The organism is Rhizobium sp. IY2, from assembly GCF_047532935.1.
GTDB lineage: Bacteria > Pseudomonadota > Alphaproteobacteria > Rhizobiales > Rhizobiaceae > Rhizobium > Rhizobium anhuiense.
Genome location: NZ_JBLKNU010000004.1, coordinates 57,297 through 114,180, shown reverse-complemented (window position 1 = coordinate 114,180; position 56,884 = coordinate 57,297). Strand labels below are relative to the sequence as shown.

The 56,884-nt window shown below is 60.4% G+C and carries 51 protein-coding genes (2 of these 51 only partly in view); 22 read left to right on the top strand and 29 right to left on the bottom strand.

The window, feature by feature from the left end; all coding sequences use genetic code 11:
- On the bottom strand, positions 1–849 hold the 5' portion of the coding sequence (locus ACMUVN_RS16335; protein ID WP_063473863.1) for an HpcH/HpaI aldolase/citrate lyase family protein. Its footprint begins 66 nt before the window's first position; only the first 849 of its 915 coding nucleotides appear in the window; it begins with the start codon at positions 847–849; the stop codon falls past the left edge of the window.
- A gap of 138 nt (positions 850–987) precedes the next feature.
- Between ACMUVN_RS16335 and ACMUVN_RS16330 the strand changes: the two genes are divergently transcribed.
- The 3 genes from ACMUVN_RS16330 (at position 988) to leuD (ending at position 2,510) form a co-directional block, all read left to right on the top strand.
- A complete protein-coding gene (locus ACMUVN_RS16330) occupies positions 988–1,221 on the top strand; it encodes a hypothetical protein (RefSeq protein WP_047615832.1) in 234 nt (77 codons plus the stop codon).
- A 126-nt stretch (positions 1,222–1,347) separates the two neighbouring features.
- A complete protein-coding gene (locus ACMUVN_RS16325) occupies positions 1,348–1,767 on the top strand; it encodes a VOC family protein (RefSeq protein WP_063473864.1) in 420 nt (139 codons plus the stop codon).
- 134 nt (positions 1,768–1,901) lie between these two features.
- Positions 1,902–2,510 (top strand): 3-isopropylmalate dehydratase small subunit, encoded by a 609-nt coding sequence (gene leuD / locus ACMUVN_RS16320; protein WP_047615835.1) that lies wholly within the window; start codon positions 1,902–1,904, stop codon positions 2,508–2,510.
- 110 nt (positions 2,511–2,620) lie between these two features.
- On the opposite strand, the gene ACMUVN_RS16315 is transcribed toward leuD, so the two are convergent.
- On the bottom strand, positions 2,621–3,553 hold the full coding sequence (locus ACMUVN_RS16315) for a pyridoxal-phosphate dependent enzyme (protein ID WP_127431138.1): 933 nt from the start codon (positions 3,551–3,553) through the stop codon (positions 2,621–2,623).
- Between the two features lie 172 nt (positions 3,554–3,725).
- Here ACMUVN_RS16315 and leuB point away from each other — a divergent pair, with 172 nt between their 5' ends.
- Positions 3,726–4,838 (top strand): 3-isopropylmalate dehydrogenase, encoded by a 1,113-nt coding sequence (gene leuB / locus ACMUVN_RS16310; RefSeq protein WP_047615840.1) that lies wholly within the window; start codon positions 3,726–3,728, stop codon positions 4,836–4,838.
- A gap of 277 nt (positions 4,839–5,115) precedes the next feature.
- A complete protein-coding gene (gene lpxE / locus ACMUVN_RS16305) occupies positions 5,116–5,868 on the top strand; it encodes a lipid A 1-phosphatase LpxE (protein ID WP_174824487.1) in 753 nt (250 codons plus the stop codon).
- A 43-nt stretch (positions 5,869–5,911) separates the two neighbouring features.
- Here lpxE and ACMUVN_RS16300 read toward each other — a convergent pair whose 3' ends face one another.
- The 5 genes from ACMUVN_RS16300 to ACMUVN_RS16280 all read right to left on the bottom strand — a co-directional run bounded on the left by ACMUVN_RS16300 (position 5,912) and on the right by ACMUVN_RS16280 (position 12,411).
- Positions 5,912–7,798, bottom strand: coding sequence for an MFS transporter (locus ACMUVN_RS16300; RefSeq protein ID WP_047615844.1), 1,887 nt, complete (start codon positions 7,796–7,798; stop codon positions 5,912–5,914).
- Positions 7,799–7,996: 198 nt separating this feature from the next.
- The gene (locus ACMUVN_RS16295; protein ID WP_414815290.1) at positions 7,997–9,295 is read right to left on the bottom strand and encodes an ABC transporter permease; all 1,299 of its coding nucleotides are present in this window, start codon (positions 9,293–9,295) and stop codon (positions 7,997–7,999) included.
- Positions 9,292–9,984, bottom strand: a complete 693-nt coding sequence (locus ACMUVN_RS16290) for an ABC transporter ATP-binding protein (RefSeq protein WP_047615849.1) — start codon at positions 9,982–9,984, stop codon at positions 9,292–9,294. The genes ACMUVN_RS16295 and ACMUVN_RS16290 overlap by 4 nt, the downstream gene beginning before the upstream one ends.
- A gap of 6 nt (positions 9,985–9,990) precedes the next feature.
- Positions 9,991–10,458 (bottom strand): hypothetical protein, encoded by a 468-nt coding sequence (locus tag ACMUVN_RS16285; RefSeq protein ID WP_414815289.1) that lies wholly within the window; start codon positions 10,456–10,458, stop codon positions 9,991–9,993.
- Between the two features lie 198 nt (positions 10,459–10,656).
- Positions 10,657–12,411 (bottom strand): alkaline phosphatase, encoded by a 1,755-nt coding sequence (locus ACMUVN_RS16280; RefSeq protein ID WP_063473869.1) that lies wholly within the window; start codon positions 12,409–12,411, stop codon positions 10,657–10,659.
- A gap of 86 nt (positions 12,412–12,497) precedes the next feature.
- Here ACMUVN_RS16280 and ACMUVN_RS16275 point away from each other — a divergent pair, with 86 nt between their 5' ends.
- From ACMUVN_RS16275 to ACMUVN_RS16265, 3 genes are all read left to right on the top strand, one after another.
- Positions 12,498–12,710, top strand: coding sequence for a hypothetical protein (locus tag ACMUVN_RS16275; protein WP_028759181.1), 213 nt, complete (start codon positions 12,498–12,500; stop codon positions 12,708–12,710).
- A gap of 111 nt (positions 12,711–12,821) precedes the next feature.
- The gene (locus ACMUVN_RS16270) at positions 12,822–13,856 is read left to right on the top strand and encodes an aspartate-semialdehyde dehydrogenase (protein WP_047615853.1); all 1,035 of its coding nucleotides are present in this window, start codon (positions 12,822–12,824) and stop codon (positions 13,854–13,856) included.
- Between the two features lie 273 nt (positions 13,857–14,129).
- Positions 14,130–14,951 carry a lytic transglycosylase domain-containing protein gene (locus ACMUVN_RS16265; protein WP_047616076.1) on the top strand — a complete coding sequence of 274 codons (822 nt, stop codon included), beginning with the start codon at positions 14,130–14,132 and terminating at the stop codon, positions 14,949–14,951.
- 117 nt (positions 14,952–15,068) lie between these two features.
- Here ACMUVN_RS16265 and ACMUVN_RS16260 read toward each other — a convergent pair whose 3' ends face one another.
- From ACMUVN_RS16260 to pdxY, 3 genes are all read right to left on the bottom strand, one after another.
- On the bottom strand, positions 15,069–16,688 hold the full coding sequence (locus ACMUVN_RS16260) for a GGDEF domain-containing protein (protein WP_048338413.1): 1,620 nt from the start codon (positions 16,686–16,688) through the stop codon (positions 15,069–15,071).
- Positions 16,689–16,784: 96 nt separating this feature from the next.
- On the bottom strand, positions 16,785–17,426 hold the full coding sequence (locus ACMUVN_RS16255) for a carbonic anhydrase (protein WP_047615856.1): 642 nt from the start codon (positions 17,424–17,426) through the stop codon (positions 16,785–16,787).
- Positions 17,427–17,497: 71 nt separating this feature from the next.
- Positions 17,498–18,373, bottom strand: a complete 876-nt coding sequence (pdxY, locus tag ACMUVN_RS16250) for a pyridoxal kinase PdxY (RefSeq protein ID WP_063473870.1) — start codon at positions 18,371–18,373, stop codon at positions 17,498–17,500.
- A gap of 18 nt (positions 18,374–18,391) precedes the next feature.
- On the opposite strand from pdxY, the gene ACMUVN_RS16245 reads away from it, so the two are divergent.
- The 3 genes from ACMUVN_RS16245 to ACMUVN_RS16235 are packed head-to-tail and all read left to right on the top strand — an operon-like array spanning position 18,392 to position 24,838.
- Positions 18,392–18,637, top strand: a complete 246-nt coding sequence (locus ACMUVN_RS16245; RefSeq protein ID WP_176707331.1) for a hypothetical protein — start codon at positions 18,392–18,394, stop codon at positions 18,635–18,637.
- Between the two features lie 12 nt (positions 18,638–18,649).
- On the top strand, positions 18,650–23,425 hold the full coding sequence (locus ACMUVN_RS16240; RefSeq protein ID WP_097544597.1) for an NAD-glutamate dehydrogenase: 4,776 nt from the start codon (positions 18,650–18,652) through the stop codon (positions 23,423–23,425).
- Positions 23,426–23,449: 24 nt separating this feature from the next.
- A complete protein-coding gene (locus ACMUVN_RS16235) occupies positions 23,450–24,838 on the top strand; it encodes an MFS transporter (protein ID WP_052213387.1) in 1,389 nt (462 codons plus the stop codon).
- Positions 24,839–24,890: 52 nt separating this feature from the next.
- On the opposite strand, the gene purH is transcribed toward ACMUVN_RS16235, so the two are convergent.
- The 4 genes from purH to htpX form a co-directional block, all read right to left on the bottom strand.
- The gene (gene purH / locus ACMUVN_RS16230; protein ID WP_414815288.1) at positions 24,891–26,507 is read right to left on the bottom strand and encodes a bifunctional phosphoribosylaminoimidazolecarboxamide formyltransferase/IMP cyclohydrolase; all 1,617 of its coding nucleotides are present in this window, start codon (positions 26,505–26,507) and stop codon (positions 24,891–24,893) included.
- Positions 26,508–26,614: 107 nt separating this feature from the next.
- Positions 26,615–28,288, bottom strand: coding sequence for a heparinase II/III family protein (locus ACMUVN_RS16225; protein WP_414815287.1), 1,674 nt, complete (start codon positions 28,286–28,288; stop codon positions 26,615–26,617).
- A 215-nt stretch (positions 28,289–28,503) separates the two neighbouring features.
- Complete coding sequence (locus ACMUVN_RS16220; protein ID WP_028758414.1) at positions 28,504–29,892, bottom strand: RsmB/NOP family class I SAM-dependent RNA methyltransferase; 1,389 nt, start codon at positions 29,890–29,892, stop codon at positions 28,504–28,506.
- A complete protein-coding gene (gene htpX, locus ACMUVN_RS16215) occupies positions 29,883–30,845 on the bottom strand; it encodes a zinc metalloprotease HtpX (RefSeq protein WP_047615869.1) in 963 nt (320 codons plus the stop codon). The genes ACMUVN_RS16220 and htpX overlap by 10 nt, the downstream gene beginning before the upstream one ends.
- A 109-nt stretch (positions 30,846–30,954) precedes the next feature.
- On the opposite strand from htpX, the gene ACMUVN_RS16210 reads away from it, so the two are divergent.
- Complete coding sequence (locus ACMUVN_RS16210) at positions 30,955–31,179, top strand: DUF1674 domain-containing protein (RefSeq protein ID WP_183905898.1); 225 nt, start codon at positions 30,955–30,957, stop codon at positions 31,177–31,179.
- A 233-nt stretch (positions 31,180–31,412) separates the two neighbouring features.
- Here ACMUVN_RS16210 and acs read toward each other — a convergent pair whose 3' ends face one another.
- Entirely contained in the window at positions 31,413–33,368 is a 1,956-nt protein-coding gene (gene acs, locus ACMUVN_RS16205; protein WP_414815286.1) for an acetate--CoA ligase, read from the bottom strand.
- 231 nt (positions 33,369–33,599) lie between these two features.
- On the opposite strand from acs, the gene ACMUVN_RS16200 reads away from it, so the two are divergent.
- Positions 33,600–34,298 (top strand): DUF1013 domain-containing protein, encoded by a 699-nt coding sequence (locus tag ACMUVN_RS16200; RefSeq protein ID WP_047615874.1) that lies wholly within the window; start codon positions 33,600–33,602, stop codon positions 34,296–34,298.
- Between the two features lie 82 nt (positions 34,299–34,380).
- Here ACMUVN_RS16200 and ACMUVN_RS16195 read toward each other — a convergent pair whose 3' ends face one another.
- The 3 genes from ACMUVN_RS16195 to ACMUVN_RS16185 all read right to left on the bottom strand — a co-directional run bounded on the left by ACMUVN_RS16195 (position 34,381) and on the right by ACMUVN_RS16185 (position 38,124).
- On the bottom strand, positions 34,381–35,316 hold the full coding sequence (locus ACMUVN_RS16195) for a flagellin (protein WP_047615876.1): 936 nt from the start codon (positions 35,314–35,316) through the stop codon (positions 34,381–34,383).
- Positions 35,317–35,471: 155 nt separating this feature from the next.
- Positions 35,472–37,382: a propionyl-CoA synthetase gene (locus tag ACMUVN_RS16190; RefSeq protein ID WP_063473875.1), complete on the bottom strand. Its 1,911-nt coding sequence runs from the start codon at positions 37,380–37,382 to the stop codon at positions 35,472–35,474.
- An 82-nt stretch (positions 37,383–37,464) separates the two neighbouring features.
- Positions 37,465–38,124, bottom strand: a complete 660-nt coding sequence (locus ACMUVN_RS16185; protein WP_047615880.1) for a YggS family pyridoxal phosphate-dependent enzyme — start codon at positions 38,122–38,124, stop codon at positions 37,465–37,467.
- Positions 38,125–38,324: 200 nt separating this feature from the next.
- Between ACMUVN_RS16185 and leuS the strand changes: the two genes are divergently transcribed.
- Genes leuS through holA form a run of 3 tightly spaced genes read left to right on the top strand, consistent with a single transcriptional unit; the run spans position 38,325 to position 42,515 of the window.
- Entirely contained in the window at positions 38,325–40,955 is a 2,631-nt protein-coding gene (gene leuS / locus ACMUVN_RS16180) for a leucine--tRNA ligase (protein ID WP_414815285.1), read from the top strand.
- The gene (gene lptE, locus ACMUVN_RS16175; protein ID WP_063473877.1) at positions 40,945–41,466 is read left to right on the top strand and encodes an LPS assembly lipoprotein LptE; all 522 of its coding nucleotides are present in this window, start codon (positions 40,945–40,947) and stop codon (positions 41,464–41,466) included. The genes leuS and lptE overlap by 11 nt, the downstream gene beginning before the upstream one ends.
- 8 nt (positions 41,467–41,474) lie before the next feature.
- Positions 41,475–42,515: a DNA polymerase III subunit delta gene (gene holA, locus ACMUVN_RS16170; protein ID WP_414815284.1), complete on the top strand. Its 1,041-nt coding sequence runs from the start codon at positions 41,475–41,477 to the stop codon at positions 42,513–42,515.
- A 91-nt stretch (positions 42,516–42,606) separates the two neighbouring features.
- Here holA and ACMUVN_RS16165 read toward each other — a convergent pair whose 3' ends face one another.
- The 9 genes from ACMUVN_RS16165 to ACMUVN_RS16125 all read right to left on the bottom strand — a co-directional run bounded on the left by ACMUVN_RS16165 (position 42,607) and on the right by ACMUVN_RS16125 (position 51,770).
- Complete coding sequence (locus ACMUVN_RS16165) at positions 42,607–43,485, bottom strand: ParB/RepB/Spo0J family partition protein (RefSeq protein WP_414815283.1); 879 nt, start codon at positions 43,483–43,485, stop codon at positions 42,607–42,609.
- A gap of 32 nt (positions 43,486–43,517) precedes the next feature.
- Positions 43,518–44,312: a ParA family protein gene (locus tag ACMUVN_RS16160; protein WP_063473880.1), complete on the bottom strand. Its 795-nt coding sequence runs from the start codon at positions 44,310–44,312 to the stop codon at positions 43,518–43,520.
- A gap of 19 nt (positions 44,313–44,331) precedes the next feature.
- Positions 44,332–44,949, bottom strand: a complete 618-nt coding sequence (gene rsmG, locus ACMUVN_RS16155; protein WP_047615890.1) for a 16S rRNA (guanine(527)-N(7))-methyltransferase RsmG — start codon at positions 44,947–44,949, stop codon at positions 44,332–44,334.
- A 25-nt stretch (positions 44,950–44,974) separates the two neighbouring features.
- Entirely contained in the window at positions 44,975–46,852 is a 1,878-nt protein-coding gene (mnmG, locus tag ACMUVN_RS16150; protein WP_414815282.1) for a tRNA uridine-5-carboxymethylaminomethyl(34) synthesis enzyme MnmG, read from the bottom strand.
- Positions 46,853–46,926: 74 nt separating this feature from the next.
- Positions 46,927–48,246 carry a tRNA uridine-5-carboxymethylaminomethyl(34) synthesis GTPase MnmE gene (gene mnmE / locus ACMUVN_RS16145; protein ID WP_414815281.1) on the bottom strand — a complete coding sequence of 440 codons (1,320 nt, stop codon included), beginning with the start codon at positions 48,244–48,246 and terminating at the stop codon, positions 46,927–46,929.
- Between the two features lie 104 nt (positions 48,247–48,350).
- The gene (rho, locus tag ACMUVN_RS16140; RefSeq protein WP_011654069.1) at positions 48,351–49,616 is read right to left on the bottom strand and encodes a transcription termination factor Rho; all 1,266 of its coding nucleotides are present in this window, start codon (positions 49,614–49,616) and stop codon (positions 48,351–48,353) included.
- Positions 49,617–49,815: 199 nt separating this feature from the next.
- Positions 49,816–50,352 carry a protoporphyrinogen oxidase HemJ gene (hemJ, locus tag ACMUVN_RS16135; RefSeq protein ID WP_047615896.1) on the bottom strand — a complete coding sequence of 179 codons (537 nt, stop codon included), beginning with the start codon at positions 50,350–50,352 and terminating at the stop codon, positions 49,816–49,818.
- A 2-nt stretch (positions 50,353–50,354) separates the two neighbouring features.
- A complete protein-coding gene (gene hemE / locus ACMUVN_RS16130; protein WP_063473883.1) occupies positions 50,355–51,401 on the bottom strand; it encodes a uroporphyrinogen decarboxylase in 1,047 nt (348 codons plus the stop codon).
- A 66-nt stretch (positions 51,402–51,467) separates the two neighbouring features.
- A complete protein-coding gene (locus ACMUVN_RS16125; RefSeq protein WP_176707332.1) occupies positions 51,468–51,770 on the bottom strand; it encodes a hypothetical protein in 303 nt (100 codons plus the stop codon).
- Positions 51,771–51,801: 31 nt separating this feature from the next.
- Between ACMUVN_RS16125 and ACMUVN_RS16120 the strand changes: the two genes are divergently transcribed.
- Genes ACMUVN_RS16120 through dnaQ form a run of 5 tightly spaced genes read left to right on the top strand, consistent with a single transcriptional unit; the run spans position 51,802 to position 55,432 of the window.
- On the top strand, positions 51,802–52,623 hold the full coding sequence (locus ACMUVN_RS16120) for a pyruvate, water dikinase regulatory protein (protein ID WP_047615900.1): 822 nt from the start codon (positions 51,802–51,804) through the stop codon (positions 52,621–52,623).
- Positions 52,624–52,656: 33 nt separating this feature from the next.
- A complete protein-coding gene (locus tag ACMUVN_RS16115; RefSeq protein ID WP_047615902.1) occupies positions 52,657–53,256 on the top strand; it encodes a Maf-like protein in 600 nt (199 codons plus the stop codon).
- Positions 53,249–54,106, top strand: a complete 858-nt coding sequence (locus ACMUVN_RS16110) for a shikimate dehydrogenase (RefSeq protein ID WP_047615904.1) — start codon at positions 53,249–53,251, stop codon at positions 54,104–54,106. The genes ACMUVN_RS16115 and ACMUVN_RS16110 overlap by 8 nt, the downstream gene beginning before the upstream one ends.
- Positions 54,106–54,717 (top strand): dephospho-CoA kinase, encoded by a 612-nt coding sequence (gene coaE / locus ACMUVN_RS16105; protein WP_414815280.1) that lies wholly within the window; start codon positions 54,106–54,108, stop codon positions 54,715–54,717. The genes ACMUVN_RS16110 and coaE overlap by 1 nt, the downstream gene beginning before the upstream one ends.
- Positions 54,710–55,432 carry a DNA polymerase III subunit epsilon gene (dnaQ, locus tag ACMUVN_RS16100; protein ID WP_063473886.1) on the top strand — a complete coding sequence of 241 codons (723 nt, stop codon included), beginning with the start codon at positions 54,710–54,712 and terminating at the stop codon, positions 55,430–55,432. Before coaE ends, dnaQ begins: the two co-directional genes overlap by 8 nt.
- 66 nt (positions 55,433–55,498) lie before the next feature.
- On the opposite strand, the gene secB is transcribed toward dnaQ, so the two are convergent.
- Both secB and ACMUVN_RS16090 read right to left on the bottom strand, forming a co-directional pair.
- Positions 55,499–55,981 (bottom strand): protein-export chaperone SecB, encoded by a 483-nt coding sequence (secB, locus tag ACMUVN_RS16095; RefSeq protein ID WP_047616084.1) that lies wholly within the window; start codon positions 55,979–55,981, stop codon positions 55,499–55,501.
- 101 nt (positions 55,982–56,082) lie between these two features.
- A complete protein-coding gene (locus ACMUVN_RS16090) occupies positions 56,083–56,589 on the bottom strand; it encodes an FxsA family protein (protein WP_048338427.1) in 507 nt (168 codons plus the stop codon).
- 131 nt (positions 56,590–56,720) lie between these two features.
- On the opposite strand from ACMUVN_RS16090, the gene ACMUVN_RS16085 reads away from it, so the two are divergent.
- Positions 56,721–56,884: the beginning of a Tim44/TimA family putative adaptor protein gene (locus ACMUVN_RS16085; protein ID WP_047615912.1), read on the top strand. It continues 541 nt past the right edge of the window; 164 of the gene's 705 nt are visible here — the first part of the coding sequence; it begins with the start codon at positions 56,721–56,723; its stop codon lies beyond the right edge, outside the window.

The window sequence follows — 56,884 nt, the reverse complement described above, 5'->3', positions numbered from 1 at the left end:
CGCCTGGACAAGATGCAGCCGCTCGATCATCCGACCGCCTGCATTGATGACGTTCAGCCCCTCGGAAGCGGGATCGGCAAAGGCTGATATGATCGCCTCCGCTTCCGCAATCGCGGCCGGATCCGGGCCGAAATGGCGATTGGCGGGCTCGATCTGCGCGGGATGGATCAGCATCTTGCCGGTAAAGCCCATGGCCCGGCCCTGCTGACATTCGGCATCGAAACCCTGCTCGTCCCTGAAATCGTTGAAGACGCTGTCGATCGCATCGAGCCCGTAGGCGCTGACCGCAAGGACGACCTGCATCAGCCACGGCACGAGATAGCTCCGTCCCGGCTGCGGCAGCACGTCGGTTTCCTTGCGCAGGTCGTTGAGCCCGACGACGAGACAATCGAGCCGCGAGCCCGGCGTGCGCCCGGCCTCGGCGATATCAGCCGCATTCAGGATGCCGCGCGGCGTCTCGATCATCGCCCAGATGCGCAGATCTTCGGGCGCATCCGCCTCGGAGAGAAGGTCGCTGATATCAGTGACATCCTGCGGCTCGTCGACCTTCGGCAGCAGAACGGCATCGGGACCAAGCGCCGTCACCAGCTTCAGATCGGCCAGGCCGAAATTGGACGACAGGCTGTTGATACGGATGATCCGCTCCTTGCCTTGGAGCGGCCGATCCGAAAAAAAGCGCCTCAGGTTTTCCCGCGCTTCCGCCTTCTTTTCCGGCGCCACCGAATCCTCGAGATCGAAGATCACTGCATCGCAATCGACCGCATGGGTCTTTTCGAGGGCGCGGGGGTTGATGGCAGGCACGCTCAGCACCGAACGGCGCAGGCGAGGGGTCACGGGGTTTCGGCTCATGGCGAATTAGTGCCAAGCTTTGACAGCCGAAGCAAGCAACCTGCCCCAGAACATCCAGCAGAACAACAAAAAGCCATGCTTGCCTTGCAGAGAGGAAAGAGAAGGACCACATTCCTTTCCGAAGAAAGGTCTCTAACCATGCAGAACATTCGCTCCATCTTCCTCATGCTTGCCGGCGCCACCGTTTTCGTGGCCATGCTGCTTCTCACCTTTTCGGTGACGCTTGCTGTCGGCGGCATCCTGACCGTGCTCATGGTCGGGCGCGCGCTGTCGATGAAGATGAAGCCCGCTCCGATCCGTGCCAAGGCAAACAACGGTAAGCCGGAGATGCGGGTGTGGAACGACGGCCGCGGCACGATCATCGATCTCTGATCACCTTTTCACTGAAGATTTCGTTCGCTGAAAAATTTCGGCCGACACTGTCGGATCACGCTTCCATGCTGCGTCCTTGAAGCAGCCAGGCATTCAGCCGGCGCTAAAAACGAATGGAGGACAAGCATGGATGCGACAGAGAGCAACCCGACCAAGATGCCGCCGGTCAAGAATGGCCTGCTGCCCTATCTGACGGTCAATGGCGCGGTGAAAGCTGCGGAATTCTACACGAAGGCTTTCGGCGCCGAAGAGGCCTATCGCGTGCCGGTCGACGAAAACGGCAGAACGATGCATGTGCATCTCTACATCAACGGCAGCTCCCTCATGCTGTCGGATGCCTATCCCGAATACGGCCATCCCTTCAAAGGCCACGAAGGCTTCGCCATCCAGCTGGTTATCGACGATATCGATTTCTGGTGGGATCGCGCGGTTGCGGCCGGCGCCGAAGTCGTCATGCCGGTCGAACTGATGTTCTGGGGCGACCGCTACGGCCAGCTTCGTGATCCGTTCGGCGTCCTCTGGGGGTTGAACGCACCGTCCAAATAAGGGGACCGGCGCAATCGGCAGGCCGCGCGAAACGTCGCGTGGCCGCCATCTGTGAAAGATTCTCCTTCATTTCGACGAAAAACTGGACTAGATGCAAATTCAGAAAGTAGATTTGCTGAAATGGAGCATGGATCATGGATAAATTCGTGAAGCTCACGGGCGTTGCAGCGCCGCTGCCGGTCGTCAACATCGACACCGACATGATCATTCCGAAGGATTATCTGAAGACGATCAAGCGCACCGGCCTCGGCACCGGCCTCTTCGCCGAAGCCCGCTACAATGAGGACGGCTCGGAAAACCCGGATTTCGTGCTCAACAAGCCGGCCTATCGCGATGCCAAGATCCTCGTTGCCGGCGACAATTTCGGCTGCGGCTCCTCGCGCGAGCACGCGCCCTGGGCGCTTCTCGATTTCGGCATCCGCTGCGTGATCTCGACCAGCTTCGCCGACATTTTCTACAACAACTGCTTCAAGAACGGCATTCTGCCGATCAAGGTCAGCCAGGACGATCTCGACAAGCTGATGGACGACGCCTCGCGCGGCTCCAACGCCATCCTGACCGTCGACCTCGAGAGCCTCGAGATCACCGGCCCCGATGGCGGTTCGATCAAGTTCGATCTCGACGAGTTCAAGCGCCACTGCCTGCTGAACGGCCTCGACGATATCGGCCTGACGCTCGAAAAGGGCAAGGCGATCGATAGTTTCGAAAAGAAGAACGCTGCTTCGCACCCCTGGGCAGCCTGAGCGCTATTCAATAATTGCAGAAAAAGCCGGGCTTTCGCCCGGCTTTTTCTTTACAGCGCGCGCCTTTTCAGGCGCGCAAAGGACGCTGTAACACGTCCAATTGCCGCAGATCAGAGAAACTTCTCTTTCCAAGCTCTGAGCTTTTCGAGCGATACGCCGATGCCGCCGCAGACTTCGATCAGAGGATTGTCGAAGCGCTGAAGCAGCCCGGCATGCACATCGGCAACGGCAAGGGCAGCACCGCAAGCCGGCTCGACCAGAATGCGCTGCGCATCGGCGAATTTCAGGCAGGCGGCAACGGCATCGGCGTCGCTGACGACGATACTTTCGATCGGATGCTGCTTCGGCAGGTCGAAGACATGCTGCGCCACCTGCCGCGCCCCGAGCGAAGTGGCAATCGAGGTAATGGCGGGAAGGATGATACGCTCATTCGCCTTGAGGCTGGCGTTCAGCGAGGCCGCCCCTTCCGTTTCGACGGCGATGACGGGCACATCGGATAGCCCGTTTCGCTGCAACCCCGCGACAATGCCGGCAAGCAGCCCGCCACCACCGACGCTGGTGACGACGCAATCGAATTTTGCACCCTTCGCCACCACTTCGTCGATCAGCGTGGCATGGCCATCCCACAGCAGCGGATGGTCGAAGGGGTGCACATAGGTCGCCTTGCGGCTCCGGGCGAGTTCGACGGCATGGGCATTGGCTTCGTCGAAGACCGAACCATGGACGAGGACATTGGCGCCCGTCGCGGTAATCGTCTGCCGCACATCGGCCGTCGTCGTCTCCGGCACGACGATCGTGACCGGTATGCCGAGCGCCCGGCCGGCATAAGCCGCGGCAATCCCGGCATTGCCGCCGGAAGCACAGAAGATCTCGCGCGCCCCATTTTCCACCTCGTGCTGGCAAAGCCTGCCGACGCCGCGCAGCTTGAAGCTGCCGGAAGGCTGCAGCGCATCAAGCTTCAGCCAGAGCCGTTTGCCGCTGGCGCTATAACCGGATGCTGTCTGAACCAAGGGCGTGTCGAGATGGAGAGGTGCGAAAGGCATGGGCAACATCCAGGGAAAGAAAAGGGTAGGCCCGCCGTTTCTAATCCGTTTGCAGGCACGGGAGCAACCATCGCGGCGAAGAGCGAAGCGTACCGATTCACCTCTTCTCTCGCTTGAAATGCCCATTTCCGGGGTCTAAGAAGCCGCAACTTGTTTTTCCCAGGAGGGTTTCATGACAGCGCGCAATCTTTTCCTGCTGCCGGGTGACGGCATCGGTCCCGAGGCCATGGGCGAGGTCCGCAAGATCATCGCCTATATGAACGAGGCGATGAACGCCGGTTTCGTCATCGACGAAGGCCTTGTCGGCGGCTCTGCCTATGATGCGCATGGCGCGGCGATCTCGGAAGCCGACATGCAGAAGGCACTTGCCGCCGATGCCGTTCTCTTCGGCGCCGTCGGTGGCCCGAAATGGGATAGCGTGCCTTACGAAGTGCGTCCGGAAGCCGGCCTGCTGCGCCTGCGCAAGGATCTGCAGCTCTTCGCAAACCTGCGTCCCGCCATCTGCTATCCGGCCCTGGCGTCAGCCTCGTCGCTGAAGCCGGAGCTGGTCGAAGGCCTTGATATTCTGATCATCCGCGAGCTGACGGGTGGCGTCTATTTCGGCGAGCCGAAGGAGATCATCGACCTCGGCAACGGTCAGAAGCGCGGCATCGACACACAGGTCTACGATACCTACGAGATCGAGCGCATCGCCGGCGTCGCCTTCGAAATGGCCCGCACCCGGCAAAACCGCGTCTGCTCCATGGAAAAGCGCAACGTCATGAAGTCGGGCGTGCTCTGGAACCAGGTGGTGACCGAGACGCACAAGGCGAAATATTCCGACGTTCAGCTCGAACACATGCTGGCCGATGCCGGCGGCATGCAGCTGGTGCGCCAGCCCAAACAGTTCGACGTCATTGTCACCGACAACCTCTTTGGCGACATGCTCTCCGACGTCGCTGCCATGCTGACCGGTTCGCTCGGCATGCTGCCGTCGGCCTCGCTCGGCGCGCCTGACGGCAAGACCGGCAAGCGCAAGGCGCTCTACGAGCCGGTGCACGGCTCGGCTCCCGACATCGCCGGCAAGGGCATCGCCAATCCGATCGCCATGATCGCCTCCTTCGCCATGTGCTTGCGTTACTCCTTCAACCTGGTGAAGGAAGCCGACGACCTGGAAAAGGCGATCGCCAACGTGCTCGACAAGGGCATCCGCACCGGTGACATCATGGCCGATGGCGCAAGGCAGGTCGGCACCGTCGAGATGGGCGATGCGATCCTGGCCGAGTTCAAGACGCTTTCCGCCTGATATTTCACGTGAAACAGTTCCGGCCCTTCGCATCATGCATGCGGAGGGCTTTTTCTCTCTGGAGCGCGAGCCGCATCGGCTTGGTCGAATTATCCCAACCGGACTATTCTCGGCCACAATCTCGTGTATTTTTGCGCCGGATTTTAACGAGCGCATGACCTCGAAATCGGAATCGATATTCGGAAAGCATTATGCGCCAATTCAAGTGATAAAGCGTCCTTAGCGCGTCCTGTAGGATATGGCGGCGCTCCAGGACAAAATTCGAATGGACGACGGCATGCGGGCATTTTGGGCTTCCCTGGACAGGCGCTGGCGCCGGAGCAGCGCCGGCATGCCGCCTTTGCGCTGGCAGGCATGCCTCTTCATCACGCTCAATGCCGTCATCCTCTCCATGCTGCTCTTCGATGCGCCGATTGGCGCCAGCGAAGTTCCTGCACCGGTGAAGCAGCTCGGCCAGATGCTGACCGGTTTCGGCGATTCCGCCTGGCTGATCTGCACCAGCATCCTGTTGTTCTTTCAGGGGCGGGCGGGTTACAAGCTTGTCAAGACGGCGCGCTCCAAGGCGCAGGCGCTCTATGTCAGCTGGATCGGCGCCTATCTGTTCATCACGGTCGTCTTCTCGGGGCTTCTCGCCAATCTGCTGAAACGCGCGATCGGCAGGGCACGTCCCGATCATTTCCACGATTACGGCATGTTTTCCTTCACGCCCTTTTCAGGCCATGCCGCTTTCGAAAGTTTTCCATCCGGCCATTCCACCACGGTCGGCGCTTTCTTCGCCGCATTCGCGCTGCTGTTTCCGCGCTACCGCGTCGCCTTTATCGCCTGCGCCATCTGGCTCGGCATGACACGCGTCATGGTCGGCGCCCATTATCCGAGCGATGTCATCGCCGGCCTTGCCTTCGGCGCCTGGTTCTCGCTGCTGACGGCGATCGTCTTCGCCCGCTGTGGTCTGCTCTTCACACTGGCGCCGGATGGCTGGCCGATCGCCAAGTGCCTGTTCCCTGACACGAAAAAACCCGGCGCCTTGTGAGCGCCGGGCCTTTTCTCAAGCGGAACGCGGCTCAGCCAACCGCTCAATCCATTGCGTGGATATCCCTGTTCTTCGTTTCTGGCAGGAAGATCAGGCCGATCACCAGCGTGATCGTCGCAAAGACGATCGGGTACCAGAGACCGTAATAGATATCGCCTGCGGCAGCGCTCATCGCGAAGGCCGTCGCCGGCAGCAGGCCGCCGAACCAGCCGTTGCCGATGTGATAGGGCAGCGACATGCCGGTGTAGCGGATGCGGGTCGGGAAGAGCTCGACCAGAAGTGCGGCGATCGGCCCGTAGACCATCGTCACATAGAGGACGAGGATGAACAGGATGGCGATCGTGCCGATCCAGTTGACGCGGGCGGGATCGGCGGCCATGGCGAAAGTGCCGCCATTGGCGATGTTGTAGACCGCCATGTCGGTGACGCCATTGGCTTCATCCGCCGTCAGCAGCTTGGTCTCGACCAGCTTGGCGGCCGGCACGGTTTCCTTCGTACCGGCGCGCACGGCATCGGCATTGAGCGACAGTTCCGGATTGGCGGCGATGAAGGCATCGAGCTTGGCATCCGCCACCTTGGCGGCGCCGCGGTTCAGCGGATAGCCGGCATCGTGAAGCGCGATGTTGACGCCCTTTTCGAAGGCGGCGGTCATGCCCTTGGCCTTGTCGCCGGCAGCGACGACGTCAAAGCTCGGGATCGTCGCGTTGCCGACCTTCACCGTTGCCGGCTGTCCGGCAGGGCCGGGCACGACGTCATAAGGCACCGAATTCCTCGTCAGGAATGCCGTCGCCACGTCGCAGGAACTGGTGAACTTCGCCGTGCCGGTCGGGTTGAACTGGAACCGGCAATCCGCCGGATCAGCCGTGACCGTTGCCCGGATCGAAGCCTGCGCTTCGGCAAGCGCCGGATTGGCCGTCCAGGTCATCGCCTTGAACAGCGGATTATACGTCACCGCCGCGATGAGAAGGCCTGCCATGATGATCGGCTTGCGGCCGATCTTGTCGGAGAGGCCGCCGAAGATGACGAAGAATGGCGTGCCGAGGAGAAGTGCGATCGCGACCATGACATTGGCCGAGAACAGGTCCACCTTCAGCACGTTCTGCAGGAAGAACAGCGCATAGAATTGGCCGCCGTACCAGACGACCGCCTGGCCCATTGTGGCGCCGAGAAGCGCGATGATCGCGATCTTGGCATTTTTCCATGTCCCGAAGGCTTCGGTCAGCGGCGCCTTGGAGCCCTTGCCTTCCGCCTTCATGCGCTGGAACGCCGGCGATTCGTTCATCTTCAGGCGGATCCAGACGGAGATGCCGAGCAGGACGACCGACACCAGGAACGGAATGCGCCAGCCCCAGGCGGCGAACTCAGCCGCACCCATCAGATATTGAACCAGGACGATGACGATCAGCGACAGGAACAGGCCGAGCGTCGCCGTCGTCTGGATCCATGAGGTGAAATAGCCGCGGCGCCCGTTCGGCGCATGTTCGGCGACATAGGTTGCCGCACCGCCATATTCACCGCCGAGCGCCAAGCCCTGCAGCAGACGCAACGCGATCAGGATGATCGGGGCTGCGATGCCGATGGTGGCCGCGCCCGGCAGGATGCCGACGAGGAAGGTCGACAGACCCATGATCATGATCGTCATCAGGAAGGTATACTTGCGGCCGACGAGATCGCCGAGACGGCCGAACACCAGCGCGCCAAAGGGGCGCACCAGGAAGCCGGCAGCAAAGGCGAGCAGCGTGAAGATGTTGCGCGTGGCCTCGGGATACTGGGTGAAATAGGTCGCGCCGATATAGGTGGCGAGCGAACCGTAGAGATAGAAATCATACCATTCGAAAACGGTGCCGAGCGAAGAGGCGAAGATGACCTTCTTCTCCTCGCCGGTCATCGGACCGGCCTTCGCGCCGTCGATGCTTGCGACATTTGCCATTGTCTGTCCTCCACAGAGTGATGAGCAACGCGCGCGCCCTACTCTCCTCAAAGCAGACCCCTGGCCGCGACACGCCTGACGGGAGTGTGCCAGAAACGGCAGATCAAAAAGAGAGATGCTTTGGGATTATGACTTTAGTCTAATGATGCCGGGCAGTGTCATGCAGATCCGGCCCTCCGCCGCCGGAGGTTGGATCCGTTACGCTCTCAGCGCCTGCGCCGGCGATTGGCGATAGGCAAGCACTGCCGGCAAAGCGGCGAGGACCGTGGCAAAGGCAAGCAGAACCGCCGCAAGCCCGGCATCTTCACGGGCGAAGACGACCGGCATGGTGATCCCGCTCGTCTCGGAGAACATGTCGGACAAGAGGAGGGCCGCAGCATAACCGAGGGCGAATCCGAGCCCGATGCCGACTGCCACCAGGAAGAAGAATTCCAGCCAGACAATGCCGAAAATCGCCCCCCGCGGCGCGCCGAAGGCCCTCAGCGCGCCGATCTGGCGGCGGCGCTGGCCGATATGGATGACAGTGACCAGCACCAGCGAGGCCGCGACAAGAGCTTGCGCTCCGGAGGCGACCGCGACGAGGATCTGCTTGGCGTCGCCGAGCGTGGCGTAGAGATTGGTCAACACCTCGCCGGGAAAAACGGCGACGGTATTGCCGCTGCGATATTCCTGCCGCAGCTTGTAGGCATCGGCGATCGTCTTCGGCTTGACGAGAATGGCGGGAAGGCCGGGAGCGTCGGCAGTCCAGCTCCCGTCGAGTGCGGCATCCGGGTCAAGCTTGCCGTGATGCTCGCCGGCTTCCTCATGCTCATGGCCATGTTCGGCCGTACCCGTGCCGGACGCCGCTTCATGCTCGTGCTCGCTCTCGGCCCCTTCCTCCGCATGTTCCTCCGCCTCCAGGCCATGGATATGCCAGACGGCCTGGATCGGAACGAGAATAGCCCGGTCCCAGGCGGTACCGGTCGGCCGCAGGCGGCCGGCGATATGATAGACGAGTTCGATGTGGGTCTCGCCGCCCTCTTCCGGCAAACCGTGCATCGGCTTGATCTCGCCGCCGAGCGACAGTTTGACGGCGGAGCCGATCACCGCCTCGCCCTCGCGCGCAAAAATCTTGCCCTCGATGAAGCCGCCGGACAGGTTTTGCGCCAGCATGGTCGTCGTGCCGACGATCGGATAGCCGGAGAAGGAATCCCCGAAGCCGATCGGAGCGGCCCAGTCGACACGCGGATCCGCGGCAAGCTTGCCCAGCATCTCGCCCGGCATGAGCGGCAAAGGCGAGGCCTGCAGGAAGACGGAAGACAGCACCAGCTGCGTCTCGCTGCCGCCTGCGCCGATGACGAGATCGAACTTGTCGGCGGCGCGCGCGCTGCCGAGGCGAAGCGCCCGTTCCTGCAGCACGACGGAAACGCCAAGCGCGGTCGCAAGGGCCACCAAAAGCACCACCACCAGCGACCCCGCCCAGAGGCGACGAAGATCGGAAAGGATGAAGCGGATCATGCAGCCTCTCCCGCCGTTGCCGTGGAATCTTCGCTGATCCGGCCGGAGCCGAAGGTGATGCAACGGTCGAGGCGGCTGGCCAGGCGCTGATCGTGAGAAACGACGATCAGCGTACTGCCTTCGGCAATGGCAAGATCGAGAATGAGATCGCCGACAGCCTCGCCGCTTTCGGCATCGAGGCTTGCGGTCGGTTCGTCGGCGATGATGACGCCGGGCTTGCGCAGCAGCGCCCGGCCGATCGCCACCCGCTGCATCTCGCCGCGCGACATGGTTTCGATCTTCTGGCCGGGGCGGGAAAGACCAACCGTGCTCAAAAGCGCATGCGCCCGCTCGATGATATCCGCCGTGGCGGCGCCGGCAAGCCGCGCCGGCAGAAGCACGTTTTCCAGCGCCGACAGGCCGGGAAAGAGATGAAACTCCTGCATCACCAGGCCGATATTGGCGGCACGGAACCGGTCGCGCCGGCTTTCTGAAAAACCCGCGATATCCTCGCCGTTCCAGCGGATGCGGCCTTGCCGTGTCCGCTCCAGCCCGGCAACGATATTGACGAAGGTGCTCTTGCCGGAGCCGGACGCCCCTGTAATGGCGACCCTGCTGCCGGCAGCGATCGACAGGTGGCCGATCGCCAGCGCCGGCGAGGACAGGCCAGGGAAGACAACGGAAAGGTTTTCGATATTGAGAGCGAGCATATCGGTTCAGACGGCGGAATATTCGGCCTGGCGGATGCGCAGCAGGCTGACGAAGCCGGTGTCCGGATCCGTCCACGAACCATATTCCAGCATGCCGCGCACTTCGATGGTCTGGCGCGGCTGCACGAAGGTTTGTTTCTCCAAGAGATAGACGACGACGATATTGTCCGGCCAGTCCGTATCCGAGGAGCAGAAGGGGCAGAGCGACATCGGCACTTCGGTGAGCACGAAGAACTGGGCTTCGGCTTTCAAGGGCGGCGCCATGAAACCTTTCATGCTGACATCTTTGCCGGCAAGGCGCTTCACCTTGTCGGAGAATTCGAGGCCGAGCACGCCGAACTTGCCGTAGAGCTCAGCGAAGCTGATTGAGGAATTCGCAGCAAAACCCGGGCGAGCCACAGCCGCGAAAGCCAGCGTACCGATGGCGCCGATCAGGCCGCGGCGGCTGAGATGCCGCGAACGGAGTTTTTCCATGGCGATCTCCAAGAATGAAGTCCCGGCCGTTAGCATCGGCCCGAAAATCGGAACGATTTTCGGAAAGCACGATGCTAGCTTCAAAGTGTTACAGCGTCCTTTTGCGCGTCTGAAAGACGCGCGGCGCTGCAATCGGCCGGGACCATGATCGATGAAAGAGGCAAGGCCGGCAAGCGACCTTGCTGAACGGGCTTCAGATCAATTCGTCTGCTTGGCGCCGAGCGCGAAGGTGTCGGCGAGCACGCGATAGACGTCGCTCTGTTCCATGTAGCCATGGAAACCTTCAGCGCCCGGACCGGCCGACTGCAGGACGACGTCGTCAGCGGCGTGCACGCCGGAGTCGCCGCTCTTCGGAATATTGCCCTGGACGAAGACCGCGCCCGGAACATCCTTATACTGCTCGTTGGCGACATATTCCTTCTTTTCGTTCTGGACAGCCGGAACGAACGGACCGTCGAGCTTCGGACGGAAGGTCTCGTAGTGATCGGGGCCGTTATTGGCACTCAGGAACAGCCGGCGGCTGACGTCGATCCTGTCGGGATAGCCGTCGCCGTTTTCATCCTTGTAGTTCGGGAAGCCGGCCTCGGCATAGATCCCGACCTTTTCGCGCATTTCCGTGCCGGGCTTGTCATCATCGACGGTGCCGATGATCGATACACCATGCGCATGGTCGCCGGTGACGACGATCAGAGTGTCCGGATGGGCCTTCTGGAATTCGCGGGCAACGCCGATGGCCTGGTCGAATTCGATGGTTTCCACGACGGCGCGGTCCCAATCGAGCGGATGGGACATCTTGTCGATCGAGGAACCTTCGACCATCAGGAAGAAACCATCAGGATTCTTGGAGAGGCGGTCGAGCGCAACCTTGGTCATGGCGACGAGACCCGGCTGGTTCGGGAACTTGTCGACGGTGCCCTTCTTCAGGAACTCGCGATCGAGCGTCACGTCCATATTGCCGGTGTGGAAGAGACCGAGCAGATTGCCTTCCGCCGATGCATTGGCTGCGAGCTCGTTCTTGTCGGTCGCAAGCTTGTAGCCGGCATCCTGAAACAGCTTGATGTAGTCCTGGTTGTCCTTACGCTTGGAACCGGCGACCTCCTTGCCGAGGAAATAGGCCGAGCCGCCACCAAGCAGGATTTCGGGCTTGACGTCGAGCAGCATGCCGACCACATCGGCCTTGTCGTTGCGGTTGCGGGTATGGGCAACGACCGCAGCCGGCGTAGCGTCCTCGACCTCGGCCGTTGCAACGATGCCGATCGACTTCTTGGTCAGGCGGCGGACGGCTTCTGCGAAGGTTTCGACACGCGGGTCATCGAGTGAGGCCGGCGTACGGTCCGCGTAGACGCCGATCGCGTTGACTGCCGTCTTGTGGCCCGTCATGTAGGCCGACATTGTATTGGCCGAGTCCGTATCGACGGCGTTGGTCGCCGACGTGCCGATAAAGGCCATGCGCTCGAGATCGTCCATGTTCAAGCGGCCATTCGCCTTCCCTTCAGTCATGCCCTTGGACATGATGCGGGCAGCGGTGCGATGCGCAACGGAAAGCCCGTCGCCCAGCAGGAAGATGATGTTCTTGGCCTTCGGCTGGGCTACGGTTTCGTAAACGTTCCAGGTGACGGACTTCGTCTCGTCTCCGGCAGCAACTTCGACCTTGTAGTCGCCCGGCGCGGAAATCTTCAGGCCGCGCAGCAGGAGAGCAGAGCCGAGAGCCTTGTCATCCTTGCCTTTTTCCAACTCGACGAACTGCGCTTCGCCCCCGAGCACGGTCTTGTAATCCTGGCCGTTGACGGTGATCTTCACGTCTTCGGGCTTGACCTGCTTGTTGAGCTCGATCTTGAAATCGAATGGCGAACCGACGAGGATCGTCGCGCGATCGAGCGGATAGACCGTTGTCGCCTGAGCGGCGCCCGCAAGGATGGTGGTGGCCGCAAAGGCGGCAAGAAGCGTACGCATGGAAAACCCCCGTTTTCGTGCAGACATTGATAACCGGGCCGGGATACCTCCCAAGGATGACAGCGGCATGACAAAACGTCGCAGCGCTGCGGCCGCCGCCTTTGCCTGCCGGCTCGGAGTGCAAAAACCTTGACTCCTGTGGAAAACCTTCTAAGAGCAACAGCGGAAAAGGAATCTCCATGGTTCGCGACGAACACGCCATTGCCGAATGCAATGACCGGGCACGAGTTGCCGGGGTGGACATTGCCGTTCCGGTTTCCGCCAAAACCAAGGCCAAAACGACGACGAAAACCGTCTGACGTCTCTGGCCTGCCGCTCTCTCCCCGGCTCGGCTGGGGACAGGAAGACGCGATCCGTCGCGCCTTTCCCCTCACCGAACAAGAGGAGAGAAGAGAAAGAGAGCTTGAGAAATGGGTTTCAAAGTAGCAGTTGCGGGAGCGACCGGAAATGTCGGCCGGGAGATGCTCAACATCCTCTCCGAGCGCGGCTTCCCCGCCGATGAGGTCGTGGCACTCGCCTCCTCGCGTTCGCAGGGCACCGAGGTTTCCTACGGTGACCGGACGCTGAAGGTCTCCAATCTGGAGAATTACGATTTCTCCGATACCGACATCTGCCTGATGTCGGCCGGCGGCGAGGTCTCCAAGAAGTTCTCGCCGAAGATCGGCCAGCAGGGCTGCATCGTCATCGACAATTCGTCGGCTTGGCGTTACGACGCCGACGTGCCGCTGATCGTGCCGGAAGTGAACCCGGATGCCATCAGCCAGTTCACCAAGCGCAACATCATCGCCAATCCGAATTGCTCGACCGCCCAGCTGGTGGTGGCGCTGAAGCCGCTGCATGACTTCGCCAAGATCAAGCGCGTCGTCATCTCGACCTATCAGTCGGTCTCCGGCGCCGGCAAGGACGGCATGGACGAACTCTTCAACCAGACGCGCGCCGTCTTCGTCGCCGATCCGATCGAGAACAAGAAGTTCACCAAGCGCATCGCCTTCAACGTCATTCCGCACATCGACGTCTTCATGGAGGACGGCTACACCAAGGAAGAGTGGAAGGTGCTGGCCGAGACGAAGAAGATGCTCGATCCGAAGATCAAGGTGACCTGCACGGCAGTGCGCGTGCCGGTTTTCATCGGCCATTCGGAATCGGTCAATATCGAATTCGAAAACGAGATCACGGCCGACCAGGCTCGCGACATCCTGCGCGATGCACCGGGCTGCCTCGTTATCGACAAGCGCGAGAACGGCGGCTACATCACGCCATATGAATCCGCCGGCGAAGATGCGACCTACATCTCACGCATCCGTGAGGATGCGACGGTCGAAAATGGCCTCAACATCTGGGTGGTCTCCGACAATCTGCGCAAGGGCGCAGCGTTGAACGCCATCCAGATCGCCGAGCTGCTCGTCAATCGCGGTCTTGTCAAGCCGCGCAAGCAGGCCGCCTGATACCATTTGTAAACCATAATAGGGTAAAGCCCTGCCGATGAAGGCGGGGCTTTTTGCCGGGCCGTAAGCGCCTCTATTCATAAGCGCTTACTAAAAGGTGATCGTGACAAGATCGCTTTCGGCTGGCATTCTGCCCGGCGTCAAGCCAGGGCGTGCCGCCCGAAACCGTTGAGTGGTTTTGGGAAAACGGCATGCACAGACCGAAGATTTAGGGCGCGTCGCATGGTTCCGATCGGCCGCGGCGCGCTTCAGCAGACTGGAGCGGGGTTTCTCATGCGCATGACAACATTCCTTCTGGCAGCGTTTACGGCAGCCGGCGTTCTTCACGCGCTGCCGGCAGCGGCCCAGGGCGCCCAATGTGGCAACAATAGTAGCGGTTTCAATGCATGGGTCGCCGACTTCAAGCAGGAAGCAGCGGCAAACGGCGTCAACCGCTCGGTCCTCGACCGCGCCTTCGCCAACGTCAATTACAACAAACCGACGATTGCCGCCGACCGTGGCCAGAAGAGCTTCAAACTGTCCTTCGACGCTTTCATGCAGAAGCGCGGCGGTGCCGCCATCATCTCCCGCGGCCGCAGCATGAAGACTGCCAACCAGGCGCTTTTTGCTTCGATCGAGCGCCGTTTCGGCGTTCCGGCTGGCCCACTGATCGCAATCTGGGGCATGGAAACCGGTTTTGGCAGCTATATGGGCAACCAGCATACGCTGTCGGCTGTTTCGACCCTTGCCTATGACTGCCGCCGTTCGGAATATTTCACCGACCAGCTCTATGCCGCGCTCCAGCTCGTTTCCGAAGGTTATCTGAGCCCGCAGGCCAAGGGTGCTGCCCATGGTGAAATCGGCCAGACGCAGTTCCTGCCGCGCAATGTCGTGCGCTTCGGTGCCGATGGCGACGGCGACGGCCGCGTCGACATGGTCGGTTCCCGGGCCGATGCGCTGGCCTCGACGGCGAATTTCCTCAAGGGTCACGGTTGGCGCCCCGGCGCCGGCTATCAGCCCGGAGAGCCGAATTTCGTTGCCATCCAGGGCTGGAACGCCGCCACCGTCTACCAGCAGGCGATCGCCTATATCGGCCAGCAGATCGACGGCAGATAATGCATGTCGCCCGGAAGCGTGCAGCGGTTCCGGGACAACGACATGCATAAAACAAAAGGACTTTAAGTCTTTATCGACACCGATAGCCGGAAACGCCGCTGCGATATGCGGCGTTTTTCATTTGCGGGAATCAAAACCGCCGCCGGACGCCGTCTTGCGTCGCTCCTCCGGGGCCGAAGCCTGCACGATCGGTCCCGAAACCACGCAGTTGCGGCCGGAGGCCTTGGCGGCGTAGAGCGCCAGGTCGGCGCGTTTGACCAGATCCTCGAAGTTCCTGTTGGAGACTTCATTTGCCCGGCCGGCGCATCCGAAACTCGCCGTTACCTTGAGAATTTCGCCGCTCGGCAAGGGGATTTCTGCCGCCTCGATCGCCAGCCGCACACGCTCGGCAACGATTACGGCATCGTCGGGCGTCGAATCCGGCAGAAGCGCCAGGAACTCCTCGCCGCCATGGCGCACCAGCAGATCGAAGGAACGGAAATTCTCGCGCGCAACGCCCGCGACCTGCCGGAGCACGGCATCGCCGGCGTCATGGCCGTGAACATCGTTGGTCCTCTTGAAATGATCGAGGTCGAAGAGCACGACGGAGATCCAGCGCGACCCGTGCTCGGCTTGTGTGAGAAGCGCCGATGCGGCGACCTCGAAGCCGCGCCTGTTGTACAGGCCGGTCAGAAGGTCTGTCTGGGCGGCATTGCGCAACTCGCCCACCAGCGTCTCGCGATCCCGCGTCAGACGGTCGATCAGGCGCAGGCCCCTTGCCGCCAGCACCATCACCAACGTGGCGAGAATGAGCAGGCCGGCGCACAGCGCCAGAATCCGCGTCAGATGTATGTGCGCGCGTCTCGAAAGGCTCTCGCCGGTCTCGTGAATATCTTTTGCGGCCTCGACCATCTTCTGCTGCAGGAAGGTCATGCGTTCGCTCTGCGCGGCGGCCCAGACATCGCGCACGGCCCGCGTCGGCCGCGATCCGGCAAGGATGGCGTCGGTGATCGCATTCGCCTTCACCTGACTGCTGCGGCCGAGATAGGCGACGATCTCGCGCACGATCGGCGCCGCGGAATGAAAGACCATGTGGTCCATGCCCTCACCGAGCATGGTCTTGCCCTGTACGAACTGCTCCACCGGAAATCTGGCGGAAACGCCGCGATCGAGATAGCGGGTGCCGACGCCGGTAATCAGCCTTTCGCCGTAATACGTCAGCAGGATGCCCATCAGCTGGTTGGATTTCTCAAGCAGCATCGGATCGCTGATCAGTGGTGAAAGCGCATCGACGACGGCAAGCTGCTTGAGAGCCGCATACCAGTAGATGGAACCGGGATCGCTGCCGGCATAACGGCCCTGGTCGACGGCGCTGCGCGCGGCAATGATGCGGCTGTATGCAAGGCTGAGAACCGACAATTCGCCGACGAGGCCGTCGTCGAGCGTATCGCGGGAGGGCAGGCTGGCATAGAAAGCGCGGCGCTCGCGATCGAGCGTCACCCGGCTTCGTTGCATTTCGGCGGCAGTCGTGCTGCCGGGGTATGCGAGGTAGAGGCGGGTGGCGGCAATTTCACTCAGGATCTCCGTGGCGGCGATGGATCCGCCGCGGGCAAGCACATCGGCGAACTGCCGGTCCTTTTCGAGATCCCTGTATTGTTTGATTGAAGAGCGTATGACGACGACGCCTTCAATCAGCATGAAGACGAAGGGCAGCAGAATGGCGGCCAGGATAACCCGTTTGATGGTTTCGAACTTCATCGCCAATCGCCACGGTGATCAAAACGTCGGTCGTGAGCGACCAATTGACGGTGAGCTTAACAACAATCCTTAAAAAACTGATAAACCGGCGCGTCCTTAGATTTCGGGACGAATGAAGTCGCGTGTCTCGGCGTCCATGACCCAGAGTTCACCGGTCGAAATGTCGAACCAGGCGCCGTGGAGATGAAGTTTCCCCGCTTCCTCGAGCGCCTTGATGTCGGGAAAGCTTCTGAGATTGCTGATCGAATTGCGAATGGAGACGCGCTCCAGCGCCGTCTGCCGTTCGGCGGCCGTCATCACGTCGTTGCTCTGGATCTGCTCGGCGGCGGGTTTGACCAGCGACATCCAGCGACCGATGAAGTCACCCGGCGACAATGGCTCGGCGTTCGGATCGAGCGCAGCCCGAATGCCGCCGCAACGGCCATGGCCCATGACGACGATATCCGTGACCTTCAACACCTGCACGGCAAATTCGAGAGCGGCCGACGTCGAATGGAAATGGCCATCCGGCTCGTAGGGCGGCACCATGTTGGCGACGTTGCGGATGACGAAGAGCTCGCCCGGGCCGGCATCGAAGATCAGCTCCGGCGCCGCCCGCGAATCCGAACAGGCAACGACCAGCGTATGCGGACTCTGGCCATTTTCGGCCAGCTGCCGATACCTGTCGCGGGCGTCGGCATAACGCCCGTTCATAAAGTTGCGATAGCCGTCCAGAAGAGGTGTTGGAAAACGCTGCATGCTTCTGGATTAGCGCGCGCGGAAGACAAGATCAACTGCTGCACCGCAAAATGAGCGCATTGGCAGATGCGTCATTTTTTCCGCCGCTGCACCGGGTGCACGAGTCGGCGCATCTGCACCATGGCCATCGGCGTCGAAAGACTGGACGCATCGCTCGCCAGCATCAGTTCGTTGCTGCCGCGCTTGACGGCACGCGCGAGGACCTCGAAGACGCTGGCGGTGGCAAGCTGCAGCGCCTTCTCGTCCTCGAGCCCGGAAAGCAGGCGCGACAGGAAGACGGCGGCAAGCAGGTCGCCCAGACCATTCGGCGGATTGTCGACGACGCGGTGCTCGGCAAGAAGCGCGTGACGGCCGGAAAGATAGAGATTGCCGGTGCCGCCCGCCATCATCGGCACGGCCGAAGTGACAAGCATGCGCGATGGTCCGAGCGCCAGCGCCGCCTCCATGATCGCGCCATTGTCTTCGAGCGCTGCCCCTGAAAGCCATGCAAGCTCATAGCGGTTCGGCGTCGCCAGCGAGGCGAGCGGAATAAGGTGGTCGCGAATGGCCTCCGCGGTTGCTTCCGGTACATAAAGGCCGCCGAGATCGCCCATGACGGGATCGCAGACATAGACGAGCTCGGGATTGTTTTGCCGGAGCGCATCGACCAGCCGGGCGACGGAGCGGACCTGAGCGGCGTTGCCGAAATAGCCGGAAAGCACCGCCTTGACTTCGCCGATCCAGGGCGCGCGGATGAGATCGTCGATCGCCGCGTCGAAATCCGTTTCCGCAAAAGTCAGCCTCGTCGAGCGGCCATGGCCGGGATGCCAGGGCAGCACGACGGTCGGCAGGGCCCAGACCGGGTGGCCAAGCGTCTCCAGCGCAAAGACGGCTGCCCGGTTTCCGACCGAGCCACGCACCACATGGCTGGAGATGACGATGACTGCACCCGCTGCATTTTCCGACATGATATCCAGATCCGAATGATGACCGCGTTTGATGATCTTTTTGACGCCACGCTGTCAACCATTGTTCATGCGGGCGTGGAATTGTGCGGCGGAACGAAAATCCTGAAGACGGAACTTTCTCTTTCATTTCGCCACGAAAGCGGAAAATTTCTTGGATTTTCTCGTTTCGAGCGCCAAAAAAGCGCCAAAACAATCCTTCGAACCTCTCTTTTAGAGATTTTTTCGAAGAATCTTCTGCTAGCTTGCAGAAAATCAGACCATTGAGGGAGGCGATCCATGGCTGCCAGAAACAATCCGAAACGGGAAAAGCAGATCGAAAGCGCGCGCAAGATCGCCAAGGCGACGGGCGAGGCGCATCTCGATCCGGAAATTCTCTTCGGCCGGGCAAGCAATGATGATCTCGAACTCTATACGCCTGAAATGCTGGCACTCTCTGCCGTACACTCGGCAAAGGAACTCGCCGCCTGGAGCGGCAAGGCGCCGCGCGTCAGCATCGACACCATTGCCGACGTGACGCCGGATGGCATCGCCGTCTCGGTGCTTTCAGTCACCGACCGGAACATGCCTTTTCTGTTTGAATCGGTCATGGGTGAAGTGACAAGCAGCTATCGCGACCTGTTCATGGCCGTGCATCCCATCCTGGTCATGGAAAAGGGCAAGGCGCCTGCGCTCTATTCCGCCGATCACCCGAGCGACCCGACCAATCGCGTCAGCCATATCCAGCTTCATATTGCGCCGCTCAATTCCACCCAGACCGCCGATCTCGTCAAACGCATCGAAACCGTGCTCGAACAGGTGCGCCTGTCGGTGTCCGACTGGAAGCCGATGCTTTCCAAGGTCGACGGCGTGATCGCCGAGCTTTCGGCCAATGGCACCGGCCGCAAGAAGGCCGATCGCGACGAAGCCGTCGCCTTCCTGACCTGGCTGCGCGACGAGAATTTCACTTTCCTCGGCATGCGTGAATATGTCTATTCCGGCAAGGGGAGCGATGCCAGGGTCGAACGCGACAAGGGCGCAGGCCTCGGCATCCTCTCCAACCCCGATGTTCTCGTGTTGCGCACCGGCAAGGACGCAGTGACGACCACGCCTGAGATTCTTGCCTTCCTCGACGGCCCCGACTTCCTGATCGTCACCAAGGCGAATGTGAAATCGATCGTCCATCGCCGGGCCTATATGGATTATGTCGGCGTCAAGCGCTTCGACGCGCAAGGCAAGGTCACCGGCGAACTGCGTATCGTCGGCCTTTTCACCTCGACGGCCTATACGTCGCTGGCCTCGGAAATCCCGCTGCTGCGTTCGAAGGTCGAGAAGGTGAAGGAGCATTTCGGCTTCGACCCGATGAGCCATTCCGGCCGGATGCTCGACAATACGCTGGAATCCTATCCGCGCGACGATCTCTTCCAGATCGACACGACGCTGCTTGCAAGTTTTGCCGAACAAATCAACGACCTGGCCGATCGGCCGCGCGTGCGCGTCCTGCCGCGCATCGACCATTTCGATCGCTTCGTCTCGGTGATCGTCTACGTCCCGCGCGAGGAATATGACTCGATCGTTCGTGAGCGGATCGGCACCTATCTGAAGACCGTCTATGACGGCCGTGTCTCCGCCTATTACCCGGCTTTCCCGGAAGGCGGCGTGGCGCGCGTACATTTCATCATCGGCCGCTCCGGCGGCAAGACGCCACGCATTCCGCAGGCAAAGCTCGAGCAGATGATCCGTGAGATCACCGCCCGCTGGGACGACCGTTTCGAGGCACTGGCCGGAGCCAAGGCGCCGAAGATATCGGTCGACCAGGCCTTCCAGGATTCCTTCACCCCGGAGGAAACCGTGGCCGACCTTGCCGATATCGGCGCCTGCGCCGCAGGCGAGCCGCTTCGCATCCAGTTCTACCATCGTCAGGAAGAGCAGGGCCGCACCCTTTCCTTGAAGATCTTCCACGCCGGCGGCCAGCTGGCGCTGTCGCGCCGCGTGCCGCTTCTCGAGAACCTCGGCTTCAATGTCGTCAGCGAACGTACCTTCGACATCGGAGTGCCGGCCGCCGATGCAGAAACGAAACTCGTCGTGCTGCACGACATGGAGCTCGAAACCCGCAATGGCGGCGAAATCGATCTGGCGCGTTACGGCGCCGCCCTCGAGGAAGCCTTCGTAGCCGCCTTCGCCGGCACGATCGACAATGACAGCTTCAACCGGCTGATCATTTCGGCCGGGCTTTCGGCGCGCGAGACCAACGTGCTGCGCGCCTATGCGCGTTATCTCCGCCAGGCCGGCATCGCCTATTCGCAGGACTATATCGCAACGACGCTCGACAAATATCCTGTCGTCGCCGCCGCCATCTTTCGTCTCTTCCATGACACGCTCGACACCCGGCTGTCGGAGAAGGTCCGCGTGAAGAAACTTGCCGAGCTGCACCAGGCGATCGAGGCAGAGCTCGCCGACGTGCCGAGCCTTGACGACGACCGTATCCTGCGCCGCTACGTCAATATCGTCGATGCGACGTTGCGCACCAATTATTTCCAGAAGAACCCTGACGGCTCGCCGAAACCGATGCTGGCCTTCAAGCTCGATCCGCACCTGGTCGACGGGCTGCCGGAACCGAAACCCTTCCGCGAGATGTTCGTCTACGGCGTCGAAGTCGAAGGTGTGCACCTGCGCTTCGGCAAGGTGGCGCGCGGCGGCCTGCGCTGGTCGGATCGCGCCGAGGATTACCGCACCGAAGTGCTCGGCCTCGTCAAGGCGCAGCAGGTGAAGAACGCGGTCATCGTGCCGGTCGGCGCCAAGGGCGGCTTCTATCCGAAAAAGCTCCCGGTCGGCGGCACCCGCGACGAGATCTTCAATACCGGCCGCGAGGCTTACAAGACCTATATCCGCACGCTGCTTTCGATCACCGACAACATATCGGGCGCCGATATCGTGCCGCCGAAGGATACGGTCAGGCTCGACGGTGACGACCCCTATTTCGTCGTCGCCGCCGACAAGGGCACCGCGACCTTCTCCGACACCGCCAATGCACTGGCGCAGGAAGCCGGCTTCTGGCTGGACGACGCCTTCGCCTCCGGCGGCTCGGCCGGTTATGACCACAAGAAGATGGGCATCACCGCCCGCGGCGCCTGGGAAACCGTAAAACGCCATTTCCGCGAAATGGACATCGATATCCAGACGACACCCTTTACCGTCGCCGGCGTCGGCGACATGTCGGGCGACGTCTTCGGCAACGGCATGCTGCTGTCTCCAAAGATCCGGCTTATTGCCGCCTTCGATCATCGCGACATCATCATCGATCCCGATCCCGACATGGAAAAGGCGCTGGCCGAACGTCAGCGGCTCTTCGACCTGCCGCGTTCGAGTTGGCAGGATTTCGACAAGAGCAAGCTCTCGAAGGGGGCAATGATCATTTCTCGCTCGGCGAAATCGGTCACGCTGACGCCGGAAGCGGTTGCTGCAATCGGCATCGACAAGGCCGTGGCCACGCCCTTCGAAATCATCACGGCGATCCTGAAGAGTGAGGTCGACCTGCTCTGGTTCGGCGGCATCGGCACCTATGTGAAAGCGCCTTCCGAAACCGACACCGAAGTCGGCGACCGCGCCAACGACCCAATCCGCATCACCGCGGTTGAGGTGCGCGCCAAGGTGATCGGCGAGGGCGCAAACCTCGGCGTTACCCAGAAGGGCCGCATCGCCTATGGTCTGAAGGGTGGACGCTGCAATTCCGACGCCATCGACAACTCGGCCGGCGTCAACACCTCGGATGTTGAGGTCAACATCAAGATCGCGCTGGCCGCCGCCATGCATGACGGACGCCTGACGCGGGCAAAACGCGACCAGCTTCTTTCCTCGATGACCGGCGAAGTGGCGGCCCTGGTGCTGCGCAACAATTACCTGCAGTCGCTGGCGATCTCGCTGACAGAACGCAAGGGCACGGCAAATGGCCTGGAACTTGCGCGCTTCATGACGGTTCTCGAAGGCGCCAAGCAGCTGAATCGCAAGGTCGAGACGCTGCCGGATGACCAGACCCTCGCCGAACGCTATGCTGCCGGCAAGCCGCTGACGCGGCCGGAAATCGGCGTGCTGCTGTCTTATGCCAAGATCGTGCTCTTCGATGCGCTGGCCGCAAGCGATCTGCCGGATGATCCCTATTTCACCGCGACGCTTTCGAATTATTTCCCCGTCAAGATGCAGAAGACGAATGCCGGCGATATCGCCAGCCATCGCCTGAAGCGCGAAATCGTCGCGACGGTGCTTGCCAATGAAGCGATCAACCGCGGCGGGCCGAGCTTCACCGTCGCCATGATGGACGCGACGGCGGCCTCGGCGCCGGAAGTGGTGCGCGCCGCGATCGTTGCCCGCGACGGGTTCGACCTGACCCGGCTCTGGTCCGAAACGGACGCTCTCGACGGCAAGATATCAGGTGAGATGCAGAACCGCATCTACGAGGAAATCAGCCATAGCTTTATCGTGTTGACGCGCCTGCTCTTGAAGACCGGCATGACCAAGGCCGATATGGCGGAGGTGATTAGCCGGCTGCAGGCGGCCCTGAAGAAGCTGAGGCCTGCCTTCGCCGAACAGGCGGCCGGCGATACCGCCGCCCGCCAGGCAGAGTACGGCCACGCAGGCGTGCCCGAAAAACTCGCGGCCGAGATTGCCAACCTCCAAAGCTTCGCGCTGGTGCCGGAGATCATGCAGATTGCCGAACGCACCGGCGAGCCCCTGGTGCGCGCCGCTGAAAACTACTTCGCGGTGTCGCAGACCTTCCGTATCGCTAGGCTGCTGGCGGCCGGCGGACGGATCCTCACCTCCGACCATTACGAGAATCTGGCGCTTGCCCGCAGCATCGACCAGATCGCCAGCGCCAGACGCGACATCGTCATCTCGGCTCTTTCCGATCACGGCAAGGAAAAGCTTCCGGTTCAGGCTTGGCATGCGCAGGATCGCATCCGCATCAACCGTATCCTCGAAGAGCTTTCGAGCCTCAGCGACGGCGGCGATCCCAACCTTGCGCGTATTACCGTTGCCGCAGGTATCCTGACCGATCTTGCGCGCGACCGGGCGAGGTGAGACAGTCCGCGAAAAAAGGAGCGGATGTTGAATCGCATTGACTGGACAGGAACGCAACCGCCGAAGGCCACGGAGAAGGGCATATGGGGGTGGATGTTCTTCGATTGGGCAGCGCAGCCCTTCTTTACCGTGGTCACAACCTTTATCTTCGGGCCCTATTTCGTTTCCCGCCTGACCGATGACCCGGTTTCCGCGCAGACGACGTGGAGCAACATGGCGACGATCTCCTCGGTGATCATCGCCCTGCTCTCACCCGTTCTCGGCTCGATCGCCGACCAGTCCGGCGCACGCAAACCCTGGATCGGCTTCTTCGCCGTCATCAAGATCGCCAGCCTTTCCTGCCTGTGGTTTGCCGCCCCGGGTTCACCAGTCCTCTATCCCGTCATTTTCATGATCCTCGCCTCGATCTCGGCGGAGTTTTCGATCGTCTTCAACGATTCGATGATGCCGCGCCTGGTCGCCAGGCACGAGGTCGGAAAACTCTCCAACACCGCCTGGGGGCTCGGTTATCTCGGCGGCATGATCGTGCTCATTGCCGTCGTGACGCTTTTGGCGGCAAGCCCCGAGAGCGGCAAGACCATCCTCGGCCTCGATCCGTTATTCGGTCTCGATCCCAAGACCGGCCAGGATGCACGCATCACCGGGCCGATCTCGGCCGTCTGGTACCTGATCTTCATCCTGCCGATGTTCTTGTTCACACCCGATGTCGGCAAGGGTCTTCCCTTCGGCACCGCCGTCCGCTCCGGCTTGCGGGAGCTCAGAAACACGCTAGCCGAACTTAAGGAGCGCCGCGGCATCCTGACATTCCTCGTTGCCCGGATGATCTATCAGGACGGCGTCAACGGCCTGCTGATCCTCGGTGGAATCTTTGCGGCCGGCATGTTCGGCTGGGCGACAATCGAGATCGGCATCTACGGCATCATCCTGAATGTCGTCGCGATCTTCGGCTGCCTGATCGCCGGCCGCATCGACAAGGGCGTCGGTTCGAAGGTGACCGTCGTCATCAGCCTGACCATGCTGCTTCTCGCCACCATCGGCATCATCTCGACAGGACCGGGTTACACGCTGTTCGGACTGATGCCGCTGCCGATGGCCGATTCCGGTGGCCTCTTCGGGACCGCGGCGGAAAAGGCTTATATCCTCTATGGTCTGCTGATCGGGCTCGCCTTCGGGCCGGTGCAGGCCTCGTCGCGCTCCTATCTCGCCCGCAGCGTCAGCCCCGAGGAGGCCGGCCGCTATTTCGGCATTTATGCGCTTTCGGGGCGCGCCACGAGTTTCATGGCGACGCTGCTCTTCTCGCTGGTGACCTATATCAGCGGATCACCGCGGCTCGGAATGGCAACGCTGATCCTGTTTCTCGCCGGCGGACTGGTGCTCTTGATCCGCACGCCCTATCCGGCCGATCGGGCATAGGAACGGGCCCGATCAAGCCGGAGATGAGCGCGTGGCCGCGCCCGATCCTTATTCAATGGCGGAAATGGCGCATGCCGGTGAACACCATCGCGATGCCGTGTTCGTTGGCGGCATCGATGACTTCCTGGTCGCGCATCGAGCCGCCCGGCTGGATAACCGCGGTCGCACCTGCGGCGATCATCGACAGAAGACCGTCAGCAAAAGGCAGGAAGGCTTCGGAGGCGACTGCCGAACCATGGGTCATCGGCACGGCAAGGCCGAGCGCCTTGGCGGCCTCCTCGGCCTTCAAAGCGGCGATGCGGGCCGAATCGACGCGGCTCATCTGGCCGGCGCCGATACCGGCTGTCTGGCCGTCCTTGGCATAGACCACGGCATTCGATTTCACATGTTTGCCGACCTTGAAGGCAAACTTCATGTCATCAAGTTCCCGTGCCGTCGGCGCGCGCCTGGTGACGACCTTGAGTTCCAGATCTTCGACCATGCCGTTGTCCCGGCTCTGGACCAGCAGGCCGCCGGAAACGGTCTTTGCCGTCAGGCCTGCGGCACGCGGATCGGGCAGGCCTCCGGCCGACAGCAGCCGCAGATTCGGTTTGCGGGCGACGATCGCCTTCGCCTCCTCCGTCACATCCGGCGCGATGATCACTTCGGTGAAGAGCTTGACGATCTCTTCGGCCGTTTCGGCGTCCAGCGTCCGGTTGAGGGCAATGATGCCGCCGAAGGCGGAAACGGAATCGCAGGCGAGCGCCCGCTGATAGGCTTCGACCAGGCTCGATCCGGTGGCAACACCGCAGGGATTGGCATGCTTGATGATGGCGCAGGCCGGCGCTGTCTCAGGCAGGAACTCGGCGACGAGCTCGTAGGCGGCATCCGTATCGTTGATGTTGTTGTAGGAGAGCTGCTTGCCCTGGAGAAGGGTGGCCGTAGAAACACCCGGGCGCTTCTCGCCGGTGACATAGAAGGCCGCCTTCTGATGCGGGTTTTCGCCGTAGCGCATCTCTTCCTTCAGCGCACCGCCGATGACCCGGTGGTGCGGCGTGTCGATCGACAGCGCCTCGGCGAACCAGTTGGAAATCATCGCATCATAGGCGGCGGTGCGGGCATAGGCCTTGGCGGCCATGCGCTGGCGGAAGGCATAGCCAGTCTTGCCGTCATCTGCGGAAAGCTGCTCCGTGAGTTCGGCATAATCGGCCGGATCGGTCAGAATCGTCACATAGGCATGGTTCTTGGCCGATGCGCGGATCATCGCCGGACCGCCGATATCGATATTCTCGACAGTCGTCGGATAGTCGCCGCCGGCGGCGCGCACCTCCTCGAAGGGGTAGAGATTGATGACGGCGAGGTCGATGCTCTCGATACCGTGCGTTTTCATCGCCTCCTGGTGTTCGCTGTCGTCGCGGATCGCCAGTAGACCGCCATGCACCGTCGGATGCAGCGTCTTGACGCGCCCGTCCATGATCTCCGGAAACCCGGTGATTTCGGAGACATCGGTGACGGCGAGACCGGCAGCAGTGATCGCTTTATAGGTGCCACCGGTCGAAAGCAGGCGGACGCCCCTGGCAGACAGGGCGCGGGCGAGCTCGACGATCCCGGTCTTGTCGAAGACGGAAATGAGTGCGGTCTTGATTTCGACCTTGTCGGGGGCGGGGATCTTCTTGGAAATGACGGCCATGAAACCTTCTCCGTTCGGGCTTCGGGAGATATCCGCGAGGGATGCTCGCATGCTGGCGTCGCGTTAGCACAGCTTTGCCGCCGCGCAAACAGGCGTCGGCACATGATCTAGCCCTTGCGGGACAGGAACCAGCGGATTTCCGTCTTCTCGGCAAGATCGAAATCGATCTCGATCTGGTCCGAACCGCAGATGCCGGAGCTGTCGGCGAAGAAAATGTCCTCGGTGATCAGCACTTCATTGCCGGGTGCCGAAAACAGCCAGCTCTCACCGTCCGGCGCCGTCAACAGCACGGACTCGCCGTCACTCTGATGCAGGACGATCGAGGGATGGATATGAAAACGGGCGACAGCATTCAGGGGCTCGTCACTCTCATATCCTTCGCGGACGACGAGCCGGTCGCGGCCTGTCACGATCGAGCCCGCGGCATTGAGGGTCAGTTCACGCTCGTGCAGCACTCCGAACACCCTGAGATAACCGTCATGGCTGAGCTTGATGCCGTCGCGTCCATCCTCCGTTTCGGCGCGCTCGACGGTGACTGTCTTGACCGGTTCGATGATCGCGTGATTGAGGAAGGGCGAGGGCGAAAAACGGCTGGACGAGGTGTCGTTGAGGATGACGGTCGAATGCGCCGCCGTCGTTCGCGCCATCTGGACATAGCGGTGCCCGGCAAATTTCGGCGAACCGGAATTGACGATGAAGCGATGGCGGCCGGACGACATCTCGAAGGAGAGGCTGCCGGCATGCGCGGTCCGCAGCCCGCCTGCCGAAGGCGGCGTGCCGGTATCGGCAATGATCACGGTCTTCCCGCCGGAAAGCCGCTGATAGCGCGAATGCGGCAAAGCTTTGAACGGCTGACCGGCGGTCTCGTCATATCGCAGCACCGACATCAGCTCGTTTGCGAGCGTCGAGGTCGCTCCGTTGAAGAGCGCCAGGTCGCCGTCCTGATGGCGAAAGAACCGCAATGCCGGATACATGCGGTCGATGCCGGAGATCAGCTTCTGCGGCAGGTCATGACCGAGATTGACATAGGTCTGCCTGAGCGGCAGCAGATCAAGCAGCAATTCCAGCCCGACACGTGGATTGCGCGAGATATGGCCGCCATCCGACAGAATCTGGCTATCGAACTCGCGGTCGAGCGCCTGCGCCGCCCTTCTGAGCGTGGAGGCGCGCGCCGGCATGGCAACGGAGGCCATGGCGAGCGCAATACGCAGCCGAAACAGCTCCAGGCCGCCGAGGGTGAACGGCGCCATGCGGTGCAGGAACCTCACCTGGAACGCCAGCGACTTCATGAAGCGGCGATAGAAGCCGCGATCGGCGTTCTGCAGCACCACCGGTGAATGCGACAGCCAGGCAATGACGCGCTGGGCGGTGACGTCGGTCTCCCAGGCGACCCCCTCCATCCGGCCGGCATGGATGGAAAGCCAGCTGTCGACGATCGCGCGGGCGGCAGCCGAGCTGCGCTCCGTCTTGTTCGCCCGCATATGACGCAACCAGCCGAAGCTATGAAGACGGATCGCGAAGGGGCGCGAGGGCAGGGTGAAGGTGAAGGGCGACTTTCCGTTGGTTTCCAGCATCCGCCCGGCCAGGAGAAAACGTCCGTTGAGGATCTCGTCGGCCACATGCGGATCGATGCTGCGCAGATCGGTCGGCGCGACGATCAGACGCTCGGGCACCTTGATCGAATGGCGAAAGAGCTTCAGGCGCAGCAACGCGACGCGGCGCAAGGCGCGCCGCCAAGCCTCCCGAACATACATGCTCGCAAAACGCCGACCAAACTGCATATTCTATTGTCTATTGACCCTCGTGGTTAAGAATAGGTGAAAAGCGGCCGATTTCATCGTCCGCAATGAATTAATTCGTGACAAGGTTCGAATATACGCAATTAACGCGTTTCAACGGCATCATGCGGGCGGTTTTGTGAGAACGGCATGCGTGATGCCGGGCTGTGAAATGTCTGGCTTGGCGGAGATTCGCCCGGGCGCGCTCAAGCCTGCAATCAGGCCACGCGACGCAGCACGGCCGCATAGAAGCCGTCGAGGCCGGAGGCGATGCCATCGGGCATTTTCAGCATGGTGGGAAGCGTGCGGAATTCGCCGAGTGGTGTGATCGCCGCCTCGAGGCCGGGCCAGTCGCCGGCACCGATCGAAACGCGCTCGACCGCATCCGTATCGGAAAGAACACGGGCGACGACGTCCTCACCCTCGGCAGGGTCGAGCGAGCAATTCGAAAAAACCAGCGTGCCGCCCGGCTTCAGCAATGTCAGCGCATGGCGCAGCAGCCGTTCCTGTAGCGCCGCCAGCCTGGCAATATCCTCAGCTCCTTTGGTCCACAGCACGTCAGGGTGCCGGCGTGTCGTGCCGGTGGAAGAGCAGGGGGCATCGAGCAGGATCGCATCGAAACGCTCCGCCGGCTCGAACGTCGTCAGGTCTGCCGCAATCGTCTCGGCTTTGAGGCCAAGCCGGTCGAGATTCGACCGCAGCCGTCTTAGCCGGCTTTCCGACTGGTCGAGGGCGGTGACTTCGCCACCGGCAAGAATGAGCTGCGCCGTCTTGCCGCCGGGCGCGGCGCAGAGATCGGCGGTACGTCTGCCCGAGAGATCGCCGAAAAGCTTGGCGGGGATGCTTGCTGCCGCATCCTGCACCCACCATTCGCCCTCATCGAAGCCTTCGAGCGCAGGAATGCCGCCGTCGAAGGCAGCAAGCCGCACACCGCCCGTCGGCAGGGCAACACCGTTCAGCCGCTTGGCCCAGCCTTCAGGGTCGGATTTGACGGTCAGATCGATCGCGGCCGGCTCGAGCTGGGATTCCGAAATCGCCAGCGCCGCATCCCGGCCATAAGCCTTCTCCAGCCTGGCGATGAACCAGGCCGGCATCGGCGCGACCTTGCCGATCTCACCCAGCACCTCAGCCTTTTCGCGGCCGAGCCGACGGAGGATGGCATTGACCAGCTTGGCGAAACGGCGATTGCGCGGGTCCTGATTGGCCTGCTCGACGGCAAGATCGACAGCCGAATGATCGGGCACGTCGAGATAGAGGATCTGCGCCGCGCCGATCGCAAGCACATGATGCAGCGCCCTTGCCCCCTCCGGCAGCGGCGAATCCAGCAGCCCGGCAATGGCGGCATCGATGCGCGGCAGATGACGCAGCGTCGTGTTCAGGATGGCGCGGACGAGCGCCCGGTCGCTTTCGCCGAGCGCCCGATAGGCCGGATTGCCGTGTTCATGATCGAGAGCGCCGTCGAGCGGCAGCTTGCGGTCGACGACGGCAGCAAGAATTTTTGCCGCGGCGGCGCGCGCCTGCATGCCGGGTTTAGCCGGTGCGGAACGCTCGGCGGAGGGCTTTTGCTTGCGGAATGGCTTCTTCGTGCCGTCTGAATTCAAGACCACGGACCTTTTGGCGGTTGCGAACCACCGCGACCAAGGCCCGTATCCGGAACAGAGCGCGATTTGCGCGACGGATTAGCAGCACGCGCCGGCGACGTCGAGACATTCATGCCGCCTTGCGCCATGTCATACAGGGCAGCGATGCGGTTTTCCGTGTTCGGATGGGTCGAAAACAGATTGTCCATCCGCTCTCCGGAGAGCGGATTGATGATGAACATATGTGCCGTCGCCGGATTGCGCTCGGCATCCTCGTTCGGAACATGGGCGGCACCGCGCGCGATCTTGCCGAGCGCCGAAGCGAGCCAGAGCGGATTGCCGCAGATCTCGGCGCCGCGGCGGTCGGCCGAATATTCGCGCGTGCGGCTGATCGCCATCTGCACCAGCATGGCGGCGAGCGGCGCCACGATCATCGCGACGATGACGCCGATGAAGCCGAGAGGATTGCTGTTGTTGTCACGATTGCCCCCGAAGAAGAAAGCGAAGTTGCCAAGCATCGAGATCGCACCGGCAAGTGTTGCCGTGATCGTCATCGTCAGCGTGTCGCGGTTCTGAATATGCGCCAGTTCATGCGCCATTACGCCCGCGACCTCTTCGGGAGACAATGCGCTGAGCAGGCCGGTCGAGGCGGCCACGGCAGCATTGTCGGGATTGCGGCCGGTGGCGAAGGCATTCGGCTGCGGGCTGTCGTAGAGATAGACCTTCGGCATCGGCAACCCGGCATTGCCGGCGAGATCGCGCACGATCCGGAAAAACTCAGGCGCGTTGCGCTCGTCGACCTCCTGCGCGCGATAGGCCGAAAGCACCATCCGGTCGGAATTCCAGTAGGAGAAGAAATTCATGCCGGCGGCAATGACGAAGGCGATCATCATGCCGGCCCGACCGCCGATCAGGAAGCCGACGAACATGAAAAGCGCCGTCATGAAGGCAAGCAACATGGCAGTGCGGACGAGGTTCATTGCGGATCTCCATCTCCGATTTCGGCGTCCCAAGCTTTCAATCCCGGCGCCAGCGCATTATGATTTGGTTATTCACCAGCCATTTTCAATATTTTCCGGCAGGGAAGGCATGCAGGACGCTGATAATGACAATAGCGAAACGCCGGTAGCCGAGGGGTCGGAGCCGCGGCGCAAGATGCTGTCCCCGGCTGCCAGGCGCGCGCTTGCCGAAGCCGAAGAGCGGCGGAAGAACCAGAAACCGCTGGAACTGCCGCCGGAGACCGGCGGTCGCGGCGGAGCCGAACCGGCGCGCTTCGGCGACTATGAGATCAACGGCCGGGCGATCGATTTCTGAGTAATATTCCTATTGGCGTCTTTCGATCGGAATATGCGGATTTACGAAATCACTATGTCGAATCCGGCTAACGAGCCTTAGGCTCCAGTATTTTTGCCGTATCCTGATGTCGTCTTGACGGACGGACGTTGCCTCACCGAGGGCTTCGCCCGTGATTGCGGTCAACGCACGCCAATGCGTCGACGAAATGGGAGCCGCTCCGGAAGCCGCGAGGGACGGAGCGGCTCCATATCTCAGGCCGTCGCCTTGTTCTGCCGGTTGGCGATCAGATCGTCGACCACGGCGGGATCGGCGAGCGTCGAGGTGTCGCCGAGTGCACCGAAATCGTCCTCGGCGATCTTGCGCAGGATGCGGCGCATGATCTTTCCGGATCGGGTCTTCGGCAGGCCGGGCGCGAACTGGATCTTGTCGGGCGCGGCGATCGGGCCGATTTCCGCCCGCACATGTTTCACCAGTTCCTGGCGAAGCGCGTCCGAACCATCGTGACCAGCCATCAGCGTCACATAGCAATAGATACCCTGGCCCTTGATCGGATGCGGATAACCGACAACAGCAGCTTCCGAAACCAGATTGTGCGAGACGAGTGCCGATTCCACCTCTGCTGTGCCGAGCCGATGGCCGGAGACGTTCAGCACGTCGTCGACACGGCCGGTGATCCAGTAATAACCGTCCGCATCGCGCCGGCAGCCGTCGCCGGTGAAATACTTGCCCTTATAGGTGGAGAAGTAGGTCTGGATGAAGCGCTCGTGATCGCCGTAGACCGTGCGCATCTGACCCGGCCAGCTGTCGGTGATGCACAGATTGCCGTCGGCCGGGCCGTCCAGCACCTTGCCCTCATTGTCGACCAACTGCGGTTTGATGCCGAAGAACGGGGTCGTCGCCGAACCGGGTTTCAGATCGGTGGCACCTGGCAGCGGCGTGATCATATGGCCGCCGGTTTCCGTCTGCCACCACGTGTCGATGACAGGGCAACGCTTGTCGCCGACGACATTGTAATACCACTCCCAGGCTTCGGGGTTGATCGGCTCGCCAACGGTGCCGAGCAGGCGTAGCGAAGAGCGCGAGGAGCGCGTGACGAAGTCGTCGCCGGCGCCCATCAGCGAGCGGATCGCTGTTGGCGCCGTATAGAAGATATTGACGTTATGCTTGTCGATGACTTCCCAGAAGCGGCCCTGGTCCGGGAAATTCGGCACGCCCTCGAACATCAGCGTCGTTGCGCAGTTGGCGAGCGGCCCATAGACAATATAGGAGTGGCCGGTGACCCAGCCGACATCGGCCGTGCACCAGTAGACGTCGCCGTCGTGATAATCGAAGACATATTCATGCGTCATCGCCGCATAGACGAGATAACCGCCGGTCGTGTGCAGCACGCCTTTCGGCTTACCGGTTGAGCCTGACGTATAAAGAATGAAGAGCGGATCTTCCGCCTTCATCTTCACCGGCGGGCATTCCGCCTTCACGGTGGCGATTTCCTGGTGATGCCAGAGATCGCGGCCTGGCGCCCAGCCGGTCTTGCCACCGGTGCGGCGAACGACCAGAACCTTCTCCACGATCACGTGCTGGCGTGCCGCGATATGAATTGCGGTATCAGTATTGTCCTTCAGCGGCACCGGCTTGCCGCCGCGCACACCTTCGTCGCATGTGATGACGAAGGTGGATTCGCAGTCAACGATGCGCCCCGCTAAGGCCTCCGGCGAGAAACCGCCGAAGACGACCGAATGCACCGCGCCGATGCGGGCACAGGCGAGCATCGCAGAGGCGGCTTCCGGGATCATCGGCATATAGATGGTGACGCGATCGCCCTTTTTGACGCCGTGCTTCTTCAAGACGTTCGCCATCCGGCAGACATGCTCGTAGAGCTCGTTATAGGTGACCTTCTTGTCGATATAGGGGTTGTCACCTTCCCAGATGATCGCCACCTGGTCGCCATTCGTTTTCAGATGTCGGTCGATACAGTTGTAGGAGACGTTGGTCTGGCCGTCCTCGAACCACTTGATCGAGACCTTGCCGGTAAAGGAGGTGTTCTTGACCTTGGTATAGGGCTTGAACCAGTCGATCCGCTTGCCGTGCTTGCCCCAGAACTTGTCCGGGTTCTCGACGCTTTCCTCGTACCATTTCAGGTACTTTTCCTTATCGATCAGGGCGCGCGCCTTCACCGGCTTCGTAACCGGATAGATCTTCTCCGACATGGAACTCCTCCTCATGGGACATGCGATGGGCCGCGCCGGCAAAGCGGGCCTGGATTTCAAATCAGGGCAATTCATAGCAGTTCGCATCGTGGCGGCAATTAGACAAAGGTCATTTCATTTTGGAAGAATTGCAATTCTGCGACAGTGCGGTTATATAGCGGCATATTTCTCGGACATTGTGGTGACAATCCACGGACCGCGACCGGCGCGGACGATAGAAGGACTATATCCATGGCTCAAACACTGCTCATGCCGAAGGCGACAGCCATCTGGCTCGTCGACAATACGGCACTGTCTTTCGATCAGATTGCGCAGTTCTGCAAACTGCATCCGCTCGAAGTCAAGGCGATCGCCGATGGCGAAGCGGCGCAGGGTATCAAGGGCCTCGACCCGATCTCGACGGGACAGCTCTCCCGCGACGAGATCGCCCGCGCCGAAGCCAATCCGAACCACAAGCTGAAGCTTTCCGAACCAAAGGTGCGCGTGCCGGAATCCAAGCGCCGCGGCCCGCGTTATACGCCGGTTTCGAAGCGTCAGGACCGCCCGAACGCCATTCTCTGGCTCGTTCGCAACCATCCGGAGCTGAAGGACGCGCAGATTTCCCGCCTCGTCGGCACGACGAAATCGACCATCGAGCAGATCCGCGAGCGCACCCACTGGAACTCGGCCAACCTGGCGCCGATGGATCCGGTAACGCTCGGCCTCTGCAGCCAGATCGATCTGGACATGGAAGTGGAAAAGGCCTCCAAGGGTCGTCCGCTGCCGACCGCCGCCGAGCTTGGCGCGACGCTGCAATCGGCACAGGAAACCGAGCGCCTGACCCCGAGCTACGAGCGCGAAGAGGAAAAGGAAATCGATGCCGACGCCGTCTTCCGCAAGCTGAGCTCGCTGCGCTCAGCCCCGAAGGACGAGGACGACGACCAGTACTGAGATATCGGTTATCTCATGAAAAACCCCGCCGGTCTGGCGGGGTTTTTTATTGCCTATTGCCTGTAGAAGATCACGACGCGCTTTAGCTGCGGAACAGGGTGAGGATGTTCTGCGCCGAGCTGTTGGCAATCGACAGCGACTGGACGGCCAGTTGCTGCTGCGTCTGCAACGCCGAGAGCCTGCTCGATTCCTCTTCCATATCGGCATCGACCAGACGTCCGACGCCGGAGTCGATTGAATCGTGAAGACCGCTGACGAAATTTTCCTGGAGCTGGATACGGGTCGAGATCGAGCCGAGAGCCGAGCCGGCGGCGGTCATGGCGCCGAGGACCAATTCGACGCCGGTCAAGGCCGCGTCGAGCTGGCCCTGGGTGAAACCGGTAATGTCGAGATCATAGATCGACGCCATGACGATAACTTTGCCGCCATAGGTTCCGTTGAAAGCCGTGCCGATGATGCCGCTGGTCGTTTCGATCGCGCCGGTGCTGGTCATGCCGAAGAGCACGTTTCCAAGCGTGCCTGAATCGAGCACATAGTCCGTCGTCTTGACCGAGACGGCATTGCTGCCGTCGCGGACGAAGGACGAGACGACGCTCTTCGTGCCGGAAGCGCCGGCGACCCAGTTTTCACCCGAGAAGGATGCCGATTGGGCGATGCTGAGCAGCTGCTCCTGCAGCTGATCGAGCTCCTGCTGGATCTTCGTCTTGTCGACGCCTTTTTCCGTGGCGGCGACGATCTTCGCCTTGATTTCGCTGACGATGTCGAGGGCACTGTCCATGGCCGAATAGGCGGTATCGACCTTCGCCGCGCCGAGACCGAGGGCATCCGAGACGGCCGAAAGCGCTTTATTGTCAGAACGCATGGTCGTTGCGATCGACCAATAGGCGGCATTATCAGCCGCCTTTTCAACACGATAACCCGAGGAAACGCGACCCTGGGTGTCCTTGAGACTATCGTTTACACCGCGCAAAGTCTGCAGCGCTGCCATGGCAGCGTTGTTGGTGAGGATGCTTGTCATGATCCGTTCCACAATCGTTGAGAAAGGGGCAATCCGGACTAAGCCGGTAACGGCGACCGCGTCATGCAAAGCCTGCTATGCAAGCCATTGCCGTTAACAAATGCTTGCATCGATATGGTTAACAATTCCTCAATTAGACTTACCGAAAGTTTAATTCACATCGGCAGCGAGCCGAACCCGCGCGCCCGCAGCGCCTCGGCGATTTCTTCCAAAATCGTTGGATCATCAATGGTTGCAGGCATTTTCCAGGGTATGCCGTCGGCGATTTTCTGCATGGTGCCGCGCAGGATTTTGCCGGAGCGCGTCTTCGGCAACCGGTTAACGATGATGGCCATCTTGAAGGCGGCGACGGGTCCGATCGAATCACGAATCATCGCCACGACCTCTGATTCGATCACCGTCGCCTCACGGGAAACATGGCGCTTCAGCACCAGGAAACCGCAGGGCACCTGACCCTTCAGCGCATCGATCACGCCGATAACAGCGCATTCGGCGATATCGGGATGACGCGCACAGACCTCCTCCATGGCCCCTGTCGAGAGCCGATGACCGGCGCAATTGATGATGTCGTCGGTGCGCGACATGATGAAGAGATAGCCGTCTTCATCGACATATCCGGCGTCAGCCGTCTTGTAGTAGCCCGGAAACTCATCGAGATAAGCCGATCGAAAACGCTGGTCGGCGTTCCAGAGGGTCGGCAGACAGCCGGGCGGCAAGGGCAGCTTCACGACGATATTGCCGAGCGTTCCGGCCTCGATCGGATGGCCGGCATCGTCGAGCACCGCGATCTCATAACCGGGCATCGGCAGCGCCGGCGAACCGTGCTTGACGGGAAGGGCGCCGAGACCGAGCGGATTTGCGGCGATCGGCCAGCCGGTCTCCGTCTGCCACCAATGATCGATGACGGGTATGCCGAGCATGCGCTCCGCCCATTTCAGGGTCTCCGGATCCGCCCTTTCGCCGGCAAGAAACAGCGCCCGCAAATCCGGCATCGGATATTTGCGTATCAGATCGCCGTCCGCGTCCTCCCGCCGAATAGCGCGGAACGCCGTCGGCGCCGTGAATAGCACCCGCACCTTATGCTCCGAAACGATGCGCCAGAATGTGCCGGCATCCGGAGTACCGACCGGTTTTCCCTCGAAGATCAAGGTGGTTACGCCTGATATCAGCGGAGCGTAGACGATATAGGAATGCCCGACGACCCAACCGATATCCGAAGCCGTCCAGAAGACCTCACCCGGCTTCAAGCCGTAGATATTCCGCATCGACCAGTTGAGCGCAACCATATGGCCGCCATTGTCGCGCACCACACCCTTCGGCTGGCCCGTGGTGCCGGAGGTGTAGAGGATATAGAGCGGATCGGTCGCCTTGACCGAAACACAGGCGACCTCGGCGCCGCGATGGCGCGCCACTGCCGTCTCGAAATCCTGATCGCGGCCATTGACGAGATCTGCCCGAAGCTCCGGCCGCTGCAGCACCAGGCAACGCTCCGGCTTCGAACCCGCGATCTCGATCGCCTGGTCGACCAAGGGCTTATAGACAATGATACGGCCGGGCTCGAGCCCACAGCTTGCGGTGATCACCAGCTTCGCACCGCAATCGTCGATGCGCGCTGCAAGTTCGCTGGCGGCAAATCCACCGAAAACGACGGAGTGAACCGCACCGATGCGAGCGCAGGCGAGCATCGAAAAGACCGCCTGCGGTAGCATCGGCATATAGAGGATCACGCGATCGCCCCTGCCGATGCCGAATTCGAGCAGCGTTGCGGCGATCGCCTTTACCTCGACAAGCACCTCGTCGTAAGTGAAACGCCGCTTCTCGCCGGTCATCGCGCTGTCGAAGATAACGGCTGTCTCGCCGCCGCGCCCGGCAGCGATATGCCGGTCCAGGCAATTGTGGCAGGTATTGGTTTCCCCGGCTGAGAACCAACGGCCATAGACACCGTCGTCGGGCGAGAACACCCGCTCCGGCGGTTTGAACCAGTCTATGTCGGCAGCGGCTTCACGCCAGAAGGCTTCGGGATCGCGTTTCCAGGCCGCGTAGACCTGATGATAGTCGTTCTGCATCTGCTCCTCCCCAGGACATGCACGCCTCGATATCAATCTAGGCAGCGGTGAGAGGAACGGGAAGCCCGACCAAAGCAGAGTTTCAGCGCGCGCCGAAAATCGCCGATCCGACGCGGACGCTGGTGGCGCCGAAGGCGATTGCCATCTCGTAGTCACCGGACATTCCCATGGAAAGTTTTCCGACGCCGCATTTGGACGCAAGTCTTGCCAGCAGGGCAAAATGCGGCCCGGGATTTTCCTCGGCCGGCGGAATACACATCAAACCTTCAACAGAAAGGCCGAGCTCGTCGCGACAGAGCGCCACAAAGGCTGGCGTGTCGTCAGGAGCGATACCAGCCTTCTGCGGTTCAAGCCCGGTATTGACCTGGACGTAGAGCCGCGGCGTCTTGGCCTGCCGCTTCATCTCCTCGGCAAGCGCGCGGGCGATCTTTTCCCGGTCCACCGTCTCGATGACGTCGAAGAGCGCCACCGCGTCCGCCGCCTTGTTCGATTGCAGCGGCCCGATCAGATGCAATTCGATATCCGGACGCTCGGCCTTCAGCGCCGGCCACTTGCCCTGGCTTTCCTGCACCCGGTTCTCGCCGAAGACGCGCTGTCCCGCTTCGATGGCCGGGCGGATCGCGTCCGCCTCGAAGGTCTTCGATACCGCGACCAGCTGAACGGAACCCGCCGGCCGACCTGCCGCGCGTTCCCCGGCCGCAATCCGTGATCGCACGTCGTTCAACCGCTCTTGAAGTTCCATCGTTCTGCCTCGACATACCAGCATGAAAGGATTGGCAATGAACTAACCAGCCAACCTGTGCTTGCCAAGACCCGCCTTCGCGAAATCGCTTGCACGTGATCAAGATCGGACGCTTGCAGCGCCTGCAAAACTTGACGCTACGGTGGTTTCATGGTGAAGGTCTCGACCAACTCCCCTGATTTTCCGGAAATACGAATACGATGGCCACCGAACGTTATAATCCGCGCGATGCCGAGCCCCGCTGGCAGCAGAAATGGAATGAAGACAAGGTCTTCGAGACCGACAATGCCGATCCGCGCGAAAAATATTACGTCCTCGAAATGTTCCCCTATCCGTCGGGGCGCATCCATATGGGCCATGTCCGCAATTACGCCATGGGCGATGTCGTCGCCCGCTATAAGCGCGCGCGGGGCTATAATGTGCTGCACCCGATGGGCTGGGACGCTTTCGGCATGCCGGCAGAGAACGCCGCCATGGAGCGCGGCGTGCATCCCGCTTCCTGGACGTACCAGAATATCGGCTCGATGAAGGCGCAGTTGAAGGCCATGGGGCTCTCGCTGGACTGGAGCCGCGAATTCGCCACCTGCGATGTCGAATATTACCAGCACCAGCAGCATCTCTTCCTGGATTTCCTGGAAAAGGGCTTGGTTTACCGCAAGCAGTCGAAGGTCAATTGGGATCCTGTCGACAACACTGTGCTCGCCAACGAACAGGTGATCGATGGCCGCGGCTGGCGTTCCGGTGCGCTGGTCGAACAGCGCGAACTGACGCAGTGGTTCTTCAAGATCACCGATTTCAGCCAGGATCTGCTCGACGCGCTGGACACGCTTGAACAGTGGCCGGAAAAAGTGCGGCTGATGCAGAAGAACTGGATCGGCCGCTCGGAAGGCCTGACGATTCGTTGGGAGATTGTGCCGGAAACGGCGCCTGCCGGCGAGAGCGAGGTCACGGTCTATACCACCCGGCCGGACACGCTGTTCGGCGCCTCCTTCCTGGCGATCGCCGCCGATCACCCGCTGGCAAAGGATGCCGCCGCAAAGAATGCCGATATCGAAGCCTTCTGCGAGGAGTGCCGCCGTGCCGGCACGTCGCTCGCCGCACTCGAGACCGCCGAAAAGAAAGGCATGGATACCGGTATCCGCGTCAGACATCCGCTTGATCCCTCCTGGGAGCTGCCTGTCTATATCGCCAACTTCGTCCTGATGGATTACGGCACCGGCGCGATCTTCGGCTGCCCGTCAGGCGACCAGCGCGACCTTGATTTTGCTCGCAAATACGGCCTGCCGGTCGTGGCCGTCGTCATGCCGAGGGATGGCGACGCTGCGAGCTTTGCCGTCAGCGATACCGCCTATGACGGTGAGGGCGTGATGATCAATTCGCGCTTCCTCGACGGCAAGACGACGGAGGAGGCCTTCAATATCGTTGCCGACCGCCTGGCGGCCGCTTCGCTCGGCAATGCGCCGCAGGGCGAGCGCAAGGTCAATTTCCGCCTGCGCGACTGGGGCATTTCCCGTCAGCGTTATTGGGGCTGCCCGATCCCGGTCATCCACTGCGATGATTGCGGCGTCGTGCCGGTGCCGAAGAAGGACCTGCCGGTCAAGCTGCCCGACGACGTTACCTTCGATCAGCCCGGCAACCCGCTCGACCGTCATCCGACCTGGCGTCATGTCTCCTGCCCGACCTGCGGCAAGGATGCCCGCCGCGAGACGGATACGATGGATACTTTTGTCGATTCGAGCTGGTATTTCACCCGCTTTACCGCGCCCTGGGAAGGAAAACCAACCGATCCCGAAGCCGCGAACCGCTGGCTGCCGGTCGACCAGTATATCGGCGGCATCGAGCACGCGATCCTGCACCTGCTCTATTCGCGCTTCTTCACCCGCGCCATGCGCGAAACCGGTCACGTGGCGGCCACCGAACCCTTCAAGGGTCTCTTCACCCAGGGCATGGTGGTCCACGAAACCTATAGCCGCGGTGCCGGCGCCAGCCGCGAGTGGGTGGCCCCTGCCGATATCCGCATCGACGAACTCGACGGCAAACGCCGGGCCTTCCTGCTGACCAACAACGAGGAAGTTGCGATCGGCTCGATCGAGAAGATGTCGAAGTCGAAAAAGAACGTCGTCGATCCCGACGATATCATCGCCTCCTATGGCGCCGATACCGCCCGTTTCTTCGTTCTGTCCGACTCTCCGCCCGAGCGTGATGTCATTTGGTCCGAGGCGGGTGTCGAAGGCGCCCATCGTTTCACCCAACGCCTGTGGCGGCTGATTTCGGAAGCCGCGGACGCACTCTCCGCCGTCGCAGCTGCGCCGGCGAGCGAGGGGGAAGCCTTGCCGATCTCACAGGTCGCCCACAAGACGCTGAAGGCTGTCGAAAACGATTATGACAAGCTCTGGTTCAACAAGGCCGTCGCCCGCATCTATGAACTCGTGAACGCACTGGCCGCACCGCTGACCAGGGTTGCGGCGGGAGAGGGTGATGCCGCCTATCGCGCGGCAGTCCGCGATGCCGCAGAGATCCTGATCCAGCTGGTCGCACCGATGACGCCGCATCTGGCTGAGGAGTGCTGGACGGCGCTCGGCAATGAAGGGCTGCTTGCCCGGACAAGCTGGCCGCGCTACGACGAAACGCTCGTTGTCGAAAACGACGTCGTTCTGCCGGTACAGATCAACGGCAAGAAACGCGCCGAATTGACAATTTCTCGCGATGCAGATCAGAATGCCGTCACCGCCGCCGTGCTGGATCTGGATGCGGTGAAGAACGCGCTGAACGGACAGGCACCGAAGAAGATCATCGTGGTTCCCCAAAGGATTGTAAACATTGTCGTTTGATATCGCTTGCAAGCTGGCTCGCAATGCCGGCATCGCCATGATCCTTGCCTCCGCGGCTTTTCTCTCTGCCTGCCAGGTCCGGCCGCTTTACTCCGAGAATTCCGGTCTCACCGAAAAGCTTTCCTCCGTCGGCTTTTCCTCGGCAGGCAGCCGGGTTGAACAGCAGGTTCGCAATCACCTGATCTTCTTTGCAGCACGTGGCGCCGGCGAAGCCGCAAACCCGCAATATCAGGTTGAGATGCACGCCACCTCGAGCGTCGCCGATACGCTGCTTCAGGAATCCGGCGATACGTCGAAAGCCGGCCGGGTGACCGTCACCGTCACCTACACGCTGCGTGCCATAACCGACAATCATGTCATCAAGGCCGGCAGCCGTCAGGCCACAGCGCTGGTGGATTTCTCCGAACAGCAATTTGCCAAGCAGCGGGCGATCCGTGATGCCGAGAACCGCGCAGCGGATCAGGCGGCGGAATTCGTAGGGGCCGACATCGCCGCTGCCCTCAGCCGCTGAGGCGAGATGTGGCAGAGATAAAATCCCACGAATTCGAGACCTTTCTGCAGAAATCGGCGCGGAACTATCGGATCTTCGTCATCTATGGGCCGGATCGCGGCCTCGTTTCGGAACGGGCGGGTCTGCTTGCCGGTAAAAGTGGTGTGGCCCTCGACGACCCATTCTCGCTGACGAAGCTCGATATCGGCGATCTGCAGAAGGATCCCGGACGATTGGTCGATGAGGTCCAGTCGATCGGGCTGTTCGGCGGTGAGAAGCTGATTTGGATCCGCGGCGCCGCAAACGAAAAATACCTCGTCGATTCCCTGGCCCTGCTCGCCGAAAAACCACTCGAAGCCGCCTATCTAATCGTGGAGGCCGGCGACCTGAAAAAGGGTTCGCTGCTGCGCAAGACCGCCGAAGCCGCGCGATCTGTCATGACGATCCCCTCTTACGCCGATGACAGCCGTGCTCTGAATACGCTGATCGATACCGAACTCGGTGCAGAGAAACTCGGTATCACGCCGGCCGCGCGGCAGGCGCTGATCGCACTGATTGGCGGTGATCGCATCGCTTCCCGAAACGAGGTGCGCAAGCTCGCGCTCTATTGTCGCGGCGCCGATACGGTTGAAGAACATCACGTTACCGAAATAATTGGCGATGCCAGCGCGATCTCCGTCGACGATGCCGTCGACGCGATTCTCAGCGGCGATCTCACGGCCTTTCTGCACGCCATGCAGAAGATCAGCAGTTCAAAAACCGCAATCTTTCTCGTGCTTCAGGCATGCCTGAAGCAGTTTCAGCTTCTCGATACGATGCGCGCTGAAATGGAGGAAAAACGCCTGCAGCCGCCTCAGATCATGCAGACCATGGGGCGGTATCTGCATTTTCGCCGCAAGCCGATCATCGAACAGGCGCTGCGCCAATGGACCGCCGAAAGCATCGCCCGTGAATCCAATCGCCTGCAGGCCGCAATTCTGCAGAGTCGGCGGCGCCAGGTACTGGAAGACAGCGTTGCGATGCAAACGCTTCTTTCCACCACCCTTCAATCCGGTCGAAAATCGGCGTGATTTGGAGCGCTTCAGCTGCTAACCGAAGCACGCTCTGCCCCTTCACGCCCTTCTGGACGGAAAACCGCTTCGCTATTTTCTGGGAATCGCTCTAACGCCGCTCGAGCAAGCGGCAGATTTCCTCGAGCTGCTCCAGCGACTTGTAGGAAATTTTAATCTGCCCGCCACTGGTTTTGTGATTGATCGCAACGTCAAGGCCGAGGGCATCGGAAAGTGTTCTTTCCAGGGCCAGCGTGTCGGAATCCTTCTGATCGCGCCGTAGGGCCGGCGGAGGCTCGGATTGTGCCTTGATATTGTTCTGCGCCAGCTTCTCCGCATCGCGGACCGACATGCCCTTCGCAACGATCGTACGGGCAAGACTGGCCGGATCCGGCGTCGAAACCAGCGCGCGTGCGTGCCCGGCCGACAGGCTGCCGGCAGCAAGCAGATCACGAACCGGGTCCGGCAGTTTCAACAGGCGCAGAGAATTGGCAACGTGGCTGCGGCTTTTGCCGATGATCTCGCCGAGGTCGTTCTGGGTGTAGCCATATTCTGCGATGAGCTGCTCATAGCCCAAGGCTTCCTCAAGCGGATTGAGATCCGCGCGCTGCACGTTTTCGACAATGGCGATTTCCAACGCCGTCTTGTCATCGACGTCACGGACAATGACTGGAATTTCGATCAATCCGGCAAGCTGAGCGGCGCGCCAGCGGCGCTCACCAGCGATGATTTCATATCGATCCCGCGATATCGTTCGCACCACGATCGGCTGCACGATACCATGCTGACGAATGGAGCTTGCGAGATCGTGCAGCTCAGCGTCATCGAAGAAACGACGAGGATTGCGGGGGTTACGGCTGACGAACTCGATCGGGATCATCCTGTCGGCACTGATGGTCCGCTCGGCTTCCACCGGGACAGGCTGATCCATTTCGCCTATCAGCGCCGCGAGGCCACGGCCCAATCGCCTTTTCGATACATCGTCATTCATGATCTACACTCACCTACACCCCTGAAATGATATTACGCGGCCAGTCTCTGGCGCTCCCGTTGAATGACCTCTGAGGCCAGTTGCAGATAGGCCTGGCTGCCCGCGCATTTCAGATCATAGAGAATAGCTGGCTTGCCGTAGGACGGCGCCTCGGAAACCCGGACATTGCGCGGAATTAACGTATGGTAAACCTTTTCGCCGAGATGGGTGCGCACATCATTGACCACTTGCTGGGCGAGATTGTTGCGCGCATCAAACATTGTCAAGACGATCCCCTGGATATCCAGGCGCGGATTCACCGTTCGACGAACCTGGCTGACGGTCTCGAGCAACTGGCTCAGCCCCTCCAGCGCGAAAAATTCACATTGCAGCGGCACCAGCACGGAATGCGCGGCCGCCATGGCATTCATCGTCAAAAGATTGAATGACGGCGGGCAATCCAGAAGAATATAGGAGAACGCCATTGCTTCAGGCGAAGACAAGGCTTTCCGCAATTTGAAGACTCGATCGCTTTGCTGCGAGATTTCCATCTCGACGCCAAGCAGATCCATCGTCGACGGGACGATAAAAAGATTGGGAACCACTGTTTCGAGCGTCACCTCGGTGATACCGCGATCGCCAACCATCAGATCATAGGAGGAGAGTTTGCGATCGCGACGGTCGATACCGAGGCCGGTGCTGGCATTGCCTTGCGGATCGAGATCAACGATCAAGACACGCTCGCCAATGGCAGCAAGAGCCGTTGCCAGGTTGATTGCGGTGGTTGTTTTGCCAACACCACCCTTCTGATTTGCGATGGTGATAATCCGGTGTCGTTCGCCAGCCATTGCCGCAATATCCGATCTGTTAAACCAAGCGCCGGAGATTTGATACTTCCAAAATAACAGATTCCTGCTCGACGGCGCTCTTATGTTCTAACAGATCGAATTCCCACCGACCACGTGCTTTGTCGATTTCCCGCAGGTAATCCCGGCCTTTATGAAAAAAGCCACGGCAATTTTGCTTGCCCAGCATCCACGGAGCCGAATAGTCCATGAGCCCGTCCAGGTCGGCCAACGCTCGGGCTGAAATCGCACCGCAGTCGCCAATCTCGGCATAGGCATCTTCGATTCGATTGGTATGCACACTCCCACGCGCCTGCGTCTCTCGCAGCGCTGTCCGCAGAAAGGCCGCCTTTTTATGGTTGCTTTCGACCAGATGCACCCAGCCGCTTTGCAGCTCGGCCAGAAAAATCGCCGTAATAACGCCCGGAAAGCCCCCGCCACTGCCGAGATCAACCCAGGTGATCGGTTGAGGATGGATCTGAAACACCTGGCTGCTATCAGCGATATGCCGGTGCCATAGATCTTCGAGTGTCGACGGCGCCACCAGATTGATCGTTTTGGCCCACTTCTGAAAAAGTACCGCGAAGTGTTGAAGCCGTTCCTGTGTTTCACGTGAAACACGCAAACCGTTTAATTCCATTCCGAAAGACTTTCAAATCTCGTCGTCAGGCGCTTTGACGCTCGGCAGACGTTAGGCGGCGCAAATGCACAAGCAGCAATGCGATTGCCGCCGGCGTCATCCCCTCAACGACGGAGGCCTGGGCAATGTTGAAGGGGCGAGCCGCGCTGAGCTTCACCTTGAGTTCGTTGGAGAGGCCGGAAAGCGCATCGTAATCGAAATCGAGCGGTATCTGCCGTTGCTCGTCGCGTTGCTGATCGGCAATCGCCGTGGCTTGCCGATCCAGATAAACTGAATAGCCGGCCTCAATTTCCAACGCTTCCGCGACCTTGGATCCCATCGTACCAAATGTCTCAGGCCAAACACGGCGAAGTTCAGCAAAATCATAATACGGATAGGACAACAAATCATAAGCGGTTCGGCGCTGCCCATCGAGATTGATATTCAAGCCGGCCCGCCGCGCTTCATTCGGCGTAACGGTTAGCGAATGCAAGAGCGCTCGACCCATTTCCATCTCATTCTGATAGGCTGTAAATCGCTGCGCGCGTGCGCCGTTGGCGCAGCCCAACCGCATGGCCAATGGCGTCAACCGCATATCGGCATTGTCAGCACGCAAAGTCAGCCGATATTCCGCCCGCGAGGTAAACATTCGATACGGCTCCGTAACGCCACGTGACGTGAGATCGTCGATCATGACGCCAATATATGAGCTGGTCCGACTAAAATGAAACGGATCCGAATCGCTGCTCTGCAACGCCGCGTTTAGACCTGCAGCCAAGCCTTGGGCGGCCGCCTCCTCATAGCCGGTGGTGCCATTGATCTGGCCCGCAAGAAAGAGACCTTTCAGCCGTTTGACTTCCAACGACGGCGTCAACTCTCTCGGGTCAACGTGATCATATTCGATTGCATAGCCGGGTTGCAGAATTCTTGCCGCTTCAAGCCCGGGAATTGTCTTGATGAAATCTGCCTGGACGTCCGCCGGCAAAGAGGTGGAAATACCGTTCGGATAAACTGTGTCGTCGTCCAGTCCCTCGGGCTCGAGAAAGACTTGATGCCCATCCCGCTCTCCAAATTTTACCAGCTTGTCTTCGATAGACGGGCAATAGCGAGGACCGACGCCTTCGATCTGTCCGGAATACATCGCCGATCGCATGATGTTGTCGACAATGATGCGATGGGTCGCTTCAGTCGTCCTGGTGACCCCGCATTCGATCTGCGGCGTCGTAATCCTGTCGGTCATAAAGGAGAAGGGCACGAGTTCCTCGTCAGCCCCCTGCCGGCCGACGGATTGCCAGTCTATGGTCTTTCCGTCCAACCGCGCCGGTGTCCCGGTCTTCAGTCGTCCCAAGCGCAATCCCAGCCTGGCCAGCGTGGCAGACAGCCCGATCGACGGCGCTTCACCGACACGACCGGCCGGCGTCTTTTCCGAACCGATATGAATAAGTCCACGCAGGAAGGTTCCAGTCGTCAAAACGACGGCAGGAGTCTTTAGGGTTCGACCATCCTTCATGACCACCCCGGCAACACGCCCGTCGACAACGTCCAGATCAAACGCATCGCCTTCGACGATGTCCAGACCAGGTGTGGCCTCAATCGCCGCCAGCATCGCCAAACGATAGAGCTTTCGATCGGCCTGGGTTCGCGGTCCTCGAACGGCTGCCCCTTTTTTCTTGTTCAGCATCCTGAACTGAATGCCCGCAGCGTCGGCGATACGACCCATCAGGCCATCCATAGCGTCGATCTCGCGAACCAAGTGACCCTTACCAAGCCCGCCGATTGCCGGATTGCAGGACATCACACCGATCGTGTCCCGCCTGTGCGTCACCAAGGCGGTTTTCGCACCGAGCCGCGCGGCCGCGCTGGCGGCTTCCGACCCCGCATGGCCGCCACCGATCACGATCACATCATAGACATTATCGGTCATTCAAGACTCCAGATCGTGTGTACGTTTCACGTGAAACCAGCCATAAACGTGACACCGATCGCGTTTCACGTGAATCATTTCCCGATACAAAACTCCGAGAAGATCACCCCAAGCAGCTGTTCGACATCCACTCTTCCGGTAATTCTCCCCAAATACTCGGCGGCAATTCGAAGCTGCTCGGTCCGCAGTTCGAGATTTACGTCCTTCTGCGTAATCGCAGTATCAAGCGCCGCCAAACATTTCGTTAGCGAATCTTTATGCCGTTGCCGACTGGGGATCGCCATGGACAGGCCGCTGAACCGCGCTGCGACATTGTCGCCGATCAACTGCCGCAATTCCAGCAAGCCGTCACCGGTTGTCGTCGAAATCTGCAGATCGTACCGGTCCGAGCCGACCTCAACCAGATCCTTCTTCGTCCCGACTGTAACATGAGGCCAAGTTGCCTCCAAGTCTCCAGGGAGCAGCGGATTCGCCATGTCGACCAGGACCAGCACAAGATCGGCATCGCGAAGTGCAACACGCGCGCGCCGAACGCCCTCCATTTCCACCCGGTCCTCAGCGTCCCGCAGGCCGGCTGTGTCATAGAGCTTGATCAGGTAGCCATCGATATCGAGATCGACCTGCAGAACATCGCGGGTGGTGCCGGCGATCTCGGTGACGATCGCAACATCGCGCCGCGCCAGGGCATTCAGCAGGCTCGATTTTCCGGCGTTCGGCGCACCGGCGATGACCACCTTGAAGCCGTCTCTGATAATCTCACCTGCCGAAGCCGCCGCCAAATGGTGTTCGATATCGGTGCGAAGCTTACCCATATCGGCCCAGACCATGTCCGATACCGACCCTGGAACATCATCCTCGTCGGGAAAATCAAGTTCCGCCTCGATCAACGCTCGTGCGCGCGTTAATCGTTCCGCCCACGCATCGTAAATTGCGGAAAGTCCGCCGGCGCTATGTTCGACCGCAAGGCGTCGCTGCATTTCCGTCTCGGCGCCGATGAGGTCGGCCAGTCCTTCGACCTCGACCAGGTCAAGCTTGCCGTTCTCAAAAGCCCGGCGGGAGAACTCACCCTCAACAGCCATTCGAACACCTGGAATGTCGCCAAGCGTGTGAAACAGCGCCGCCAGGACAGCCTTGCTGCCATGGAGCTGTAGCTCCGCGACATCTTCCCCGGTAAATGAATTTGGCCCCGGAAAAAACAGCACCAGACCACTGTCGATCGGTTGGTCGTTACGAGTCCGAATCGTTCGGTGCGATGCGGATCGAGCTTTCGGCACCGAGCCGACGAGGCTCACCAATATGTCTCTGGTCAGCGGACCGCTGATGCGAATAACCGAAACACCTGAAGGTGCAGCACCGCTCGATAGCGCATATATGGTATCAGTCAACATGGCCATATTGCCTGGTTAATCTTCGAATTCGAATCGGTTCCTCCTAAATAGAAAAGCTGGCGACATCATCACGATGCCTCCAGCTCTCATAGGATGAATCCGGCTAAGGATTATGTATTCATCGAATCGAAGAAGTCGGAATTGTTCTTCGTCTGCTTCAGCTTGTCGATCAGGAATTCGATCGCATCGGTCGTGCCCATTGGCGCAAGGATGCGGCGGAGCACAAAGATCTTCTGCAGATCCTGGCGTGGGACGAGAAGGTCTTCCTTGCGCGTGCCGGACTTGAGGATGTCCATCGCCGGGAAGATGCGCTTGTCGGCGACCTTGCGATCAAGGACGATTTCCGAGTTGCCGGTGCCCTTGAATTCTTCGAAGATCACTTCATCCATACGGCTGCCGGTATCGATCAGCGCCGTGGCGATGATCGTCAAGGAACCGCCTTCCTCGATATTGCGCGCCGCACCGAAGAAGCGCTTAGGACGCTGCAACGCATTGGCGTCGACACCGCCGGTCAGGACCTTGCCTGAGGAGGGAACCACGGTGTTGTAGGCACGGCCGAGGCGCGTGATCGAATCGAGCAGGATGACGACGTCGCGCCCATGTTCGACAAGACGCTTTGCCTTTTCAATGACCATTTCCGCCACCTGGACGTGACGTACGGCCGGTTCGTCGAAGGTCGAGGAGATGACCTCGCCGCGAACGGAACGCTGCATGTCGGTCACTTCCTCAGGACGCTCATCGATCAGAAGAACGATGAGATAGCACTCCGGATGGTTCGCGGTAATCGAATGCGCGATATTCTGCAGCAGCACGGTCTTACCGGTGCGGGGCGGCGCGACGATCAGTCCACGCTGGCCCTTGCCGAGCGGCGCCACCAGGTCGATCACGCGCGGCGACAGATCCTTGGTGGTGGGAATATCGAGTTCCATCTTGAAACGCTCGTTCGGATAGAGCGGCGTCAGATTGTCGAAATGAACCTTATGACGAATCTTTTCCGGATCGTCGAAATTGATAGTGTTGACCTTGAGCAGCGCAAAATAGCGCTCGCCTTCCTTCGGCCCGCGGATGGGACCTTCGACCGTATCACCTGTTTTCAGCGAGAAACGGCGGATCTGCGAGGGGGAGATATAAATATCATCTGGGCCTGGCAGATAGTTGGCATTTGCGGAACGCAGGAAACCGAAACCATCCTGGAGCACTTCGACGACACCTTCGCCGATGATTTCGACATCCTGGCTGGCGAGCATCTTGAGGATAGCAAACATCAATTCCTGTTTGCGCATCGTGCTGGCATTCTCAACCTCGAGCGATTCGGCGAAAGCCAGAAGATCCGTCGGGGATTTGCTCTTAAGTTCCTGAAGCTTCATTTCAGCCATGAAGTGACCAATACTCTTTTCAATTTCGAAGGGGAAAGGCGATGTTGGGTCGTATTCGGTACTGCGAAAGGTCTCGCAGACGACTGAACTCTACACACATGCCACGTAGATGAGATGCGCGGAAAATAGCGACTCGCAATCGCTGCCGCAAGAGGGCTGCTTAAAATGAAGCAAATTTAACCTGAGTATGGATTTTGCCTCAGAATGGCTTCACCACGACGAGGATCACGATCAGGATCATCAGCAATGTCGGTGCCTCGTTCATGAACCGCCAATAGCGCGCAGAGCGGCGGTTTTCATCCCGCTCGAAGGCTCTGACGGCACGGCTGAAGAACATATGAACGCCCGTCAGCAGCACAACGAGACCGATCTTGGCGTGCAGCCAGCCGCCTTGGAATCCATAGACCGACCAAGCGAGATAGAGGCCAAAAATCCACGTCAGCATCATCGCCGGCGTCATGATGATTCGAAGCAGCCGGCGTTCCATCACCTTGAAGGTTTCCGATTGCACCGAACCCGGTTCGGCATCGGTGTGATAGATGAACAGCCGCGGCATATAGAACAATCCAGCCATCCAGGAAATGACCGCGATGATGTGCAGTGCCTTGATCCAGAGATAGAGATTATCGGGGTTCCAGGCGAAAAGCCCGACCGCCATCAGCGCGAAGAAGACCAGCGCAAAATGGGCTCGGCGCCGGGCGTAAGCGCCAGGTCTCCGATCGGTCTGCTTCTCCATCGTCACGCCCCGCCTCGCATCCGCCCGCCACGCACACGATCGACCAGCAGACGCACATGCTCGGGGTCGGCCTGCGGCGTGATGCCGTGACCGAGATTGAAGATCAGCGGCCCATTGCCGAGATGCTGCAGAATATCGTCGATGCCCTCTTCAAGCGCCCGACCGCCGGCAACGACGCGCATAGGATCGAGGTTGCCCTGCACCGGCCCGTCCTTTTGAAGTTCGGCGGCAAAGGCCAGCGGGACAGACCAGTCGAGACCGATCGCATCCGCACCAGTCTTCTGGCGATAGGTTTTCAGCTGGTAGCCGGCGCCCTTGGCGAAAGCGATGATGCGCGCGTGTGGCCGCTGCGATTTGACCGAAGCGATCATCCGCGCAACCGGCCTGATCGCGAACGCCTCGAATTCCCTCTCACCGAGAACGCCGGCCCAGGAATCGAAAATCTGCACGGCATCGGCGCCGGCATCAATCTGGGCCACGAGATAATCGGCCGATACGTCAGCAAGCAGCATCAGCAGATGCTCGAAGGCGCGAGCATGCCGATACGCGAAAAGGCGGGCAGGCGCCTGATCCGGCGTGCCATGTCCGGCGATCATATAGGTCGCGACCGTCCAAGGCGCGCCGCAGAAGCCGAGCAGCGTCGTCTCGGCTGGCAGCCCCTCACGCAGCCGCCGCACCGTCTCCAGCACCGGCCTGAGATAATCGACAACCTCTTCGCCATTCAATCTGCTGATCCCGGCTTCATCGATTGGATCCATCTCAGGACCATGGCCTTCGGTGAACCGGACGTTCCGCTTCATTGCATCGGGAATGACCAGGATATCGGAAAACAGGATGGCTGCATCGAAGCCATAGCGGCGGATCGGCTGCAATGTCACTTCGACGGCGTGATCGGGCGTATAGCAAAGATCGAGAAAACTCCCTGCCTTTGCCCGTGTCTCCCGATATTCCGGCAGATAGCGCCCCGCCTGCCTCATCAGCCAGAGAGGAGGAGGGGAGAGGCTTTCGCCATCCAGAACCCTCATGATCTTTCGGCGCGTCTCGCTCAAGCGCTTCTTCCCTATAAAAAATCAAAGATATTTTAAAAGGTTTCTATTTCTTAGAGTCGGTGTCTATCAAGGATTAAAATCCATCCACCGCCGATGCCATTTGTCGCGCGCCTGCAAAAAACATCGGAAGGATTTCGCCATTTTTTCCGATGTTCGGGGAAAATCCGAATCTGAAAATGATTCCAAGTCCTTCCGGATCGGTGATTTTTCTTGTGCCTGTGGATAGGCTGTGGACCAGCTTTCAACAAATCGATCTCTTCCCCATCGTCCACAGGGTCGGCTGAAACCGATCCGCAAAATTCGAAATGTGGATAAAGAGGCATGTTTTCCCTTGCCGGAGGCTGCCTCGGCACCGTAGCTCTGTTTCATCCAGTCTTTTCAACAGGCAGCGGAAAATAGCGTGGAGAACAGAACGAACTTCTTTCATCTGCATCTGATTTCTGACTCAACGGGAGAGACTCTGATCTCCGCCGGCCGCGCCGCGTCGGCGCAGTTCAGATCCGCTCAGCCGATCGAACACGTCTATCCGCTGATCCGCAATCGCAAGCAGCTGCTGCCGGTTCTCCAAGCGATCGATGACGCCCCCGGCATTGTGCTCTACACCATTGTCGACCGGGAGCTCGCGAGCCTGATCGATGAGCGCTGCGTCGAGATGGGCGTTGCCTCGGTGAATGTGCTGGAGCCGGTCATGAATGCATTCCAGATCTATCTCGGTGCCCCGTCGCGCCGCCGGGTCGGAGCACAGCATGTGATGAATGCCGGCTACTTCGCGCGCATCGAAGCGCTGAATTTCACCATGGATCACGACGACGGTCAGATGCCGGACGATTATAACGATGCCGATGTCGTCATCATCGGCATCAGTCGTACGTCGAAAACACCGACCAGCATCTATCTCGCCAACCGAGGCATCAAGACGGCAAACATTCCGATCGTCTACGGCGTGCCATTGCCGGAGAGCCTCTTTGTCGCGACGAAACCGCTCATCGTCTGCCTGATCGCCACCACCGACCGTATTTCCCAGGTGCGGGAAAATCGGGTGCTCGGGGTGACGCAGGGCTTCGATCGCGAACACTACACCGACCGCGCCGCGATTTCGGAGGAGTTGAAATATGCCCGCTCGCTCTGTGCCCGTCACAACTGGCCGCTGATCGACGTTACGCGCCGCTCAATCGAGGAAACAGCCGCGGCAATCGTTGCCCTGCGCCCGAAGCTGCGCTAAGCGCTGACGAAATGCCGGCACTCCGAGGAACCCATGACGCCGAAACTCATTCTTGCATCGTCGAGTCCCTTTCGCCGGATGCTGATGGAAAATGCCGGTCTACCCTTCGAGGCGCATGCCGCAAGGATCGATGAACGGGCGGTCGAAGTACCTCTGGAAAAAGCTGGCGCCAAGCCGGATGCCGTCGCTCTCGTCCTGGCCAAAGCCAAGGCCGAGGAAGTGAGCAGCCGTTTTCCGGATGGCTTGGTCATCGGTTCGGATCAAACTATGTCGCTCGGCGACCGCGTTTTCCATAAGCCGAAGGACATGGCCGACGCGGCTGGTCATCTTCAAGCGCTTTCGGGAGTGTCCCACCGATTGAACAGCGCCGTTGCGATCGTCCGCGATGGCGTGCTCTTGTGGGAATATCTGGCGCATGCCGAACTGACGATGCGGCCGCTGACAGCGGATTTCATCGCCAGGCATCTGAGCCGGGTTGGCGAACGCGCGCTTTCCAGCGTCGGCGCCTATCAGTTGGAGGGAGAGGGCATCCAGCTTTTCGAAAAGATCGAGGGGGATTATTTCACCATTCTTGGCCTACCGATGCTGCCGCTCTTAAAAAAATTGCGAGAACTGGGAGCGATCGATGGGTGATTCACGTGAAACATTTGGGCCGAAAGCGTTTGTCACGGGCTTTCCCATCAAGCATTCGCGCTCGCCGTTGATCCACGGATATTGGCTGAAGACGCTCGGCCTGCCAGGCAGCTACCGCGCTCATGAAGTCGCCCCCGAGGCCTTTGGTGATTTCATTCGTGCGCTGAAGGACGGCAGTTCCGGCTTTGCCGGAGGCAATGTCACCATTCCCCACAAGGAAATGGCGTTCCGGCTCGCCGATAAACCGGACGCGTTGTCACGCGAACTTGGCGCCGCGAACACGCTCTGGCTGGAGGATGGCGTCTTGCATGCTACAAACACCGACGGTCGCGGCTTCATCGCCAATCTTGATGAACGCCATCCAGGCTGGGACCGGCACCGCAGAGCCGTCGTCTTTGGTGCCGGCGGCGCCAGCCGGGCGATCATCCAGGCGGTCCGGGATCGTGGTTTCCGCGAGATCCATGTCGTCAATCGCACCGTCGAACGCGCGCGTGAACTCGCGGACCGTTTTGGTCCGAGTGTTCAGGCCCACCCTGCCGGGGCGCTTGCCGAAGTCATGAAGGGTGCCGGCCTCTTCATCAATACCACCTCGCTCGGCATGGACGGCGAGGCTGCGCCCCAGCTCGATTTTTCACCTCTTGCAGCCGATGCCGTGGTCACCGACATCGTCTATGTGCCCTTGAAGACGCCGATCCTGGCACAGGCAGAAGAGCAAGGATTTCCTATTGTGGATGGTCTCGGCATGCTGTTGCATCAGGCCGTGCCCGGATTCGAGAGATGGTTCGGACAGCGTCCCGTTGTCGACGCTGCACTGCGTGCGCTCATCATTGCAGATATGGAATCACACTGATGCTGAAGATCGGTCTCACCGGCTCCATCGGAATGGGAAAATCGACGGCATCAAAGCTCTTTGCCGATGCCGGAATCCCGGTGAACGATTCTGATGCCGTGGTCCACGATCTCTATGCCGGCGAGGCTGCGCCCCTGGTGGATGCCGCCTTTCCCGGCACGATGAAGGATGGAGCAGTCGATCGGCATGAACTTGGCCGCCAGCTCGCTCTTGATCCCGACGGCTTTAAACGCCTGGAAGCGATCGTCCATCCGCTGGTTCGCAAACGCGAGATGGAATTTCTGGCGCAACAAGGTGCCGCTGGCGCCGACATGGTACTGCTCGATATTCCGCTGCTCTTCGAAACCGGCGCTGAGGAAAGAGTCGACGTCATCGTCGTCGTCAGCACTGATCCACAGATTCAGCGTCAAAGGGTGCTTGCGCGTCCCGACATGACCGAGGAAAAATTCAGCATGATTCTCTCCCGCCAGACACCGGACGCGGAAAAACGGCGGCGGGCCGATTATCTGATCGACACCAGTCACAGTATCGCGGAGACGAGGGAACGGGTGCTCGAGATCGTCGCCGACCTGAAAACGCGGATTGCCAAGGGAGATTTCCGGCATGCGTGAGATCATCTTCGATACGGAAACCACCGGTCTCGACAATCGCGCCGACCGCATCATCGAAATCGGCGGCATCGAGCTCTTCAACCATTTCCCCACAGGCAACACGATCCATATCTTCATCAATCCCGGAGATCAGAAGGTTCATCCGGATGCGCTCGCCGTACACGGCATCACCGATGAATTCCTGAAGGACAAGAAGCCTTTTGCGGACGTCGCCGAAGAAATCCTTACCTTTTTCGGCGATGCGAAGTGGATTGCCCACAACGCCACCTTCGATATGGGCTTCATCAACGCGGAGTTCGCGCGGATCGGCTTGCCGCCGATCCTGCCGGAAAGGGTGCTCGATACCTTGTCGATGGCCCGACGCAAACATCCGATGGGGCCGAATTCGCTCGATGCGCTTTGCCGGCGTTACGGCATCGACAATTCGCACCGGACCAAACACGGCGCGCTGCTCGACTCCGAACTGCTTGCCGAAGTCTATATCGAGATGATCGGCGGCCGACAGGCAGCCTTCGGTCTGAGCACGGTCAGCAAATCCAACCAGGCAGCTCGCGGTGACATGGCTGGGGATGACGATGAAGTGATTGCCGCAGTGCTCGAGCGGCCCCGCCCGCTTGGTAGCCGCCTCAGCCAAACCGAGGAGCAGGCGCATGAGGCGCTCGTCGCTAAGCTCGGGGAAAAAAGTATCTGGGCGAAATACGCCAACCTCGATTGAACCAGCCACAATTGAAAATGCCCGGGACCAGCCCGGGCATCCGTATTTCAGTGAAGAAAGATCCGCTCAGTTTGGAACGGCTTGAACCTTGGCGCGGGCCTGTTCTTCGGCGACGCGCTGGGCGAACATCTGCGTAAAGTCGATCGGGTCGATCATCAGCGGCGGGAAACCGCCGTTGCGGGTGACGTCGGCGATGATCTGACGGGCGAAGGGGAAGAGCATGCGCGGGCACTCGATAAAGAGAACCGGCAGCATGTGCTCCTGCGGGAAACCGGCCACGCGGAAGACGCCGCCATAGGCGAGTTCGGTATGGAAGACCGTCTTGTCGCCATCCTTGGCTTCGGCGTTCAGCGACAGCACGACATCGAAATCCGTATCGGAAAGCGGGTTGGCGTTGACGTTCACATTGATGTTGATCGTCGGCGCCTTGTCGCGGGCCTGCAGCGAACGCGGCGCACCCGGATTTTCGAAGGAGAGATCCTTGGTATATTGCGCAAGGATCGAAAGGGTGGGGTTGGCCGCACCGTTGTTGTTGTTATCGTCTGCCATTGGCTTTTCCTCGAGGGGCATGGGAATGGTGCCGCCATCTAACATTTCAGGGAAAGGCTTACAACCCTGAGCGCTTGGCGCGGTTGATCAGCCGCAGTGCCTCAATCGCCGAGATGCTTGCCGGACCACGGCGAGTTGCGATCCGGCTCTCTATGATAGTCCTCCTCGTCGAGATCGACCACCTTTGAGTTTGGCTTGCGGTCGCGAAAATCGGGTTGTGGCTCGGAGGAAAAACCGCCCTTGGCGTTGACGACGACGAAGCGTTTGGCAATCGCCCGCCAGACCAGATCGCGCACCGGCGGAATGAGAATGAGGATGGCAATGATATCCGTGAGGAAGCCGGGAATGATCAGCAGCAGCGAGGCGATGACGTTCATCGCCGGCCGCAGCAAATCTCGGCCAGGCATCACCCCGTTTCGTCCTTCGCTCGACATGCGGCGCAAAATACCGATGCCTTGCCGGCGCAGCAGAACCACGCCGAGAACGAAACCCAGCATGACGAGCGCGAGCGTCAGCCACAATCCGATCGCCCGGCCGACGACGACGAAACCGGCAATTTCGGCGAACGGGAGCAGCAGAATGAAAGCTGGCAGGATCGAAAAACGCATGTCTGTCATGTCCCGGACGTGCCGGTCTCCTCTTGGCGCCGGCGAAGATGCCAGCCATCATTTGAATCATCTGTATAGGCGGACTATATGGGAGTACAAATCAGAGATGTTAACGGCGGCTGCGATACGATATGAGTTCGAACGACTTCATCACATTATTTTTCCTGGTGGCGGCTGTGCTGATTTTCTTTCAGCTTCGCTCCGTGCTCGGGCGCCGCACAGGAAATGAGAAGCCGCCGCGCGATCTCTATACGCCGCGGGATGCGGCTCCGGCCGATGCCGCCGATGCCGGCAA

What these genes read in the sequence shown, in the direction of transcription:
- ACMUVN_RS16330 (WP_047615832.1), top strand. Translation starts at nt 988, where the DNA reads ATGCAGAACATTCGCTCCATCTTCCTCATGCTTGCCGGCGCCACCGTT.
- ACMUVN_RS16325 (WP_063473864.1), top strand. Translation starts at nt 1,348, where the DNA reads ATGGATGCGACAGAGAGCAACCCGACCAAGATGCCGCCGGTCAAGAAT.
- leuD (WP_047615835.1), top strand. Translation starts at nt 1,902, where the DNA reads ATGGATAAATTCGTGAAGCTCACGGGCGTTGCAGCGCCGCTGCCGGTC.
- ACMUVN_RS16315 (WP_127431138.1), bottom strand. Translation starts at nt 3,553, where the DNA reads ATGCCTTTCGCACCTCTCCATCTCGACACGCCCTTGGTTCAGACAGCA.
- leuB (WP_047615840.1), top strand. Translation starts at nt 3,726, where the DNA reads ATGACAGCGCGCAATCTTTTCCTGCTGCCGGGTGACGGCATCGGTCCC.
- lpxE (WP_174824487.1), top strand. Translation starts at nt 5,116, where the DNA reads ATGCGGGCATTTTGGGCTTCCCTGGACAGGCGCTGGCGCCGGAGCAGC.
- ACMUVN_RS16300 (WP_047615844.1), bottom strand. Translation starts at nt 7,798, where the DNA reads ATGGCAAATGTCGCAAGCATCGACGGCGCGAAGGCCGGTCCGATGACC.
- ACMUVN_RS16295 (WP_414815290.1), bottom strand. Translation starts at nt 9,295, where the DNA reads ATGATCCGCTTCATCCTTTCCGATCTTCGTCGCCTCTGGGCGGGGTCG.
- ACMUVN_RS16290 (WP_047615849.1), bottom strand. Translation starts at nt 9,984, where the DNA reads ATGCTCGCTCTCAATATCGAAAACCTTTCCGTTGTCTTCCCTGGCCTG.
- ACMUVN_RS16285 (WP_414815289.1), bottom strand. Translation starts at nt 10,458, where the DNA reads ATGGAAAAACTCCGTTCGCGGCATCTCAGCCGCCGCGGCCTGATCGGC.
- ACMUVN_RS16280 (WP_063473869.1), bottom strand. Translation starts at nt 12,411, where the DNA reads ATGCGTACGCTTCTTGCCGCCTTTGCGGCCACCACCATCCTTGCGGGC.
- ACMUVN_RS16270 (WP_047615853.1), top strand. Translation starts at nt 12,822, where the DNA reads ATGGGTTTCAAAGTAGCAGTTGCGGGAGCGACCGGAAATGTCGGCCGG.
- ACMUVN_RS16265 (WP_047616076.1), top strand. Translation starts at nt 14,130, where the DNA reads ATGCGCATGACAACATTCCTTCTGGCAGCGTTTACGGCAGCCGGCGTT.
- ACMUVN_RS16260 (WP_048338413.1), bottom strand. Translation starts at nt 16,688, where the DNA reads ATGAAGTTCGAAACCATCAAACGGGTTATCCTGGCCGCCATTCTGCTG.
- ACMUVN_RS16255 (WP_047615856.1), bottom strand. Translation starts at nt 17,426, where the DNA reads ATGCAGCGTTTTCCAACACCTCTTCTGGACGGCTATCGCAACTTTATG.
- pdxY (WP_063473870.1), bottom strand. Translation starts at nt 18,373, where the DNA reads ATGTCGGAAAATGCAGCGGGTGCAGTCATCGTCATCTCCAGCCATGTG.
- ACMUVN_RS16245 (WP_176707331.1), top strand. Translation starts at nt 18,392, where the DNA reads ATGACCGCGTTTGATGATCTTTTTGACGCCACGCTGTCAACCATTGTT.
- ACMUVN_RS16240 (WP_097544597.1), top strand. Translation starts at nt 18,650, where the DNA reads ATGGCTGCCAGAAACAATCCGAAACGGGAAAAGCAGATCGAAAGCGCG.
- ACMUVN_RS16235 (WP_052213387.1), top strand. Translation starts at nt 23,450, where the DNA reads ATGTTGAATCGCATTGACTGGACAGGAACGCAACCGCCGAAGGCCACG.
- purH (WP_414815288.1), bottom strand. Translation starts at nt 26,507, where the DNA reads ATGGCCGTCATTTCCAAGAAGATCCCCGCCCCCGACAAGGTCGAAATC.
- ACMUVN_RS16225 (WP_414815287.1), bottom strand. Translation starts at nt 28,288, where the DNA reads ATGCAGTTTGGTCGGCGTTTTGCGAGCATGTATGTTCGGGAGGCTTGG.
- htpX (WP_047615869.1), bottom strand. Translation starts at nt 30,845, where the DNA reads ATGAACCTCGTCCGCACTGCCATGTTGCTTGCCTTCATGACGGCGCTT.
- ACMUVN_RS16210 (WP_183905898.1), top strand. Translation starts at nt 30,955, where the DNA reads ATGCAGGACGCTGATAATGACAATAGCGAAACGCCGGTAGCCGAGGGG.
- acs (WP_414815286.1), bottom strand. Translation starts at nt 33,368, where the DNA reads ATGTCGGAGAAGATCTATCCGGTTACGAAGCCGGTGAAGGCGCGCGCC.
- ACMUVN_RS16200 (WP_047615874.1), top strand. Translation starts at nt 33,600, where the DNA reads ATGGCTCAAACACTGCTCATGCCGAAGGCGACAGCCATCTGGCTCGTC.
- ACMUVN_RS16195 (WP_047615876.1), bottom strand. Translation starts at nt 35,316, where the DNA reads ATGACAAGCATCCTCACCAACAACGCTGCCATGGCAGCGCTGCAGACT.
- ACMUVN_RS16190 (WP_063473875.1), bottom strand. Translation starts at nt 37,382, where the DNA reads ATGCAGAACGACTATCATCAGGTCTACGCGGCCTGGAAACGCGATCCC.
- ACMUVN_RS16185 (WP_047615880.1), bottom strand. Translation starts at nt 38,124, where the DNA reads ATGGAACTTCAAGAGCGGTTGAACGACGTGCGATCACGGATTGCGGCC.
- leuS (WP_414815285.1), top strand. Translation starts at nt 38,325, where the DNA reads ATGGCCACCGAACGTTATAATCCGCGCGATGCCGAGCCCCGCTGGCAG.
- ACMUVN_RS16165 (WP_414815283.1), bottom strand. Translation starts at nt 43,485, where the DNA reads ATGAATGACGATGTATCGAAAAGGCGATTGGGCCGTGGCCTCGCGGCG.
- ACMUVN_RS16160 (WP_063473880.1), bottom strand. Translation starts at nt 44,312, where the DNA reads ATGGCTGGCGAACGACACCGGATTATCACCATCGCAAATCAGAAGGGT.
- rsmG (WP_047615890.1), bottom strand. Translation starts at nt 44,949, where the DNA reads ATGGAATTAAACGGTTTGCGTGTTTCACGTGAAACACAGGAACGGCTT.
- mnmG (WP_414815282.1), bottom strand. Translation starts at nt 46,852, where the DNA reads ATGACCGATAATGTCTATGATGTGATCGTGATCGGTGGCGGCCATGCG.
- mnmE (WP_414815281.1), bottom strand. Translation starts at nt 48,246, where the DNA reads ATGGCCATGTTGACTGATACCATATATGCGCTATCGAGCGGTGCTGCA.
- rho (WP_011654069.1), bottom strand. Translation starts at nt 49,616, where the DNA reads ATGGCTGAAATGAAGCTTCAGGAACTTAAGAGCAAATCCCCGACGGAT.
- hemJ (WP_047615896.1), bottom strand. Translation starts at nt 50,352, where the DNA reads ATGGAGAAGCAGACCGATCGGAGACCTGGCGCTTACGCCCGGCGCCGA.
- ACMUVN_RS16125 (WP_176707332.1), bottom strand. Translation starts at nt 51,770, where the DNA reads ATGAAACAGAGCTACGGTGCCGAGGCAGCCTCCGGCAAGGGAAAACAT.
- ACMUVN_RS16115 (WP_047615902.1), top strand. Translation starts at nt 52,657, where the DNA reads ATGACGCCGAAACTCATTCTTGCATCGTCGAGTCCCTTTCGCCGGATG.
- ACMUVN_RS16110 (WP_047615904.1), top strand. Translation starts at nt 53,249, where the DNA reads ATGGGTGATTCACGTGAAACATTTGGGCCGAAAGCGTTTGTCACGGGC.
- coaE (WP_414815280.1), top strand. Translation starts at nt 54,106, where the DNA reads ATGCTGAAGATCGGTCTCACCGGCTCCATCGGAATGGGAAAATCGACG.
- dnaQ (WP_063473886.1), top strand. Translation starts at nt 54,710, where the DNA reads ATGCGTGAGATCATCTTCGATACGGAAACCACCGGTCTCGACAATCGC.
- secB (WP_047616084.1), bottom strand. Translation starts at nt 55,981, where the DNA reads ATGGCAGACGATAACAACAACAACGGTGCGGCCAACCCCACCCTTTCG.
- ACMUVN_RS16090 (WP_048338427.1), bottom strand. Translation starts at nt 56,589, where the DNA reads ATGCGTTTTTCGATCCTGCCAGCTTTCATTCTGCTGCTCCCGTTCGCC.